The organism is Streptomyces sp. NPDC006332 (assembly GCF_040612855.1).
GTDB lineage: Bacteria > Actinomycetota > Actinomycetes > Streptomycetales > Streptomycetaceae > Streptomyces.
In genome coordinates, this window is record NZ_JBEXRA010000022.1 from 1 (window position 1) to 55,812 (window position 55,812).

General features: G+C 71.9%; 55 protein-coding genes, 1 pseudogene and 2 riboswitches (1 of these 58 only partly in view). Of the genes and pseudogenes, 27 read left to right on the forward strand and 29 right to left on the reverse strand.

Annotation, left to right across the window (positions count from 1 at the left end):
- Positions 1–4: 4 nt before the first annotated feature.
- From ABZ027_RS20695 to ABZ027_RS20715, 5 genes are all read left to right on the forward strand, one after another.
- The gene (locus tag ABZ027_RS20695) at positions 5–745 is read left to right on the forward strand and encodes a hypothetical protein (protein WP_356770568.1); all 741 of its coding nucleotides are present in this window, start codon (positions 5–7) and stop codon (positions 743–745) included.
- Positions 742–1,281 carry a histidine phosphatase family protein gene (locus tag ABZ027_RS20700; RefSeq protein ID WP_356770321.1) on the forward strand — a complete coding sequence of 180 codons (540 nt, stop codon included), beginning with the start codon at positions 742–744 and terminating at the stop codon, positions 1,279–1,281. Before ABZ027_RS20695 ends, ABZ027_RS20700 begins: the two co-directional genes overlap by 4 nt.
- A gap of 52 nt (positions 1,282–1,333) precedes the next feature.
- The gene (locus ABZ027_RS20705) at positions 1,334–1,960 is read left to right on the forward strand and encodes a YigZ family protein (RefSeq protein ID WP_356770323.1); all 627 of its coding nucleotides are present in this window, start codon (positions 1,334–1,336) and stop codon (positions 1,958–1,960) included.
- 150 nt (positions 1,961–2,110) lie between these two features.
- The gene (locus ABZ027_RS20710; RefSeq protein WP_356770325.1) at positions 2,111–3,274 is read left to right on the forward strand and encodes an exonuclease SbcCD subunit D; all 1,164 of its coding nucleotides are present in this window, start codon (positions 2,111–2,113) and stop codon (positions 3,272–3,274) included.
- Positions 3,271–6,399 carry an SMC family ATPase gene (locus tag ABZ027_RS20715; protein ID WP_356770327.1) on the forward strand — a complete coding sequence of 1,043 codons (3,129 nt, stop codon included), beginning with the start codon at positions 3,271–3,273 and terminating at the stop codon, positions 6,397–6,399. Before ABZ027_RS20710 ends, ABZ027_RS20715 begins: the two co-directional genes overlap by 4 nt.
- A gap of 143 nt (positions 6,400–6,542) precedes the next feature.
- Here ABZ027_RS20715 and ABZ027_RS20720 read toward each other — a convergent pair whose 3' ends face one another.
- On the reverse strand, positions 6,543–6,902 hold the full coding sequence (locus tag ABZ027_RS20720; RefSeq protein WP_356770329.1) for a metalloregulator ArsR/SmtB family transcription factor: 360 nt from the start codon (positions 6,900–6,902) through the stop codon (positions 6,543–6,545).
- 52 nt (positions 6,903–6,954) lie between these two features.
- Positions 6,955–7,190, forward strand: a riboswitch (cobalamin riboswitch).
- Positions 7,191–7,217: 27 nt separating this feature from the next.
- Here ABZ027_RS20720 and ABZ027_RS20725 point away from each other — a divergent pair.
- From ABZ027_RS20725 to ABZ027_RS20740, 4 genes are all read left to right on the forward strand, one after another.
- Positions 7,218–8,318, forward strand: coding sequence for a HoxN/HupN/NixA family nickel/cobalt transporter (locus ABZ027_RS20725; RefSeq protein WP_356770331.1), 1,101 nt, complete (start codon positions 7,218–7,220; stop codon positions 8,316–8,318).
- A 106-nt stretch (positions 8,319–8,424) separates the two neighbouring features.
- Positions 8,425–9,012, forward strand: coding sequence for a hypothetical protein (locus ABZ027_RS20730; protein WP_356770333.1), 588 nt, complete (start codon positions 8,425–8,427; stop codon positions 9,010–9,012).
- Positions 9,013–9,049: 37 nt separating this feature from the next.
- The gene (locus ABZ027_RS20735) at positions 9,050–9,787 is read left to right on the forward strand and encodes a YcnI family protein (RefSeq protein WP_356770335.1); all 738 of its coding nucleotides are present in this window, start codon (positions 9,050–9,052) and stop codon (positions 9,785–9,787) included.
- Positions 9,788–9,857: 70 nt separating this feature from the next.
- Positions 9,858–10,367, forward strand: a complete 510-nt coding sequence (locus tag ABZ027_RS20740; RefSeq protein WP_356770337.1) for an immunity 21 family protein — start codon at positions 9,858–9,860, stop codon at positions 10,365–10,367.
- Between the two features lie 96 nt (positions 10,368–10,463).
- Here the strand turns inward: ABZ027_RS20740 and ABZ027_RS20745 are convergent, their stop codons facing one another.
- The 6 genes from ABZ027_RS20745 to ABZ027_RS20770 all read right to left on the reverse strand — a co-directional run bounded on the left by ABZ027_RS20745 (position 10,464) and on the right by ABZ027_RS20770 (position 18,479).
- On the reverse strand, positions 10,464–12,155 hold the full coding sequence (locus ABZ027_RS20745; protein ID WP_356770339.1) for a DUF885 domain-containing protein: 1,692 nt from the start codon (positions 12,153–12,155) through the stop codon (positions 10,464–10,466).
- Between the two features lie 33 nt (positions 12,156–12,188).
- A complete protein-coding gene (locus tag ABZ027_RS20750) occupies positions 12,189–13,544 on the reverse strand; it encodes a GNAT family N-acetyltransferase (protein WP_356770341.1) in 1,356 nt (451 codons plus the stop codon).
- A gap of 169 nt (positions 13,545–13,713) precedes the next feature.
- Entirely contained in the window at positions 13,714–15,300 is a 1,587-nt protein-coding gene (locus ABZ027_RS20755) for an alkaline phosphatase D family protein (protein WP_356770343.1), read from the reverse strand.
- A gap of 168 nt (positions 15,301–15,468) precedes the next feature.
- Entirely contained in the window at positions 15,469–16,938 is a 1,470-nt protein-coding gene (locus ABZ027_RS20760; RefSeq protein ID WP_356770345.1) for a PLP-dependent aminotransferase family protein, read from the reverse strand.
- Positions 16,939–16,949: 11 nt separating this feature from the next.
- Entirely contained in the window at positions 16,950–17,480 is a 531-nt protein-coding gene (locus ABZ027_RS20765) for a hypothetical protein (RefSeq protein WP_356770347.1), read from the reverse strand.
- Between the two features lie 165 nt (positions 17,481–17,645).
- Positions 17,646–18,479 (reverse strand): alpha/beta fold hydrolase, encoded by an 834-nt coding sequence (locus tag ABZ027_RS20770; protein WP_356770349.1) that lies wholly within the window; start codon positions 18,477–18,479, stop codon positions 17,646–17,648.
- Positions 18,480–18,700: 221 nt separating this feature from the next.
- Between ABZ027_RS20770 and ABZ027_RS20775 the strand changes: the two genes are divergently transcribed.
- On the forward strand, positions 18,701–19,585 hold the full coding sequence (locus ABZ027_RS20775) for an RNA polymerase sigma-70 factor (protein ID WP_356770351.1): 885 nt from the start codon (positions 18,701–18,703) through the stop codon (positions 19,583–19,585).
- Positions 19,586–19,795: 210 nt separating this feature from the next.
- Positions 19,796–20,557 carry a GntR family transcriptional regulator gene (locus ABZ027_RS20780; protein WP_356770353.1) on the forward strand — a complete coding sequence of 254 codons (762 nt, stop codon included), beginning with the start codon at positions 19,796–19,798 and terminating at the stop codon, positions 20,555–20,557.
- 129 nt (positions 20,558–20,686) lie between these two features.
- On the opposite strand, the gene ABZ027_RS20785 is transcribed toward ABZ027_RS20780, so the two are convergent.
- From ABZ027_RS20785 to ABZ027_RS20795, 3 genes are all read right to left on the reverse strand, one after another.
- Complete coding sequence (locus ABZ027_RS20785) at positions 20,687–21,844, reverse strand: ROK family protein (RefSeq protein WP_356770354.1); 1,158 nt, start codon at positions 21,842–21,844, stop codon at positions 20,687–20,689.
- A 121-nt stretch (positions 21,845–21,965) separates the two neighbouring features.
- Positions 21,966–22,628, reverse strand: a complete 663-nt coding sequence (locus ABZ027_RS20790) for a response regulator transcription factor (protein WP_356770356.1) — start codon at positions 22,626–22,628, stop codon at positions 21,966–21,968.
- A gap of 14 nt (positions 22,629–22,642) precedes the next feature.
- Positions 22,643–23,794, reverse strand: a complete 1,152-nt coding sequence (locus ABZ027_RS20795) for a histidine kinase (protein ID WP_356770358.1) — start codon at positions 23,792–23,794, stop codon at positions 22,643–22,645.
- 109 nt (positions 23,795–23,903) lie between these two features.
- Between ABZ027_RS20795 and ABZ027_RS20800 the strand changes: the two genes are divergently transcribed.
- Genes ABZ027_RS20800 through ABZ027_RS20810 form a run of 3 tightly spaced genes read left to right on the forward strand, consistent with a single transcriptional unit; the run spans position 23,904 to position 26,053 of the window.
- A complete protein-coding gene (locus ABZ027_RS20800; protein ID WP_356770360.1) occupies positions 23,904–24,824 on the forward strand; it encodes an ATP-binding cassette domain-containing protein in 921 nt (306 codons plus the stop codon).
- A gap of 2 nt (positions 24,825–24,826) precedes the next feature.
- Complete coding sequence (locus ABZ027_RS20805) at positions 24,827–25,549, forward strand: ABC transporter permease (RefSeq protein ID WP_356770362.1); 723 nt, start codon at positions 24,827–24,829, stop codon at positions 25,547–25,549.
- Between the two features lie 57 nt (positions 25,550–25,606).
- Complete coding sequence (locus tag ABZ027_RS20810; protein ID WP_356770364.1) at positions 25,607–26,053, forward strand: hypothetical protein; 447 nt, start codon at positions 25,607–25,609, stop codon at positions 26,051–26,053.
- Between the two features lie 442 nt (positions 26,054–26,495).
- On the opposite strand, the pseudogene ABZ027_RS20815 reads toward ABZ027_RS20810, so the two are convergent.
- From ABZ027_RS20815 to ABZ027_RS20840, 6 genes and pseudogenes are all read right to left on the reverse strand, one after another.
- Positions 26,496–26,687, reverse strand: a pseudogene (locus tag ABZ027_RS20815) (uracil-DNA glycosylase family protein); the annotation flags it as partial.
- Positions 26,684–28,126: an adenylosuccinate lyase gene (gene purB / locus ABZ027_RS20820; RefSeq protein ID WP_356770366.1), complete on the reverse strand. Its 1,443-nt coding sequence runs from the start codon at positions 28,124–28,126 to the stop codon at positions 26,684–26,686. The gene purB and the pseudogene ABZ027_RS20815, both read right to left, overlap by 4 nt.
- 190 nt (positions 28,127–28,316) lie before the next feature.
- Complete coding sequence (locus ABZ027_RS20825) at positions 28,317–29,129, reverse strand: SGNH/GDSL hydrolase family protein (RefSeq protein WP_356770368.1); 813 nt, start codon at positions 29,127–29,129, stop codon at positions 28,317–28,319.
- Between the two features lie 92 nt (positions 29,130–29,221).
- A complete protein-coding gene (locus ABZ027_RS20830) occupies positions 29,222–30,244 on the reverse strand; it encodes a hemolysin family protein (protein WP_356770370.1) in 1,023 nt (340 codons plus the stop codon).
- Positions 30,241–31,575, reverse strand: a complete 1,335-nt coding sequence (locus tag ABZ027_RS20835; RefSeq protein ID WP_356770372.1) for a hemolysin family protein — start codon at positions 31,573–31,575, stop codon at positions 30,241–30,243. Before ABZ027_RS20835 ends, ABZ027_RS20830 begins: the two co-directional genes overlap by 4 nt.
- Positions 31,576–31,739: 164 nt before the next feature.
- Positions 31,740–32,177: a GNAT family N-acetyltransferase gene (locus tag ABZ027_RS20840; RefSeq protein ID WP_356770374.1), complete on the reverse strand. Its 438-nt coding sequence runs from the start codon at positions 32,175–32,177 to the stop codon at positions 31,740–31,742.
- Positions 32,178–32,328: 151 nt separating this feature from the next.
- Here ABZ027_RS20840 and ABZ027_RS20845 point away from each other — a divergent pair, with 151 nt between their 5' ends.
- Entirely contained in the window at positions 32,329–33,222 is an 894-nt protein-coding gene (locus ABZ027_RS20845; protein WP_356770570.1) for an alpha/beta hydrolase, read from the forward strand.
- A gap of 146 nt (positions 33,223–33,368) precedes the next feature.
- Here ABZ027_RS20845 and ABZ027_RS20850 read toward each other — a convergent pair whose 3' ends face one another.
- On the reverse strand, positions 33,369–35,936 hold the full coding sequence (locus ABZ027_RS20850; protein WP_356770376.1) for an FtsX-like permease family protein: 2,568 nt from the start codon (positions 35,934–35,936) through the stop codon (positions 33,369–33,371).
- A gap of 4 nt (positions 35,937–35,940) precedes the next feature.
- Positions 35,941–36,774 carry an ABC transporter ATP-binding protein gene (locus ABZ027_RS20855; protein WP_356770378.1) on the reverse strand — a complete coding sequence of 278 codons (834 nt, stop codon included), beginning with the start codon at positions 36,772–36,774 and terminating at the stop codon, positions 35,941–35,943.
- Positions 36,775–37,031: 257 nt separating this feature from the next.
- Here ABZ027_RS20855 and ABZ027_RS20860 point away from each other — a divergent pair, with 257 nt between their 5' ends.
- Both ABZ027_RS20860 and ABZ027_RS20865 read left to right on the forward strand, forming a co-directional pair.
- A complete protein-coding gene (locus tag ABZ027_RS20860; protein WP_356770380.1) occupies positions 37,032–37,256 on the forward strand; it encodes an antitoxin in 225 nt (74 codons plus the stop codon).
- Entirely contained in the window at positions 37,253–37,627 is a 375-nt protein-coding gene (locus ABZ027_RS20865) for a fic family toxin-antitoxin system, toxin component (protein WP_356770382.1), read from the forward strand. Before ABZ027_RS20860 ends, ABZ027_RS20865 begins: the two co-directional genes overlap by 4 nt.
- Here ABZ027_RS20865 and ABZ027_RS20870 read toward each other — a convergent pair whose 3' ends face one another.
- From ABZ027_RS20870 to bioB, 4 genes are all read right to left on the reverse strand, one after another.
- Positions 37,628–38,335 carry a class I SAM-dependent methyltransferase gene (locus ABZ027_RS20870; RefSeq protein ID WP_356770384.1) on the reverse strand — a complete coding sequence of 236 codons (708 nt, stop codon included), beginning with the start codon at positions 38,333–38,335 and terminating at the stop codon, positions 37,628–37,630.
- 234 nt (positions 38,336–38,569) lie between these two features.
- Positions 38,570–39,286: a dethiobiotin synthase gene (gene bioD / locus ABZ027_RS20875; protein WP_356770386.1), complete on the reverse strand. Its 717-nt coding sequence runs from the start codon at positions 39,284–39,286 to the stop codon at positions 38,570–38,572.
- A gap of 139 nt (positions 39,287–39,425) precedes the next feature.
- Positions 39,426–40,730 (reverse strand): adenosylmethionine--8-amino-7-oxononanoate transaminase, encoded by a 1,305-nt coding sequence (locus ABZ027_RS20880; RefSeq protein ID WP_356770388.1) that lies wholly within the window; start codon positions 40,728–40,730, stop codon positions 39,426–39,428.
- The gene (bioB, locus tag ABZ027_RS20885; RefSeq protein ID WP_356770390.1) at positions 40,723–41,964 is read right to left on the reverse strand and encodes a biotin synthase BioB; all 1,242 of its coding nucleotides are present in this window, start codon (positions 41,962–41,964) and stop codon (positions 40,723–40,725) included. The genes ABZ027_RS20880 and bioB overlap by 8 nt, the downstream gene beginning before the upstream one ends.
- A gap of 213 nt (positions 41,965–42,177) precedes the next feature.
- Here bioB and ABZ027_RS20890 point away from each other — a divergent pair, with 213 nt between their 5' ends.
- Positions 42,178–43,305: an 8-amino-7-oxononanoate synthase gene (locus ABZ027_RS20890; RefSeq protein ID WP_356770392.1), complete on the forward strand. Its 1,128-nt coding sequence runs from the start codon at positions 42,178–42,180 to the stop codon at positions 43,303–43,305.
- A 50-nt stretch (positions 43,306–43,355) separates the two neighbouring features.
- Here ABZ027_RS20890 and ABZ027_RS20895 read toward each other — a convergent pair whose 3' ends face one another.
- Together ABZ027_RS20895 and ABZ027_RS20900 are read right to left on the reverse strand one after the other, a co-directional pair.
- On the reverse strand, positions 43,356–43,583 hold the full coding sequence (locus tag ABZ027_RS20895) for a DUF397 domain-containing protein (RefSeq protein ID WP_356770394.1): 228 nt from the start codon (positions 43,581–43,583) through the stop codon (positions 43,356–43,358).
- Between the two features lie 9 nt (positions 43,584–43,592).
- On the reverse strand, positions 43,593–44,453 hold the full coding sequence (locus ABZ027_RS20900) for a helix-turn-helix transcriptional regulator (protein WP_356770396.1): 861 nt from the start codon (positions 44,451–44,453) through the stop codon (positions 43,593–43,595).
- Between the two features lie 213 nt (positions 44,454–44,666).
- Here ABZ027_RS20900 and ABZ027_RS20905 point away from each other — a divergent pair, with 213 nt between their 5' ends.
- Complete coding sequence (locus tag ABZ027_RS20905; protein WP_356770398.1) at positions 44,667–45,125, forward strand: ATP-binding protein; 459 nt, start codon at positions 44,667–44,669, stop codon at positions 45,123–45,125.
- Between the two features lie 69 nt (positions 45,126–45,194).
- Here the strand turns inward: ABZ027_RS20905 and ABZ027_RS20910 are convergent, their stop codons facing one another.
- The 3 genes from ABZ027_RS20910 to ABZ027_RS20920 form a co-directional block, all read right to left on the reverse strand.
- Complete coding sequence (locus tag ABZ027_RS20910; protein ID WP_356770400.1) at positions 45,195–45,668, reverse strand: C40 family peptidase; 474 nt, start codon at positions 45,666–45,668, stop codon at positions 45,195–45,197.
- A 4-nt stretch (positions 45,669–45,672) separates the two neighbouring features.
- Positions 45,673–45,882, reverse strand: a riboswitch (cyclic di-AMP (ydaO/yuaA leader).
- Between the two features lie 347 nt (positions 45,883–46,229).
- Positions 46,230–46,535, reverse strand: coding sequence for a hypothetical protein (locus ABZ027_RS20915; RefSeq protein WP_356770402.1), 306 nt, complete (start codon positions 46,533–46,535; stop codon positions 46,230–46,232).
- A gap of 6 nt (positions 46,536–46,541) precedes the next feature.
- Positions 46,542–47,177, reverse strand: coding sequence for an ATP-dependent Clp protease proteolytic subunit (locus tag ABZ027_RS20920; RefSeq protein ID WP_356770404.1), 636 nt, complete (start codon positions 47,175–47,177; stop codon positions 46,542–46,544).
- A gap of 63 nt (positions 47,178–47,240) precedes the next feature.
- Here ABZ027_RS20920 and ABZ027_RS20925 point away from each other — a divergent pair, with 63 nt between their 5' ends.
- The 8 genes from ABZ027_RS20925 to ABZ027_RS20960 all read left to right on the forward strand — a co-directional run bounded on the left by ABZ027_RS20925 (position 47,241) and on the right by ABZ027_RS20960 (position 54,556).
- Positions 47,241–47,519, forward strand: coding sequence for a type II toxin-antitoxin system Phd/YefM family antitoxin (locus tag ABZ027_RS20925; RefSeq protein WP_356770406.1), 279 nt, complete (start codon positions 47,241–47,243; stop codon positions 47,517–47,519).
- A 386-nt stretch (positions 47,520–47,905) separates the two neighbouring features.
- On the forward strand, positions 47,906–48,208 hold the full coding sequence (locus ABZ027_RS20930) for an urease subunit gamma (RefSeq protein WP_356770408.1): 303 nt from the start codon (positions 47,906–47,908) through the stop codon (positions 48,206–48,208).
- A gap of 14 nt (positions 48,209–48,222) precedes the next feature.
- Positions 48,223–48,534, forward strand: coding sequence for an urease subunit beta (locus ABZ027_RS20935; protein ID WP_356770410.1), 312 nt, complete (start codon positions 48,223–48,225; stop codon positions 48,532–48,534).
- Positions 48,527–50,248, forward strand: a complete 1,722-nt coding sequence (locus ABZ027_RS20940) for an urease subunit alpha (protein WP_356770412.1) — start codon at positions 48,527–48,529, stop codon at positions 50,246–50,248. Before ABZ027_RS20935 ends, ABZ027_RS20940 begins: the two co-directional genes overlap by 8 nt.
- Before the next feature lie 12 nt (positions 50,249–50,260).
- Positions 50,261–50,935: an urease accessory UreF family protein gene (locus ABZ027_RS20945; protein ID WP_356770414.1), complete on the forward strand. Its 675-nt coding sequence runs from the start codon at positions 50,261–50,263 to the stop codon at positions 50,933–50,935.
- Between the two features lie 443 nt (positions 50,936–51,378).
- A complete protein-coding gene (gene ureG / locus ABZ027_RS20950) occupies positions 51,379–52,056 on the forward strand; it encodes an urease accessory protein UreG (protein WP_356770416.1) in 678 nt (225 codons plus the stop codon).
- On the forward strand, positions 52,053–52,817 hold the full coding sequence (locus ABZ027_RS20955; protein WP_356770572.1) for an urease accessory protein UreD: 765 nt from the start codon (positions 52,053–52,055) through the stop codon (positions 52,815–52,817). The genes ureG and ABZ027_RS20955 overlap by 4 nt, the downstream gene beginning before the upstream one ends.
- 134 nt (positions 52,818–52,951) lie before the next feature.
- Positions 52,952–54,556 carry an alpha/beta hydrolase gene (locus ABZ027_RS20960; protein ID WP_356770418.1) on the forward strand — a complete coding sequence of 535 codons (1,605 nt, stop codon included), beginning with the start codon at positions 52,952–52,954 and terminating at the stop codon, positions 54,554–54,556.
- A 52-nt stretch (positions 54,557–54,608) separates the two neighbouring features.
- Here the strand turns inward: ABZ027_RS20960 and ABZ027_RS20965 are convergent, their stop codons facing one another.
- Both ABZ027_RS20965 and ABZ027_RS20970 read right to left on the reverse strand, forming a co-directional pair.
- Entirely contained in the window at positions 54,609–55,643 is a 1,035-nt protein-coding gene (locus ABZ027_RS20965; RefSeq protein WP_356770420.1) for an NAD(P)-dependent oxidoreductase, read from the reverse strand.
- Positions 55,644–55,701: 58 nt separating this feature from the next.
- Positions 55,702–55,812: the end of a lysophospholipid acyltransferase family protein gene (locus ABZ027_RS20970; RefSeq protein WP_356770422.1), read on the reverse strand. It continues 615 nt past the right edge of the window; the window shows 111 of its 726 coding nt (coding positions 616–726); its start codon lies beyond the right edge, outside the window — the gene reads right to left on this strand; its stop codon occupies positions 55,702–55,704.

Below are 55,812 nucleotides of genomic sequence, written 5' to 3' on the forward strand. Positions count from 1 at the left end.
GGGGGTGACTGTTCTCCGCCCGTCCCCCCGGCCGCCGGGCCCGCCGCCGGCCCCCCCCCCCCCCACGACCGCCCTGCGGGTGCTGCTGGTCGCCGACGTCCTCGTCCGCGCCCTGGAAATGGGCGGTACACCCGTCTGGGCGCTGCTGAGCGGTCGAGGGGAGGAGCCGGACCTCAGAGCGGGGGCCGCGGCTCTCGGCATCCGGCCCTTCGAGGACAGCCGCGGGTCCGGCACCGGTCTGGGCGAGGCGCAGGTGCTCAGTGTGGTGGGCGAGGCCACCGAGGACGCGGCGGGCAGCGCGGCCGAACCCGACCCGGCGCAGCTGCCACGCGGTGTCCGTGTCCTGGTCGCCCCCGCCGACCCGGCGGCCACCGTGATTCCCGGGGACACCGTGGTTCCTGGGGACACCGACCCCACTGTCGTCCGTCTGGTGCTGCTGTCCCGGCGCCGGACCTCGCCCGTGCGGCTCGACGCGGACGCCCTGGACGAGGCACGGGACACGCTCGTACGGTGGCGACGCGCGGTCGCCGACTGGGCACGGCAGCCGTCCCGGGCCATCCCGGAGGACGTGCGCGGACAGCTGCGTGCCGCCTGGGAGAACGACCTGGACGTGCCCGGCGTGCTCCGGGTCCTGCACCGGGTGGAGACCTCCGAGCTGCCGGAGGGTGCCCGCTTCGAGACGTTCGCCTACGCCGACCGGCTGCTCGGCCTCGAACTCACCCGCGACCTGGGATCCGCGGCGTGACCGGCCCGGCGGGTGCGGGCCCGCTGCGTCACCTGGTCGTGCTGCGGCACGCCAAGTCCGCCTGGCCCGAAGGCGTACCCGACCATGAACGGCCCCTGGCGCCGCGTGGCCGCCGGGACGCCCCGGCCGCCGGCCGTGCGCTCGCCGAAGCGGGCCTGCTGCCGGATCTCGCCCTGTGCTCCACCGCCGTACGGGCCCGCCAGACCTGGGAACTGGCCTGCGCGCAGTGGGACACACCGCCGCCGGTCCGGTTCGAGGCGGGGGTGTACGCGGCCGACGTACCCGAACTGCTCGACGCCGTGCGGTCCGCGCCCGCCGAGGTCGACACGCTGCTGCTGGTCGGGCACAACCCCGGACTGGAGGAACTGGTCCTCGATCTCGCCGGGGACGGCCTCGACGACATGCTGGAGCAGGTCGGCGTGAAATTCCCGACCTCGGCGATCGCCGTGCTGGCCTGGCGCGGCACTCACTGGCACGACCTCAGCCCGGGGACGGCCCTGCTGACGAACGTGATCGTGGCCCGGGGCAAGGGATAGCCGCCCGGCACCGCGCGACGAGCCCGGCAGAGGGTGCGCCTAGGCTGGCCGGATGCAGGACGAGTACCGCACCGTCGCCCGCGCGGGTGTGCACGAGACCGAGGTCAACCGCTCCCGCTTTCTGTGCTCCCTCGCCCCGGCGGCCACCGAGCAGGAGGCCCAGGACTTCGTCGCGGGCCTGCGCAGGGAGCACGCGGACGCCTCGCACAACTGCTTCGCGTACGTCATCGGCGCCGACGCCGCCATCCAGCGCGCGAGCGACGACGGCGAACCCGGCGGCACCGCCGGCGCCCCCATGCTCCAGATGCTGCTGCGCCGCGACATGCGGTACGTCGTCGCCGTCGTCACCCGCTACTACGGCGGCGTCAAGCTCGGTGCGGGCGGCCTCATCAGGGCGTACGGCGGAGCGGTCGGCGAGGCGCTCGACGCCCTCGGCACGATCACCCGCCGCCGGTTCCGGCTCGCCACGGTGACGGTCGACCACCAGCGGGCGGGCAAGGTGCACAACGACCTGCGCGCCACCGGGCGTGAGGTGCGGGACGTGCGCTACGGCGAGGCGGTCACGATCGAGATCGGGCTGCCGGACGCCGACGTCGCGGCCTTCCGGGCTTGGCTGGCAGATGCCACCGCCGGGACGGCCGGGTTCGAACTGGGGGGAGAGGCGTACGGGGACGCGTGAGGGTCCGCCGTGGCGGGAGGCGTGGGGTGGTCGTGGGCCGGGTCACCTCGGTAGGTGGGTGGGTGAAGGCCGTCCCGGGCAAGCGTCATGACGGGTCGATACGGGAGTAACCGCCCGCGTTGTCAGACCCGGCGGTTAGTCTCGAGGATCATGAGGCTGTTGCACACTTCCGACTGGCATCTGGGCCGGGCGTTCCACCGGGTGAACATGCTCGACGCCCAGGCCGAGTTCATCGGCCATGTCGTCACCGCCGTGCGGGAGCAGGGCGTTGACGCGGTCGTCGTGTCGGGAGACGTGTACGACCGGGCGGTGCCGCCGCTCGCCGCGGTCGAGTTGTTCGACGACGCCCTGCACCGCCTCGCCGACCTCGGCGTGCCCACGGTCATGATCTCCGGCAACCACGACTCGGCCCGGCGTCTCGGTGTGGGCGCGGGCCTCATCGACCGCGCGGGCATCCATCTGCGCACCGAGCCGTCGTCGTGCGGGGTTCCGGTGGTGCTGTCCGACGCCCACGGCGACGTGGCCTTCTACGGCCTGCCCTATCTGGAACCCGCCCTGGTGAAGGACGAGTTCGCCGTGGCCAGGGCCGGACATGAGGCGGTGCTCGCCGCCGCCATGGACCGCGTCCGCGCCGACCTCGCCACCCGCGAGCCCGGCACGCGTTCCGTCGTCCTCGCGCACGCCTTCGTCACCGGCGGCGAGGCCAGCGACAGCGAGCGGGACATCACCGTCGGAGGGGTGGCCGCCGTGCCCGCCGGTGTCTTCGACGGAGTCGACTACACGGCGCTCGGGCATCTGCACGGCAGCCAGACGATCACCGAGCGTGTGCGCTACTCCGGCTCCCCGCTGCCGTACTCCTTCTCCGAGTCCGACCACCGCAAGAGCATGTGGCTCGTCGACCTGGACGCCGAGGGCGCGGTGACCGCCGAACGTGTCGACTGCCCGGTGCCCCGCGCCCTGGCCCGCATCCGCGGCACCCTGGAGGACCTGCTCGCCGATCCGGGACTCGCCCGGCACGAGGAGGCGTGGGTCGAGGCGACACTCACCGACCCGGTCCGGCCCGCCGACCCCATGGCCCGGCTCGCCGAACGCTTCCCGCACACGCTCAGCCTCGTCTTCGACCCCGAGCGGGCGCCGGACGACCCGGCCGTGTCGTACGCCAGGCGGCTGGCCGGGCGCAGCGACCAGCAGATCGCGGAGGACTTCGTGGCCCATGTGCGCGGCGCCGGACCCGACGCGCGTGAACAGGTGGTGCTGCGGGACGCGTTCGACACGGTCCGCGCGGACGCGACGGTGCGCGAGGTGGCGCGGTGAGGCTGCACCGACTGGAGATCACCGCGTTCGGCCCCTTCGGCGGCTCCCAGACCGTCGACTTCGACGCGCTGTCGGCGGCCGGACTCTTCCTCCTGCACGGACCGACGGGGGCCGGGAAGACCTCCGTCCTCGACGCGGTGTGCTACGCGCTGTACGGATCGGTGCCGGGGGCCCGTCAGAGCGGTCAGGGCATGGCCCTGCGCAGCGACCACGCGGCGGCGGGCGTGCGGACGGAGATCAGCCTCGAACTGACCGTCGCGGGGCGCCGGTTGGAAATCACCCGGCAGCCGCCCTGGGAGCGACCGAAGAAGAAGGGCCGTCCGGGCACCACGGTCGACAAGGCCCAGAGCTGGCTGCGCGGGTACGACGCGACGGCCGGCGTCTGGAAGGACCTCAGCCGCTCCCACCAGGAGATCGGCGAGGAGATCACCCAACTGCTCGGTATGAGCCGAGAGCAGTTCTGCCAGGTGGTGCTGCTGCCGCAAGGCGACTTCGCGCGTTTCCTGCGTGCCGACGCGGAGGCCCGCGGCCGCCTGCTCGGACGGCTCTTCGACACCCAGCGCTTCGCCGAGGTCGAGAAACGGCTCGCCGAGCGCAGGCGGGCGGCCGAGGCCCAGGTGCGCGACGGGGACGCCGCGTTGCTGGCCGACGCGCACCGCATGCAGCAGGCGGCCGGCAGCGTCATGGAGCTGCCCGAACTGACGCCCGGTGAACCGGGTCTGGCCGACGCCGTGCTGAGCGCGGCGGCCGTCGCCCGCAGCACCGCCCGCGAGCAGCTCACCATCGCCCACTGCCGGCTCACGTCCGCCGAGTCCGCCCAGGCGGCGGCCGAGCGTGACCTCGCCGACGTGCGTGAACTGGCCCGACTGCAGCGCCGGGGCGCCGAGGCGCGGGAGAGGGCCGCACGCCTGGAGGAGGGCGCCGGCGCCTACCGGGAGGCGCAGGCGCGGATGGAGCGGGGCCGCAAGGCCCAGGCGGTGGCGCCGGCCCTGGAGCTGCGCGAGGCGGCCGACAGTGAACACCGGCGGGCCGCGGCGGCGGAGGCACACGCGCGTGCCCTGCTGCGTGACGCCCTCGACGGCGACCCCGGCCACGTCCTCGGCGACACCGGGACCGGCATGCGACGCGCCGGCGCCTTCGGCGAGGGAACGGTGGATGCCGGGTCGGAGGCGACCCTCGCCGACACCCATGCGCCGGCCCGGGCCGCTTTCGCCGACGCGGGTGCCGTCTCACTCGCCTCCGCCGCCCGGCGGGCCGCGGAGGAACTGGGCGGCCTGGAGTCGGCTCGCCGTGCCGAGCGACGGCTGGCCGACCTGGTGGCCGAACGTGCCGACCTGGACCGGCAGGAGCGGGCAGACGACGAGGTCCGGCAGGACGCGCAGGCCTGGCTCGCCGAATGGGAGACGACCCGGACCGCACTGCGGAGTCGTATCGAGTCCGCGCAGGAGGCGACGACACGGGCCGAACAGCTCTCCGTGCAGCGCGAGCCCGCACAGAAGCGGCTGAGTGCCGCACGGCTGCGTGACCAGTTGACAGGTGACACGGAAACGGCCGCCGAGCAGGCCCGCCGCACCCGGGAGCGGGCGCTGACGGCCAAGGCGCACTGGCTCGACGTCAAGGAGCAACGCCTCCAGGGCATCGCCGCCGAACTCGCCGCGCAACTGTCGGACGGCGACCCCTGCGCCGTCTGCGGCGCCACCGAGCACCCCGCCCCGGCGCGCAAGGACGCCGGGCACGTGGATCGGGAGGCGGAGGAGCGGGCGCTGACCGCCTACCAGCAGGCGGAGGAGCTGCACACGAAGGAGGAACGGCGCCTGGGCGACGTACGGGAGGCCCTGGCCGTCGCGACCGCCGAGGCCGGTGACATACCCACGGATCAACTCGCCGAAGAAGCGGAGGAGTTGGAGCGTCTGTACGCGCGGGCGCGCAGGGACGCCTCCGCGCTGCACCCCGCGCGCGAGGAGCTGCGGCGCGCCGAGGGCGAGCACGAACAGCGGACCGCCTCCCAGCAGCAGGCAGCCGTGCGGGCCGCCGCGCGGGTCGGACGGCGTGAGCGGCTGGACCGTGAGAAGAGCGCCCTGGAAGCCGAGTTGGCCCAGGCACGCGGAAACGCCGACAGCGTGGCCGCGCGGGCCGCGCAGTTGGAGCGCGGGGTCGCGCTGCTCGGTGACGCCGCCGAGTGCGCGCGGATCGCCGAGGACACCGCCCAGCGCCTCAAGGACGCCGACGCCCGCCTCGCCGACGCCGCTTTCCGGTACGGCTTCGACACCCCGCAGGCCGCGGCCGCGGCCCTGCTGGATGACACGGCCCACCGTGAACTCCAACGACGGCTGGACGCCTGGCAGTCGGAGGAGGCCGCCGTACGGTCCGTCCTCGCCGAGGCCGACACCGCGGCCGCCGCGCTGCGCCCGCCCGCCGACCTCACCGGGGCGGAGCGGACCGCGGCCACCGCCGCCCAGCGGCTGCGGGACGCCGCCTCCGGCCGCGACGCGGCGGCCCGGCGCTGCACCGAACTGGACCGGCTCTCCGCGCGTGCGGCCGCCGGCGTGCGACGGCTGGCGCCGCTGCGTGAGGAGTACGAGCGGGTGGCCCGCCTCGCCGGCCTCGCCGCGGGCACCTCGGCGGACAACGACCGCAAGATGCGCCTGGAGTCGTATGTGCTGGCGGCCCGGCTGGAACAGGTGGCCGCCGCCGCGACCGTACGGCTGCAGCGCATGTCCTCGGGCCGCTACACCCTGGTCCACTCCGACGACCGTACCGGCCGCGGCCGCAGCGGGCTCGGTCTGCACGTCGTCGACGCCTGGACCGGGCGGGAGCGGGACACGGCCACGCTGTCCGGCGGGGAGACCTTCTTCGCCTCGCTCGCCCTCGCCCTGGGCCTCGCGGACGTCGTCACCGACGAGGCCGGCGGGGTCCGGCTGGACACCCTCTTCATCGACGAGGGCTTCGGCAGCCTCGACGACCAGACCCTCGACGAGGTCCTCGACGTCCTCGACTCCCTGCGCGAACGTGACCGCAGCGTGGGCATCGTCAGTCACGTCCCGGATCTGCGGCGGCGCATCCACGCGCAGTTGGAGGTCGTGAAGGGGCGAGCGGGGTCGACGCTGCGGCAGCGGGGCGTCTGATCTCATCGCCCCAGGCGGCGGCGCGACAGCGGGGACGAGTGCACGACGCTCGTCGTCACCGAGCCGAGCGCGTGGAGCGCTCCTTCAGCGGCCGGCTCGGCGACCGCGGGTTCCTGCCGCACCGCCGTTCAGGTCGTCGCCGCTCAGCCACTCCTGCTGACGCAGTGCTTCAACAGGTCAGCGGTGATCGGGTCGATGATCCGGTAGCGGACCACCCGCCCCTCCTTCTCGCCCGCCACGATGTCGGCGGCGCGCAGGAGCCGCAGGGCCTGGGACACGGCGGGGTCATTCATTCCGGTCGCGATGGCGAGGTCGGAGACAGCGAGCGGACCCGTCTCGCGCAGAGCCAGCAGGAGGGCGAGGCGCCGGGGATCGGAGAGCAGGGAGAATCGCTCCGCCCAGGCGCGGACGTGGTCGGGTTCGCCGATGGCGGCGACGGCGTCGCAGACCCGGTGGCCGTCTATCGTGCGGCGGTCTGCGCGTTCGGCGGGGACGAGATGCATGGAAGCAATATCGCAGGTCGCGGTGTGATCTTGCATACCTGCGTAGCCGCGCAGGTATGCAGGAGTGAGTGGTCGCCCGTACGGTGGGCGGGCCGTGGTGTTCGGGAAGCCGGTGACAGCCCTTCGTGGTTCGAGGGGTTCAGGCCGGAGCGGCCCTCGCCACTGTGATCGGGGAGTTTCCGTCCCAGTTGTGCACGGTCACTGTTCGCCTCCGGGCGGACGGGAAGGCCGGAACGGAGACGTGTGTACCCGTAAGCCAGGAGACCGGCCACGGCACTTCACGAAGTGATCCACGAGGTGCTGGAGCGTGACCGTATGACCCTGCCCACCGGGCCCGACGTGCCCACTGTTTTTCGCTGGCGGCGCGAGGACACCGTGCGTACCGCCGGTCTCCTGGCGGTGATCGCCGCGCTGCACGTCGTGGCGTTCGGCATTCTGTTCCTGCTCGTCGTGCCGGCGCACTACGAGGTCGGTTCCAAGGCGTTCGGGATCGGCCTCGGCGTGACCGCGTACACGCTCGGTATGCGGCACGCGTTCGACGCCGATCACATCGCCGCGATCGACAACACCACCCGCAAGCTGATGGCCGACGGCAAGCGGCCGGTGTCGGTCGGGTTCTGGTTCGCGCTCGGCCATTCCAGCGTGGTGGTCGTGATGGCCGCCCTGGTGGCGGGAGGCGCACAACTCGCCGGCACGTTGATGAACGACGACTCACGTACCCACCAGACCCTCGGTGTCGTCGGCACGACTGTCTCCGGGACCTTCCTCTACCTCATCGCGGCGCTCAACCTCGTGGCACTGGTCGGCATCCTGCGGGTCTTCCGGGCCATGCGCTCCGGCACGTACGACGAGACCGCCCTCGAACAGCATCTGGACTCGCGGGGGTTCATGAACCGCGTCCTGGGCCGCTTCACCAGGTCGATCACCCGGCCCGGGCAGATGTTTCCGCTGGGCTTCCTCTTCGGCCTGGGCTTCGACACCGCGACCGAGGTCACCCTGATGGTGATGGCGGGCAGCGGCGCCGCGGCGGGGCTGCCGTGGTACGCGATCCTGTGCCTGCCACTGCTGTTCGCCGCGGGGATGAGCCTGTTCGACACCCTCGACGGGACGTTCATGAACTTCGCCTACCAGTGGGCGTTCTCCAACCCGGTGCGCAAGGTGTTCTACAACCTCGCCATCACCGGGCTGTCCATCGCGGTCGCCTTCCTGATCGGCACCATCGAACTGGTCGGGGTGCTGCACGAGAAGCTCGGTCTGCGCGACACGGTGACTGGTTGGATCGCCGACCTGGACATGGACAACGTCGGTTACATCATCGTCGGTCTGTTCGTGGTCGTGTGGGCGGCGGCGCTGGCGTACTGGCGGCTGGCCAAGGTGGAGCAGAGGTGGGCCGCCCGTCTCGCCGAGGGCGACTGACATCCGGCGCGTGATCTAGGAGGCGGGCGCGCCGGGCAGGACGCGGTGGTGGTGTTCCAGCCAGGGCGACGGAGGAGATCCGTCGGCCGCATGGCAGCATCAGGGCATGAGCGCGTCCTCGGCGGTGCGGAGCCTGCGCGCGGCGGTGTTCGCCGCGCTGTGCGTGCTGCTCGCCGTCGGGGGGCACACACTGGCGACCGGTGTGGCACCGGCCGTGTGGGTGCAGGCCGTCGGATTCGTGCCGGTCTTCGGGGCCGGCTACCTGCTGGGCGGCCGGGAGCGGTCGCTGGCGGCCATCGGCGCCGGGACGCTGGCGGCCCAGGGCGGCCTGCACCTCGCGTTCGGCGCCGCACGGTCGCACACCACCATGGTCATGCACGGTATGCGCATGTACCACACGCAGGCCGTGATCCCGCACGCCACCGCCGCTCATGTCGCGGCGGCACTGGTGCTGACCTGGTGGCTGCGGCGCGGGGAGGCCGCTCTGTGGTCGCTGCTGCGCCGGACCGCCGCGCTGGTGCCGGGCCTTGCGGCCTGGTGGCGGGTGAGCGGCGGGACACGGCTGGTGCCGGACGCGCGGGACGTCGCTCGGCCGGGTCGGCGGGCCGACTGGTCGCGCCCGCTCCCACGCCTCCTGCTGCGGCACGCGGTGCAGCGGCGCGGCCCGCCACCCGGGACTCCGTACCCGATCTGACCCCAACACACCTTCCCAGTACGGAGATCGACCCAACATGTCCCGAGTACGCATCACGCTGCGCCGCGTCGGCGCCGTCACCGCTCTCGCCGCGGCCGGAGTCCTCGCCGCCGCGGGCATCGCCTCCGCGCACGTCACCGTCCACCCCGACAGCTACGCCAAGGGCGCCACCGACGGCGTCCTGACCTTCCGCGTCCCCAACGAGGAGGACACCGCCTCCACCACCGAGGTGCAGGTGTTCCTGCCCACCGACCACCCCGTCCTCGGCGTCCTCGTCTCCCCGCGGGACGGCTGGAGTGCCAAGGTCACGAACACCAAGCTCAAGAAGCCGGTCAAGACCGACGACGGCACCATCACCGACGCGGTCTCCGAAGTCACCTGGACCGGCGGCAAGATCGGCCCCGGGCACTACGAGGACTTCGACGTCGCCTTCGGCCAGCTGCCCGAGGACAGCGACCAGCTGACCTTCAAGACGCTCCAGACCTATTCCGACGGCAAGACGGTCCGCTGGATCGAGGAGGCGGCGCAGGGCGACGAGGAGCCGGAGAACCCGGCGCCGGTCCTCAAACTCACCGCGAAGAGCGCCTCGGACGACTCCGGCGTGCCGGCCGCCTCCGCGTCCTCTGCAAAGACCCCTGCGGCCGCCGCCTCCGACAGCAGCGACTCCACCGCGCGCGGTCTCGGTGTCGCCGGGCTGGTCGTGGGCGTCCTGGGCCTGGCCGTGGCGGCCTTCGCCGTGATCCGTAGCCGCTCCGGCGGTACCCGGCCCGAGTGAGGTGGACGCCAGAACTGTGGTTGCCGAGGCCGGGGTTCGCCGGACTTTGCGGCCGTGTAGGTTCTGGCGCATGGTGCGATACGCGGAGCCGGGCGTGGCGGAGTGGGTCGAATCGGGCGGCGGCCCGCTCATAGCGGTGCCGGAGACGGTCCTGCCGTTCTGGGCGGGCGCCGACGGCGACGAGACGGCGTCCGACTACGACCGGGCGTGCGAGGTCGACGGCTTCGTCGGACTGCTTCCGGTGGGCGACTCCGCGGCGCTGGTCCTCGGGGACGAACCGGCCTCGACCGCGTTCCTGCCCGACCACGCCGTCTTCGTCCGCTGGGGCGCCGCGGACTCCGAGGACGAACTGCTCGCCGAGGTACCGGCGGCCCTCGCCACCGCGGCCTGGGAGGACGAGGTGCGCTGGACGGTGCCCGGTCCGGTCGTCCTGTTCGACGCGGCCTGGCCGGGCCACGACTGTGCCCGTACCGACAACCTGCGGGTCGTCCTGGAGCCGGGCAGCTACGCGGTCCGCGCGGCCCAGGCCAGACCCGGCCCCGAGGCCTGGCTCGGTCTCGTACAGCTACGGCGGCTGTGATCTCGTCCGTCTTGTCTGTCCGTTTCCGCGTCCTCTCCTTGCCGCTCCTCGCGCGGGCGACCGCGCGAGGAGACGGGCGAGGGACGCCGGGACCGACTACAGCTGGGACAGCTCGTCCACCAGGTCGTCCAGGCCCAGCGATCCCTGCGACAGGGCCGCCATGTGCCAGGCCTTGAGGTCGAAGGCGTCGCCGTGCCGCTCGCGCGCCTTCTCCCGGCCCAGCAGCCAGGCCCGCTCGCCGAGCTTGTAGCCGATCGCCTGCCCCGGAATCGTCAGATAGCGGGTCAGCTCGCTCTCCACGAAGTCCGCCGGGCGGCTGCTGTGAGCGCCGAAGAACTCCTGTGCCAGCTCCGGCGTCCAGCGCTCGCCGGGGTGGAAGGGCGAGTCGGCCGGGATCTCCAGCTCCAGATGCATGCCGATGTCGACGATGACCCGGGCCGCCCGCATCATCTGCGCGTCGAGGTAACCGAGCCGCTGCTCCGCGTCCGTGAGGAAGCCCAGCTCGTCCATCAGCCGCTCCGCGTACAGCGCCCAGCCCTCCGCGTTGGCGCTGACCATGCCGATCGAGGCCTGGTAGCGGGAGAGGCTCCCGGCGACGTGCGCCCACTGGGCGAGTTGCAGGTGATGGCCCGGGACACCCTCGTGGTACCAGGTCGAGACGAGGTCGTAGACCGGGAAGCGGGTCTGGCCCATCGTCGGCAGCCAGGTGCAGCCCGGACGCGAGAAGTCCTCCGACGGGGGCGTGTAGTACGGGGCCGCCGCGCCGCCGGGCGGGGCGATGCGGGACTCCACCTTCCGTACCCGCTCCGCGAGTTCGAAGTGGGTGCCGTCCAGCGCGTCGATCGCCTGGTCCATCAGGCCCTGCAGCCAGTCGCGGACCTCGTCGACGCCCTCGATGTGCCTGCCGTGCTCGTCGAGGTGGGCCAGCGCCACCCACGGCGTCTCGGCGCCGGGCAGGATCTTCTCGGCCTCCTGCTTCATCTCGGCCAGCAGACGGTGGTACTCGGCCCAGCCGTAGGCGTACGCCTCGTCGAGGTCGAGGTCGGTGCCGTTGAAGTAACGCGACCAGCGGGCGTAGCGCTCCCTGCCCACCGTGTTCGGGGCGCCCTCGATCGCCGGCGTGTACACATCGTGCATCCAGTCCCGCAGCTCGGCCACGGCCGCGGTCGCCGCGCGGGCCGCCTCGTCGAGCTCCGCGCGCAGCGCCTCGGGACCCGCCGCCGCGAAGTCCTCGAACCAGCCGGTGCCCTTGCCGTCCGTGTCCGCCCACTCGGTGAGCTGGCCGACGAAGGTGGCGGTCGGGCGCGGACCGGCGTACAGCTCGCGTTCCAGGCCCAGCGCGAGGGACTCGCGGTAACCCGCCAACGCGGTCGGCACCGCGCGCAGCCGCTCCGCGATCGCCGCCCAGTCCTCGTCGGTGGTGGCCGGTGTGACGGTGAAGATGTCGCGCACGGAGTGCGCCGGCGTTCCCAGGTTGCCGACCGCGCGCAGGCCCTCGTCGGCCTCGTGCACCCGGAGCTCGGCGGTCAGCCGCTCGCGCAGCAGACGCGCGCACCGGCGCTCGATGTCGCTGTCCGCGCCGGGTTGCCGTTCGGCCTCGTCGAGCCGCGCGAGCGTCCCGCGGGCCAGGTCCGCGAGCGCCTGCTGGCCCGCTGGTGAGAGGTCGGGCAGGCGGCGCGAACTCTCCGGTACGCCGAGGTACGTACCGGTGACCGGGTCGAGGGCGATGAGCTCGTCGACGTAGGCGTCGGCGACCTCGCGGGGAAGCGGGCTCTTGGTCTCTGACATGCGGTCCATCCTCGTACGACGGACCGTCGCGCGTCACTCCGATTGTGCCGAGGACGCGGTCCGGCCCGCTCGTCCGGCCCGCACGACCTCCTCGGAGAACTCCCGCTCCCGTTCGTGCGAAGGCCGCGCGGTGACCGGCGCCGTGTCCAGCCGGGCGGTGATCACCAGGGTGCCTTCCTCGACCTGGTAGTCGAGGGGGAGCCCCAGCCCGCGCATCGCGGCGACCATGCCGGTGTTGGACGACCGCGTCACCGCGTACACGCTCGCGCACCCGGCCTCGACGGCCATCGCCACCAGCCGGCCGAGGAGTTCGGTGCCGATGCCGCGCCGCTGCCAGGCGTCCTCGACGAGCAGCGCGACCTCCGTCTCGTCCCCGTCCCACAGCAGGTGCCCGAGTCCGACGATGCGCCCGGAGGCGGTCTGCACGGCGAGGGTCCGGCCGAAGCGCGGGCTGAGCAGGTGCCCCAGGTAACGGTCGGCGTCACCGACAGGCCCGTGATAGCGCATCCCGAGCGTCCGCGCGGAACACCGCTCGTGCATCGCGGCCGCGGCCTCCAGGTCGCCGGCGTCGGCCCGGCGCACGGTGATCGCGTTGCCGGCGGGCAGTGTCAGCACGTCCTGGCCGCGCGGCACCCGCGGACCGAGGTGCGCGTCCAGCTCCACCAGGGCGCGTGCCCGCGCGAACTCGGTCGGGGTGAACGGCAGATACGGCCGCTCCACGGTGATCACTCCGCCTTCCGGCGCCCGCAGCCGCATCACCGTGTCCTCCAGCACCCCCTCCACCGGCACGGCCGCAGGCCCTCGGCCGGTGCCGGACGCGGGCCGGGCGGGCAGTTGACGGATGGTGCAGCGCCCCAGCAACTGTCGTAGCGCCAGCGGCAGTTCAGCCGCGTCCAGGGCGGTACGGGCGGCCAGGCCGAGAACCCGGGTCGGCGGGTCCACCAGGTCGTGGGCGTCGGCCCGCTCGATCCAGGTGTCGGCACCGCCGGCCGTCGTCACCGCCTGTGTGATGTCAAGACCGTCGAGGTCGGCGGGGGCACGCAGCAGGAACTCGTCCACCGTGCCCTCGGCCAGCGGGTGCGCCTGCAGGCTCAGGATGTCGACCCGCTGCCCGGCAAGAGCAGCGCACAGGGCGGCCAGCGAGCCCGGCTCGTCCCGCACCGTCGTCCGCATCCGCCACAGCGTGTTCTCCCCGGCCCGCTGCTCTTCTGCCTGGTGCTCCTCGGGCAGCTGTTCCTCGGGTAGTGGGCGGGCGCCGGTATCACTCGTCGGCGGGGCGTGACCGTGGCGGCGTGACAACCATGTGCGGAAGGCCGCCGAGACGATCTGCCAGGGGTGTACGGGACGCGCGTCCCCGGAACGTGTCACATCAGAGAGATTTCGAGTCATGGAACCACTGTGGAGGAATGGTGTTGCGTGATCACGAACGCCTTGTGACTGCTGGGTAAAGTGTGCTTCCCCGTACCGTTCGTCGCTCTTTGTGCCGTGGTGCCGCGCACCGGGAGATGACGCCGGTGCGCGGCATGCCTTCCAGGGTACGGGAGTTGAGGTACGGGACTTACTGGCCGACCCGCCCCGGCTGCAGCACCTTGGTGAACAGCACGGTGCCGTCCTGCTCGCGCAGCCGCACGGTCAGCTCCCCGCTGTCACCGTCGATGTCGACCTCGCCGAAGAACTGGTAGCCGCCCGCGGGCGACACGTTCGACGCGGTCGGCGCCTTCACGAACACCCGCTCCGGGCCGAAGGTGTTGTCCAGCGCGCTGGCCGGGAAGGCGCCCGCGTTGAGCGGCCCGGACACGAACTCCCAGAAGGGCTCGAAGTCCGTGAAGGCCGCCCGCGAGGGCTGGTAGTGCTGTGCCGAGGTGTGGTGCACGTCGGCCGTCAGCCACACCGTGCCGGTGATCCGGCGGTGCTTGACGTACCGCAGCAGCTCGGCGATCTGCAGCTCACGCCCCAGCGGCGCGCCCGGGTCGCCCTGCGCCACCGCCTCGATGTTCTGCTTGCCCTCGGTGGTGTCCGGCACGACCAGCCCGAGCGGCATGTCGGACGCGATCACCTTCCACACCGCACGAGACCGCGACAGCTCCCGCTTGAGCCACCCGAGCTGTTCCCGGCCGAGGATGCCCTGCGGGTCCACGGTCTGGTCGTCGGGGGAGTTGGCGTTGCGGTACGTGCGCATGTCCAGCACGAACACGTCCAGCAGCGGACCCTGCCGCAGCACCCGGTACACCCGGCCGTCACGCGCGCCCGGTGTCAGCGTGGAGATCGGGAAGTACTCGCTGAACGCCCGTCGGGCCCGCGCCGCGAGTACGTCCACGTTCTTCTCGGTGTAGCGGGTGTCGGTGGCCGCGATCGTCTCGCCCGGGTACCAGTTGTTGCGGACCTCGTGGTCGTCCCACTGGATGATCGACGGCACCCGCGCGTTGAACCTCTTCAGGTTCTCGTCCAGCAGGTTGTAGCGGAAGTTGCCGCGGAACTCGGCCAGGGTCTCGGCGACCTTGGACTTCTCCTCGGTTGTGATGTTCCGCCAGGTGCTGCCGTCGGGTAGGGCCGCGGTCGCCGTGATCGGGCCGTCGGCGTAGATGTTGTCGCCGCTGCAGAGGAAGAAGTCGGGGTCGAGCCCGGCCATCGCCCGGTAGATCGTGTAGCCGCCGAAGTCGGGGTTGATGCCCCAGCCCTGCCCGGCCAGGTCGCCGGACCACAGGAAACGCACCCCGTTGCGCCTGCGCGGCGACACGGTGCGGAAGGTGCCGGTGACCGGCTCGCCGGTGCGGCGCGGATCGTCCGGGTCGGCCAGCAGGACGCGGTAGTTGATCTGCTCGCCGGACGGCAGCCCCCGCAGGCGGGTCGTGCCGGTGAAGTCGGTGTCCGCGCCGAGCAGCGGACCATGCCATCTGCGGGGATTGCGGAACGACTCGGTCGCGGACGTCTCGACGATCATCCGGGCCGGCCGGTCGGACCGCACCCACACCAGTCCGGAGTCGGCGGTCACGTCTCCCGTCTGCACGCCCCAGCCGGCCTTCGGACGTCCGGACAGGGCGAAGGCCGGTGCCGCGCCGAGGGCGGTGGGCAGGGCCAGGACCGCCGAAGCGGCCAGGGAGCCGCGCAGGACACTGCGGCGACCGGGGAGCGGACGGTGTGACATGGATACGCCTCCAGCGACGGGATCCGGCCAGTGTGCAGTGCCACAACTACTGGGGCGCCGCAGCGCGCACGGAAACCGCAGGTGAACAACTGGTCGCGGGAACAAGGGAACCTGTGTGCGATTCGCCGGGGTGGTGCGCGGTTCACCGGGGTGCGCGGTGCGCGCCGGTCAGTGAGTGACCGCCGCGGCCATCATCCGTACACCGTCACGGATCCGCGCGGGGGAGAGGTGCGCGTAACCCAGGACAAGGCGGATGTCCCCCTTTCCGCCGGACTGGCCCTCGGCCCCGGCCTCATCCGCTGCGGCTGCCGCTGCCGCTGCCGCTGCCGCTGCCTCCGACCCCGCCTCGGCGCGCGCATGCCTGCAGTCCGACAGCGGGCGTACGGCCACCCCGGCCGAGGCCACCTCCGACAGGAACCGTTCCTGCGGGCCGTAGCGCTCCGGTAGCGCGGCGATGACGTGCAGTCCGGCGGCGATCCCGGACACCTCCGTGCCGGGGAAGTGCTCCCGCAGAGCGTCGAGCAGGGCGTCCCGGCGTTCCCGGTAGGCGCGTCGGCAGCGGCGCAACTGGCGGTCGTAGTCGCCGCGCTCCACGAACCGGGCGAACAGCGCCTGATCCAGCGCGGGATGCCCCAGGTCCAGGGTCCGCTTACGGGCGACGACCTCCTCGACGAGCCGCTCCGGGACCAGCAGCCAGCCCAGCCGCAACCCCGGTGCGAGCGACTTGCTGACCGAGCCCGCGTACGCCACGTGGTCGGGGTCGAGGCCCTGCAACGCTCCCACGGGGGCACGGTCGTAACGGAAGTCGCCGTCGTAGTCGTCCTCCAGGACGAGACCGTCCACGGACCGTGCCCAGTCGAGCAGCTCCGCGCGTCGGCGCGCGGAGTAGGCGACCCCGGTGGGGAACTGGTGGGCCGGGGTCGTCACCACCGCCCGTACGCCCGAGGCCCGCAGAGCGCCCACGGCGAGCCCCTCGTCGTCCAGCGGGACGGGCACCGTGCTGACACCGGCCGCCGCGTACAGCTCGGCGTGCTGGGGGCTCCCGGGGTCCTCGACGCCGACGGCGCGGACACCGCGCGCGTGCAGGACGAAACCGAGCAGGGTGGTCGCCTGGGTCACCCCGGAGACCACCACGATCCGCTCCGGGTCCGCGACCACACCGCGGCGGCGCGCGAGCAGTTCGGCCAGCGCGGTACGCAGCCGGGGCAGTCCCCGCGGATCGGGATAGCCGAGCTCCGGGTGCGCCAGTTCGGCCAGGACACCGCGCTGGGCGGCGGACCACGCGGCCCTCGGGAACATCGACAGGTCCGGTGTCCCGGGGACGAAGTCGGCCCGCGCGCCGACGGGGCGTGGAGCGAGGTCTCGCGCCGGAGGACGCGTGGCCCGTACCGCGTCCCCCACCCAGGTCCCGGCCCCGCGGCCGCTGCGCAGATAGCCCTCCGCCGTCAACTGCTCGTAGGCCTCCGTGATCAGTCCCCTCGACACACCGAGGTCCGCCGCGAGCTCACGGCTCGACGGCAGCCGGGTGCCCACCGCGAGCCGCCCCGAGCGGACCGCCTCACGCAGGGCCGCCTGAAGGGCCCGCCCACGCGAGCGGGCCGGCGCCGACGCGGCGTGGAGCAGCAACTCGGACGTCATGCGACGGGACTCTAGGCCGAGGACGCCGGCAGTACCCGGCGCACCCCGTAACCGGCCAGTCGCGCGGAGAACGAGAGCGTGAACCAGGGCGTGCCGGCCATCGCGGCCAACCGCCGTCGCTCACCGGGCACTTGGCGGCTTCCGCGACCGGTGACGTCCAGCCAGGCGCCGAAGTGCAGCAGCCGCTCCTCGGGTCCGGCGTCGCGGGCGGGAAACGGCCGCATGTGCTCGCGGACCGCACGGGTCAGAGCCCCGCGCCGCGTCACCTCCACCCCGTGCCAGGCCAGGAAGCGGTCCAGCAACTCGGCGGAACGGGACGGGAATCCGCCGCGCGGCGCCGGTGTGCTCCCGGTCAGCCCGGTGTCGTGGAACACCGCGGCGGCCAACAGTCCGGCCCGGTCGTAGTCGATGCCACGGGTCCGGGCGCGGGCGTCGGCCAGCAGGAACGCCCGCAGAGAGTGCGCCGCGACGGAGGGCGGCACCAGACCGGGCAGCTCCGACAGGGCCGCGTCCACGAGCGGGTCGCCGCGCAGCTCGGCCAACGGCGGTTGGATGAGCAGTGGTTGCCACGGTCCAGGCGGCGATCCGGGTGGAACACCGCGTGCTGCGTCCATAGGTGCTGCCCCCTCGTGTATGCGCGCCGCACGCGGTGGTGACGTACGGCTTGACGGTCCTGTCGGAGGTGCTGCCGGAGGTGCTGACGGCCCTCAGCGGCTGCCGTCGAGGATGACGCGCGCGACCAGTGCGGGATCGTCGTTCATCGGGCAGTGGCCGCAGCCGGGCAGTCGCACCAGTCGAGCCCGGGGAATGATCCGCTTGGCCCGTACTCCCTGCCTTGGCACCAGCAGCCAGTCCCGGCTGCCCCAGGCCAGGGTGACCGGTATGCCGGGGACGTCGTCGGTGAACTGGACGGTGGCGCCGGACCGGAGGGTCTCGGCGAACCCGGTGGCCCGTGCGAGCGCCTGCGTCTCCGCCACCACGGCCTGGGGTGAACGCAGGCCCGGGCGGGCGTAGATGGTGCTGGTCAGGGCGGCGCGACCGGCGGCCGTACGGGACAGCCGTTCGACCAGGGGGAGGGGCATCCGCTCGGCTATGCGCCGCATCGTGAGGAGCACGCCGAAGGCGTAGCGCCGCTCGGCCCGCGTCCAGAACCCGGCCGGGGACAGGGCCGTGACCGACCGTACGAGCTTCTCCCGGCCGAGCTCCAGGGCGAGCAGACCACCGAGGGAGTTGCCCGCCACGTGCGGCCGGTCGAGTTCCAGAGCCTCGCAGAGGGCGCCGAACACCGCCGTCGTCGTCCGCAGGTCGTACGCCAGGCCGTCCGGCAGGCCGGGGGAGGCGCCGAACCCGGGCAGATCGACGGTGATGACGTCGCGCTCGGCCGCGAGGATGTCCACCACCGGGTCCCACGCCTGCCGGTGGTGTCCGATCCCGTGCAGCAGGAGCAGGGGGTCGCCGCTGCCCGCGCGGGTGTACGAAACGGTGACGGCCCGGGGTCCCTGCGGGGAGGGCACGTCGAAGGAAAGGGTGGAGGCGGACATGCGGATGCTCCTCGGCGGGGAGTCACTGACGACCATGGGGTAGACAGCTTGTCAGCAATCGTTACCGGCCGGTAGCCCCAGATTCCCCGAATTCCCCTGACCGCCGTGACACCCCTGGCACCCTCGATGTACCTGATGCCGACCGGTGGCGCTGATGCTCCGGAGGGGACGCGCCCGGGAACCGCCTGGACACGGCCGTGCGACTCGGCTGGGATGGAGAGGTGAGCGCCGACACCGCGACCGACGTCTTCGAAGAACACCGCCCGGTCCTCCAGGGGGTCGCCTACCGCATGCTCGGGCGGGTGGCCGACGCCGAGGACGTCGTGCAGGAGGCCTGGCTGCGCTGGTCGGCCGCCGACCGGAGCGAGGTGCGCGAACCACGCCGTTACCTGGTGCGCGTCGTCACCCGTCTGGCCATCGACCGGCTGCGCCAGGTCAAGGCGCGGGGGGAGACCTACGTCGGTCCGTGGCTGCCCGAGCCGTACGTCACCGACTTCGCGGACACCGTGCCCGACGTCGCGGAACAGACGGTTCTCGCCGACACCGTCTCCCTCGCCGTTCTCGTCGTCATGGAGTCGCTGTCACCGCTGGAACGCGCGGTGTTCGTCCTCAGGGAGGCGTTCGGCTACCCGTACGCCGAGATCGGGGCCATGCTCGACCGGGGCGAGCCCGCCGTACGTCAACTCGCCGGACGGGCCCGCCGGCACGTCGAGGAGCGGCGGCCCCGCTACGAGGTCGACCCGGCCGAACGGCGCGACCTGACCGAACGGTTCCTGGCCGCCACCGCGGAGGGCGACCTGGAGGGGCTGATGTCCCTGCTCGCCCCCGACGTCCGGCTGGTCGGCGACAGCGGCGGCAAGTCCAAGGCACCGCTGCGGGTCCTCGAGACGGCCGACCGCGTGGGCCGCTTCCTCGTCGGTGTGGCCGGGAAGGGGATCCCGGACGTGTCCGTCCGCTTCCTTGAGCTCAACGGCGGTCCCGCGGTCCTCGTGCTGTCCGGCGACGAGCCCGACTCCGTCTTCCAACTGGACGTCCTGGACGGACGTATCCAGTCCGTCTACATCATCCGCAATCCCGACAAGCTGCGAGCTCTGGCCACCGTCTGAGGTGTGGTCTTGACGTCGTGTCACGCATGCGCCGGGCTGCGAACGCCGTGTGAACGCTTCGCTGCGGTCCGTCCGGATTTCGCCCCCGGGGGGTCAAGGATTGGTCTTGACCAAGGGTGGGGGCCGACCTATGGTCGCAGAGAAGTGCAACAACCTTTAATAAACAAGGGCGCTAAAACGCCCCGGAGCACGGAGATTGCGGAGGACAGGGTGGGGACCACGCAGCTCGAAACGGTGCCGGAGCCGAAGTACTGGCATCTCAAGACGGTGCTCAGCGAAGCACTGGACTCGGAGTTCTCCGTGGGGGAGATCCTGCCCAACGAGCGCGACCTCGCCGCCCGCTTCGGTGTCGCCCGCGCCACCCTCCGCCAGGCGTTGGAGCAGCTCGAACTGGAAGGCAGGCTGCAGCGCCGCCGCGGTGTCGGTACGACCGTCGCCCCGCCCCGAGTGGGGGTGGCCGTCGGCATGGAGCAGCAGGAGTGGCCTGGCGCGGCCGGGGATGTCTGGCAGCCCGTCGACTCCACCCTGGAGGTACCGCCCGCGGCCGTCGCCGCGGCGCTGGAGACCGGCGACGGCCGGCCCGTGCACACGGTGCGCCGCTCCCGTACGACGCACGGCCAGCCCGTCGCCGCCGAACTGCTCTACGTCGCGGAGTCGGCGGTGCCGGACCTCTCCGCGATCGACGCGCCGTCCGGCGCGGCACGCGCGCGCGGCGTGCTGCGTGAGCTTCAGCGGCTGGAACTGGAGGGCCAGGAGAGCGCCGTCGAACTCGGGTCCGCGCGCGCCGACGACGCCAAGGAGCTGGACCGGCTCCCCGGGGCGCCCGTCCTCGTCGTCACCACCCGCTACTTCGCCGGCGGCCGCACCGTAGCCGTGTCCGTGGCCACCTACCGCGCGGACACCTGCCGGCTGACCTTCGGGGACTCCGGTGGGGTGGAGATCGACCAGAGCCCACAACGCCAGGCGTCCTGACCGCACAGCGCCACCACGTCAGCGCCCCGGGAACATCCCGGGGCGCTCGTGTGTGTGATGGGCGGGGGCCGCCCGCAGAACTGACTGCCCGCCCGAACGGTCCCCGTGCGTCCCGTCGGCCCGGAGGCGTCAGCGACGGGCCGTCACCGTGCCCTCCACCGCGAAGAGTTGCTCCTCCACATGGTCGAGGGCCAGCCGCAACGCACCGGTCGCCACGGCGGCCTCGCCCAGCAGGGACAGGGAGACCTTCGGGGGCCGCAGACAGTACCGGTCCAACTCCTGTCGCAGCGGCTCCAGTACGCCGTCCAGGCCGGCCGCCCAGCCGCCGACCACGACCAGTTCCGGGTCGAGGGCCAGCACCAGCGCGGCCACGTCGTGCACCAGCCGCTGGATGAAGCGGTCCACCGCCGCACGGGCCCGCCGGTCGCCCTCACGGGCCTGGGCGAAGACAGCGGCGACCGCCTGCTCGTCGAGCGGGTGCAGGGGCTCGTCCGTGGTGGACAGCAGCGTCTCCGGGGTCGCCTCCCGGCCCAGCAGGTGCAGCGCGCCGATCTCCCCGGCGGCCCCGCCATAGCCGCGGTGCAGCCGTCCGCCGATCAGCGAACCGGCGCCCGGGCTCAGCCCGGCCAGGACGAACACCACGTCGTCCGACTCGGTCGCGGCGCCCTTCCAGTGCTCGGCGACCGCGGCGGCGTTGGCGTCGTTCTCCACCAGGACCGGGCACTTGAAGGAGCGGCTGAGCCGTTCGCCCAGGTGCAGGCCCGTCCACTCGGGCAGCGCGGTGCCCAGCCGTACCGTGCCGTCCGCCTCGACGATCCCCGGCGTGCCGACCCCGACGGCGCGCAGGGAGCCGCGCGCGACCCCGGCCCGGCGCAGCAGCTCGGCCACCGCGGTCCGCAAACGTTCCAGGCGCTCGTCCGCGGACGCCGTCTCGTCGACCTCCTTGGCCTGCGCGCCGATCACCTTGCCGTCCAGGTCGGACAGGAGCACGGCGACGCGGTGCGCGCCGATCTCCAGTCCCAGCAGATGACCGGCCTCGGCCCGGAACCGGAAGCGCCGCGCCGGGCGCCCCTGCCGTCGGACCACGCTCTCGTCGGCAGCCTTCTCGACGACGTACCCGGCCTCGATGAGCCCCTCGACGACCCCCTCGACCGTCGGCCGGGACAGACCCGTCACCCGGGTGATCTCGGTCAGGGTCGCGGAGTCGGTGGCGCGCAGCGCGTGCAACACCACCGCGGAGTTGATCCTCCGCAGCAGCGAGGGATCCCCGCCGGTCAGCCGACCCAACGTCCGTCCTCCCAGCTCGTGCCCGTGTTGGCCGGATCGTACTCGGCGCGGCGGACCCCGGCGAGTCGCGGGAGGCAGGAGACGCCACCGCGCCCCCGGACCCGCCCCGGCGGAACGCCCGTCACCCGGGCGCGACGAACCCCGACTCGTACGCCGTGATCACGGCCTGCGTACGGTCCCGTGCCGCCAGCTTCGCCAGTACGGCGCTCACATGCGACTTCACCGTCTCGGTTCCGACGACCAGGCGGGCGGCGATCTCCGCGTTCGACAGTCCCCGGGTCATCAGCCGCAGCACCTCCGCCTCTCGCTCGGTCAGCCGGGCCCGCTTCAGCACGTCCCGCGCCGCACGGTTTCCGCCGCCCTCCCCGTACTCGGCGGCCAGACGCCGCACCGACGCCGGGAACAGCAGCGACTCGCCCGCGGCGACCAGCCGTACCGCGTGCACGATCTCGGCCGGACGGGCCCGCTTCAACAGGAATCCGTCCGCGCCGGCCCGCAGCGCCTCGTACACGTACTCGTCGTTCTCGAACGTCGTCACGACGACGATCTTCGGCGGGTCGTCGACCGTCCGCAGCACCGCGCGCGTGGCCTCGATGCCGTCCAGCAGCGGCATCCGGACGTCCATGGCGACCACGTCCGGCCGCAGCCGCCGCACCAGCGGGATCACCGCCGCCCCGTCCGCCGCTTCCCCGACGACCTCGATGTCGGGCTGCGCCTCCAGCACGGCCCGCAGACCGGCGCGGACCAGGGGCTCGTCGTCGACGAGGAGAACGGTGACCGGCATGCGGCCAGCCTAGATCAGCGCAACGGCAGTTCCACATGTACCTGCCAGTCGCCCTCGTCCGGGCCGGTCCGCGCGCGTCCCCCGAGCAGGGCCGCACGCTCGCGTATGCCACGCAGCCCGCTGCCCCGCCCGGGGCCCGGTATCCCGGCGCTGAGCGGGTTGCGCACCACCAGGTCGAGCCTGCCGTCGCCGACCGTGACGCGCACCCGGACGGGTACCGGCCCCGCGTGCCGCAGCACGTTCGTCAGGGACTCCTGCAGGATGCGGTAGCCCTCGCGGGAGACCGGGCCGGGCACCGTGTCCAACGGCCCGGTCAACTCGGCGTCGACCTTCGCACCGGAGACCCGGGCGGACTCCAGCAGCCGGTCGGCGTCGGTCAGCGTCGGCCGGCCGCTCACCGGGCGCTGTGACTCCCGCAGGACGCCGAGCACCCGTTCCAGGTCCTCCAGCGCGGTACGGCCGGTCTCCTCGATGGCCTCCAACGCCCGGTCGGTGAACGCCGGATCACCGGCCGCCCGCGCCGCGCCCGCCTGCACGACCGCCACCGTCAGGGCGTGCCCGATGGAGTCGTGCAGCTCACGGGCGATGCGGGTGCGTTCCATGAGTCGTTCGGTGCGTTCTTCGAGGGCGGCGAGCCGTTCCGCGGCGGACGGCCCGAGGAGCCGGTGCGCGAGCAGGGTGATCAACTCACCCAGGCCGACCACGAGTCCGTAGAACGCGACCAGCGGGACCGGCACCAGCAACGCGAACGCCCAGTGCGGAGTTGCCTCCCTCAGAACCGGGATGTCGGGCACGCTCCCGGACGCGAGCTGCGCCAGCGAGTACGACAGCGCCGGTATCCAGACAGTGGACCACGCCGTCAAGCCCCCCAGAATCATGCGCGCTTCCAGCCACAGCACGGTCCGCAGCCGGTCCCGCCAGGTCGCCGACGGTTTTACGGAGATCTCCTGGCCCTGCTCGCCCGGGGTCAGCAGTAACCGCGCCTGCACTCCCTCCCCGCGGCGCACCGCCGGGATCAGCCCGACCGGGATCAGTACCAGCGCGGGCACCCACGGCATGGACATCTCGACCCACATCCACACGCTGACGACCAGCATCGGCACCCACAGGTGCAGAAAGCGCGTGTACGTCGTCCCGCGGAAGAGCGGGCGCAGGAAGCGGGCCATGGGGTCATCGTGGCAGCCGGCACTGACAACCGGCCTCCCCCGCACGGGGGAGCGGATCTCCACCCACGGGGGAGGCCCGGACCTGGAGCCGACGGCCAGGCTTGCCGACATGACCAGCATCGACGTCCAAGCCCTCACCAAGGAGTACGGCAACCGGCGCGCCGTGGACGCCCTCACCTTCCGTGTCCTGCCCGGCCGGGTCACCGGTTTCCTCGGCCCCAACGGCGCCGGCAAGTCGACCACCATGCGGCTCGTCCTCGGCCTCGACCGGCCCACCTCGGGAACCGCCACGATCGGCGGCCGCCCTTACGCCACACTCGACGAACCCCTGCGCCACGTGGGCGCGTTGCTCGACGCCGAGGCCGCGCACGGCTCCCGCACGGGCCGCGACCACCTCCGTGCCCTGGCCGCGAGCAACCGCATCGCTCTCACCAGGGTCGACGAGGTGCTGACGGAGACCGGGCTGGCATCGGTGGCGCACCGAAGGGTTCGCACGTACTCCCTGGGGATGCGACAGCGCCTGGGCATCGCCGCCGCCCTGCTCGGCGACCCCGGGGTGGTCATGCTCGACGAGCCGTCCAACGGTCTCGACCCCGAGGGCATCATCTGGATCCGCGAGTTGCTGCGCCGGCTGGCGGCCGAGGGGCGCACGGTGCTGGTCTCCAGCCACCTGATGAACGAGACCGCCTCCTTCGCCGACCATCTCGTCGTCCTGGGCAAGGGAAAGCTGTTGGCCGACACGCCGATGCGGGAGTTCATCCACGCGCGGGTGCGGCCCCGGGTGCGGATCCGTACGACCGACGGCGCCGCGCTCACCGGTGTCCTCACCGCCCACGGTCACGAGGCGGTACGGCACGAGGACGGGCGCTGGACCGTGCCGGAGGCGCGCGTGGACGACATCGGGCGCCTCGTCTCGGCCGCCGGCGTCCCGATCCTCGAACTCGCCTCGGAGGAAGCCACGTTGGAACAGGCCTACCTCGATCTGACGGCGACGTCGACGGAGTTCACCGCATCGCACCAGGAGGTCTGACCATGGCGTTCTCTTCCGTGCTCCACTCGGAGTGGATCAAGATCCGCACCCTGCGGTCACTCGTCGCGACACTGTGCCTCCTCCTGCTCGTGACGACGTCCTTCTCCGCGCTCGGCTCGCTGGACACCGCCGACGAGGACTTCGACCCGCTGTTCTCCGCGTTCTTCGGGTTCAACTTCGGACAGATGGCGGCGATCGCGTTCGCTACGACGGCAGTCTCGTCCGACTTCCAGGGGGGCGCCCTGCGGATCGCGTTCACGGCGGTGCCCCGGCGGGGCCGGTGGTTCGCGGCCAAAGCGGTCGCGATCGCCGTCCCGACGATGGCCGTCGGTCTGCTCACCGGCGCCGCGAGCCTGGCCGTGGGCAGGGCGGTTCTCGGGGCCGACGCACGTGGGATGAGCTGGGCCGACGGCGTGCGAGGTGTGGTCGGCTGCGGGGTCTACTTCACCCTCATGGCCCTGCTCGCCGCCGGTCTCACCGCCGTGTGGCGCAGCGGGGTCGCCACACTGAGCATCCTCATCCCGTTCCTGCTGATCGTCTCCTTCGTGGTCGGGGACGTGTCGGGAGGGGTGGCCGACTACCTGCCCGACCGGGCGGGCCAAGTGGTCTTCCACCAGAGCTGGGACGGCTCCCTCGGCCCCTGGACGGGTCTCGCGGTGACCGCGCTGTGGGCGGCGGCCGCGCTGCTGGCGGGGGCGTGGAGCGTACTGCGTCGGGACACCTGAGCCGAGAAGCGCCTGGCGGGCCCTCGACTGTCAGTGCCGCCCGCTTTACTGGATCACATGGACAGCGCGAAATACCTCGCCAGGATCGACTCGCTGTGCACCGGGGACCTCACCGTGCAGCACAGCGAGTCGGACGTGCTCATGGAGGGACCCGGTTACCGCATCGTGTCGTTGGAGGCGACCCATGGGACGCGGACGGGCGACGGGGCGCGTCGGGTGCGGACCGTGGAGGACTTCCACGCCCTCAAGGAGCACATATCCCGTCTGCTGGACGACCGTTGGGGTGCGCAGCAGCCACCGTGGTGGATGGGCACGCTCGTGGTGCGCATCGACCGGGGCGAGGCGATACCGGAACCCTGGGCGACGGCCAGCACCCTGGTGGACGAGCTGAACCTGTGGCAGCCGGACGGCAGCTGCCGCTGGGTCGCCGTCGGCGTGGCGGACGCGGACCTGGGCGACGGGATCCACCTCCTCGTCCTGGTCACCGATACCGACCCGCCGTGACCGGCCGGCCGTCATCGTCTGCGCGGTCCAGTGCGCGTTCAACCCGCGGGGGTTACCAACTGCTCGCCGGGGAGTGTGCTCAAAGGCGGTTTTAGCTCGATTGGGTGATGGCCGACTTCCTGGCTTGCGGCGTCCTGGGCTGTGCGGGCTACGGTGGTCGTGCGACCTGGGACACCGGGTACGGCGCCAGCGTGCGGGGCCCCCGCTCCACCGGAGTGATGGTTCAGGGCCTCCCCGTCGCCTCTGGCCGTGCCCATCTGGCCAGGTCGCGTAGAGAACCGGCCTCCTGGGATCGGACCACGGACAGGATCCGTGTCGCCGCCCCGGGGTTGAGTACGCCGGGGATCAGTGCGCCCAAGACCGTTCGGGGCGTGCGGCTGAGCGGACTCACTCCTGCTCAGTCCACAGGAACGGTTGGGCAGCACCCACACCCGTGTGGGAGCCTCGGGGTGAACCCGGACAGCCGCAGCACCGGCCAGAACCGGTTCCCGGGACGGGCGAAGTGGTGGCCCGTCGCGGCCGTCATCAGGCCGGGGTTGATACCGCAGAACAGCACCCGCAGACCGTCCGCGACGACGTCCGGCACGAGACGGTCGCGGGCGGCCTCCAGCTCATCGGGCGTGAAGCGGGTCAGAGGATCGCTCCGGGGGTGTAGCCGGCGGCCTGAGGATGCCGCTTCGCGATCTCCTCGATGCGGCCGACGACGACGCCGACCTGGTCGGCGGCGGCGCCGGTGAAGGACAGCTTGTCGGCCATCAGCGCGTCCAGCTCGGCGCGGCCCAGCGGAATGCGCTCGTCGGCGGCCAGCTTGTCGAGGAGTTCGTTGCGCTCGGCGCCCTGCTCGCGCATCGCGAGCGCGGAGGCGACGGCGTTCTCCTTGATCGCCTCGTGGGCGACCTCACGGCCGACACCCGCGCGCACCGCGCCCATCAGCACCTTGGTGGTGGCGAGGAACGGCAGGTATCGGTCCAGCTCCCGCGCCACGACGGCGGGGAAGGCGCCGAACTCGTCGAGCACCGTCAGGAACGTCTCCAGCAGGCCGTCCAGGGCGAAGAACGCGTCCGGCAGCGCCACTCGGCGCACCACCGAGCAGGACACGTCCCCCTCGTTCCACTGGTCGCCCGCCAGTTCGCCGGTCATGGACGCGTATCCGCGCAGGATGACCATCAGGCCGTTGACGCGCTCGCAGGAGCGGGTGTTCATCTTGTGCGGCATCGCGGAGGAACCGACCTGGCCCGGCTTGAAGCCCTCGGTCACCAGCTCGTGCCCGGCCATCAGCCGGATCGTCTTCGCCAGCGACGACGGCGCCGCCGCCAGCTGCACCAGCGTGGTCACGACCTCGTAGTCCAGCGAGCGCGGATAGACCTGGCCGACGGACGTGAAGGCCTGCGAGAAGCCCAGGTGTCCGGCGATCCGCTGCTCCAGCTCCGCGAGCTTGGCCGCGTCACCGCCCAGCAGGTCCAGCATGTCCTGAGCCGTGCCGACCGGGCCCTTGATACCCCGCAGCGGGTAGCGGCCCAGCAGCTCCTCCACCCTGCCGAAGGCGACGAGCAGCTCGTCGGCCGCCGTCGCGAAACGCTTGCCGAGGGTGGTGGCCTGTGCGGCCACGTTGTGCGAGCGGCCGGCCATGACCAGCTCGCCGTACTCACCGGCCAGCTTGCCCAGCCGGGCGAGCACGGCCACCGTACGGTCGCGCGTCAGCTCAAGGGACAGCCGGATCTGCAGCTGCTCGACGTTCTCGGTGAGGTCGCGGGAGGTCATCCCCTTGTGCACGTGCTCGTGCCCGGCGAGGTCGTTGAACTCCTCGATCCGCGCCTTCACATCGTGCCGGGTGACCTTCTCGCGTTCGGCGATGGAGACCAGGTCGACCTGGTCGAGGACGCGCTCGTAGTCGGCGATCGCCGCGTCCGGCACCTCGATCCCGAGGTCCTTCTGGGCCTTCAGCACGGCGAGCCAGAGCTGACGCTCCAGCCTCACCTTCTGCTCGGGCGACCAGAGCGTGGCGAGCTCGGCGGAGGCGTAGCGTCCGGCGAGGACGTTCGGGATGCGGGGCTTGGCGGGAGCGGAAGTCACGTGTACGGATTCTACTGGCGATTCCTGCAGGCCAGCCCCGCGGGTGTCTTCGTGGGAACCTACGAGAGCGTCTCGGCGAGGCGGTACCGGGTCCAGCAGCTCCGGCCGCTCCAGCGGACAGGCCCGGTACCTTGCCATCTCCGCTGTGGACACGGCCCCGGAGGCTGATCACCCGCGTCGCTGTCACGGATCAGTCCAGGGGGCGCTCGTACGGCAGCAGGTCGGGCCGTTTCGGCATCAGGCCGTCACCCGACGAGCGGCCGGTCAGTCGGCGGCCGATCCACGGCAGCAGGTGCTGCCGGGCGAAACGGACGTCCGCGACCCGGCGCATCGCCCACCCCGGCGGGGGCGTGAGGGGCAGCGGCGTGCGCCACTCGGTGTCCTCGGGCTCGTATCCGAGCCCCTGCCACACTGCCTCCGCGACCCTGCGATGGCCCTCGGCCGTCAGATGCAGCCGGTCCACGTCCCACAGCCGCGGGTCGGAGAGCGACGGGGCCCCGTACAGGTCGACGACCAGCGCGCCGTGCTTCTCGGCGAGCTCCTCGACGCAGACGAACAGCTCCTCCATGCGCGGGCGGAAACGTTCGAGGACCGGCCCCTGGCGGCCCGGACTGCGCATCAGCACCAGCTGCTCGCAGGCCGGGGCGAGCCGTTCCACGGCCTGGGTCAGCAGGTCACGTACCCGCCCCATGTCGCACGAGGGCCGCAGGGTGTCGTTGAGGCCGCCCACCAGGGTGATCACGTCGGGCCGCATGGCCGCCGCCACATCGACCTGCTCCGCCACGATCTGCCCGATCAGCTTGCCCCGCACCGCGAGGTTCGCGTAGCGGAAGCCGGGGGAGTGGGCCGCCATCCGTCCGGCGAGCAGGTCGGCCCAGCCCCGGTAGGTGCCGTCCGGCAGCAGGTCCGACATGCCCTCGGTGAAGGAGTCGCCGACCGCGACCAGGCTGGTGTGTTCGGGGTTCTTGTGTTCGTGGGTCTTGTGTTCGGGATTCATCTGCATGGCGACAGAGATGGTAACCCGGTTCCATACCCGTCGGTCGGTCGGTCGGCCCGGGCGCCCGTTCCCGGCGGGCCGTGCGGCTGTGCTGCCGCTCAGGTCCGTTGACCGAACAGCTCCCGCAGCACGTCCTCCATGGTCACCAGCCCGGTCAGCCTCCCGTCCGTGCCCAGCACGGCCGCGAGGTGGGTACGGCTGCCCCGCATCGCCGTGAGGACGTCGTCCAGCGGTGTGCTCTCCCGCACCCGGGCGATGGCCCGCATGTCCCGCTGCTGGAACGGCAGGTCGCGCCGCGCCTTGTCCAGCGCGTCCTTGACGTGGAGATAGCCGATGATGCGGCGCGACTCGTCCACCACGGGGAAGCGGGAGTAGCCGGTCTGCGCCGACAGCGTCTCCAGCCGCTCGGGCGTGGCCCCCAGGTACACGTAGGCCACCCGGTCCAGCGGCAGCACCACGTCCCGCACCGGCCGGCGTCCCAGCTCCAGCGCGTCGCGCAGCCGCTCCTGCGCCCGGTCGTCGATCAGGCCCGCCTCGCCGGAGTCCCGCACGATCCGGACCAGTTCGGCGTCGGAGAAGGTGGCCGCGACCTCGTTCCTGGTCTCGACCCTGAGCAGCCTCAGCAGGGCGTTCGCGAAGGCGTTGATCGCGAAGATCACCGGGCGCAGCGCACGGGCCAGGGCGACCAGCGGCGGCCCCAGCAACAGCGCGCTGCGCACCGGTTCGGCGAGGGCGATGTTCTTCGGCACCATCTCGCCGAGCAGCATGTGCAGATACGTCGCCGCGGTCAGCGCGATGACGAAGGAGACCGCGTGTCCGGCGCCCTCGGGCACACCCACCGCGTGGAACACCGGCTCCAGCAGATGCGCGATCGCGGGCTCCGCGACCACACCGAGCACCAGGGTGCACAGCGTGATGCCGAGCTGCGCGGCCGCCATCAGCGCCGACACGTGCTGCAGCCCCCACAGCACGCTCTTCGCGCGCCGGTCACCCTCCGTCCCCGTTTCGACGGACTGCTCGATCTGGCTGCGGCGAACGGAGATCAGCGCGAACTCGGCGCCCACGAAGAAGGCGTTGACGACGAGGGTCGCCAGACCGATCAGCAACTGGACGGCGGTCACCTGCCCTCCACCTCCGTTCCCTCCTCGGCCGGCGGCGCGTGCAGCAGCAGCCGCGCGGCCCTGCGCCCCGACGCGTCGACCACATCCAGCCGCCAGCCCGCGGCCTCGACCCGGTCACCGACGGCGGGAATCCGGCCGAGCTGGGTCGCGACCAGGCCGGCCAGTGTCTCGTACGGCCCCTCGGGTGCCCGCAGGCCGACCCGCGTGAGCTGGTCGAGACGGGCGGAGCCGTCGGCGGAGTAGAGGGTGCGCCCCTGGTCGTCGTTGCCCGCGGGGGCCAGATCGGGCGTCTCGTGCGGGTCGTGCTCGTCCCGCACCTCGCCGACGACCTCCTCGACGATGTCCTCCAGCGTCGCCACGCCCGCGGTGCCGCCGTACTCGTCGATCACGACGGCCATGGTCCGCTTGCCGGACAGACGGTCCAGCAGCCGGTCGACGGTGAGGGACTCCGGGACCAGGAGCGGCTCGCGCGTGATCTCGCAGACCCCGACCAGGGGGCGGCGATGGGCGGGTACCGCCAGGACGTCCTTGATGTGGGCGATGCCCACGACCGAGTCCAGGCTGCCCCGGTAGACCGGGAACCGGGACAGGCCCGTCGCCCGGGTGACGTTCGCGACGTCCTCGCAGGTCGCCTGGACGTCGAGGGCGATGACCTGGACGCGCGGTGTCATCACGTTCTCCGCGGTGAGGTCGGCCAGGTTCAGGGTCCGCACGAACAGCTCGGCGGTGTCCGCCTCCAGGGCGCCCTCCCGGGCCGAGTGCCGGGCCAGCGCGGCGAGCTCCTGCGGACCGCGCGCCGAGGCCAGCTCCTCGGCGGGCTCCAGGCCGAAAACCCGCACCGCCCGGTTGGCGGTGTTGTTGAGGTGAGTGATGAAGGGACGGAAGGCGGCGCTGAACCAGCGCTGCCCGTTGCCCACCCGCCTGGCCACGGCCAGCGGCGAGGAGATCGCCCAGTTCTTGGGCACCAGCTCGCCGACGACCATCAGGAACACCGTCGACAGGGCCGTACCCAGTACCAGGGCGAGCGATTCCGCCGTGGACCGGGAGGCGCCCAGCGACTCCAGCGGGCCCGCGATCAGCGCGGCGATCGACGGTTCGGAGAGCATGCCGACCACCAGGTTGGTGACCGTGATGCCGAGCTGTGCGCCGGAGAGCTGGAAGGTCAGATTCCGTACGGCCTTCAAGGCGCCGGCCGCGCCGCGCTCGCCGCGCTCCACCGCGCGTTCCAGCTCGCTGCGTTCGACCGTGGTCAGCGAGAACTCGGCGGCGACGAAGGCACCACAGGCCAGCGACAGCAAGATCGCCACCAGGAGGAGGAGCACTTCGGTCATCGGTTCACCTCCGTCCCATGGTCGGACAGCGCGGACAGGAGCGCGATCGCGCGCTGTCGCGTACCGGGAGGCTCGCCCATGGGCGGACGATCACACCTTTCATGGAGGACCGAGTGCCCTCCAACCGTAAAGGATGGACAAAAGCGTGATCGTCGGCCGACGCGTCAGGGGCGGGCCCGTGCCGACAGCGGCTTGACCCAGCGGCGCCAGTGGTCCTCGCGATGATAGCCACCCGCCGCCCACGTGTGGTGGGCCTGTTCGTTGACTTCGAGGACCATGGCGTCGACGCGTCGCCCGCCCAAAGAGGCGAAGCGCTCTTCGGCTGCTTCCAGCAGGGCGGTGGCGATGCCTTGCCGACGGTGGTCGGGGTGGACGGCCAGTCGGTAGGCGGAGCATCGCCATCCGTCGAAGCCGGCTATCACGGTTCCGGCGAGGAGCCCTTCGCGCTCCGCGAGGAGCAGGGCTTCGGGGTCCCGGGCGATGAGCCGGGCCACTCCGTCGTGGTCGTCGCTGATGCTGGTTCCTTCCGCGGCGTCGCGCCAGAACCGCAACACGCTGTCGATGTCCGAGTGGGTGGCGCAGCGGATGTGGAGATCACTCATGGGGCGAGCCAACCAGAGCGTTCGCCGCCTTGGCGACCTATTTCCTGGCCGAGGCATGGCCGGAGGGATGCTGCCTCTTGCCTGATGCGGGATGAGCGCCCATTATCAGGAAACCTGATATTTGAACCTTGTAGTGATGGGTGACCGAGCCATGCCGTTCAGTTCCAGAGTCCAGGCCAGGGGGGTGCAGTTGCTGCTCGGACGCATGATGAGCCGCGTGCACAAGGACCTGCGCTTCACCGACATCCCGAAGCGAACCGAGGCCCTGCGGGTGGAGACCGGCGCCGGACCCGTGGCCTGTACGGTCTACCGTCCGCCGACCGCCACGGGGGCCCCTGCCCCCGTGTACGTCAACTTCCACGGTGGCGGCTTCGTGGTGGCCCGTCCCGAGCAGGACGACCACATCTGCCGCTACATAGCCGCCAAGGCCGGCTGCGTCGTGATCAACGTGGACTACGCCGTGGCTCCGCAACGGCCGTTCCCTGTACCCGTGAACCAGGCGTACGACGTCACCGCGTGGGTCGCGGAGAACGGCGCCGCCCACCACTGGGACGGCTCGCGACTCGCAGTGGGTGGACACAGTGCCGGGGCCAACCTGACCGCCGCGGTCTGCCGCGAGGCCCGGGACCGCGGCACCTTCACGCCCCGGCTCCAGATCCTCGACTCGGCACCGCTCGACCAGGTCGCCGACCCGGCCGCGAAGCAGTCACCCATCGCCAAGCCGCTGCTCACACCCCAACTCATGCGGATCTTCACCGCCGCCTACGTCCCGGACCCCGCGGAGCTCGCCCATCCTCTCGTCTCGCCCGGACTCGCCGATGATCTCGCTGGACTGCCGCCCGCGCTGGTCATCAACGCGGAGCACGACCGGCTGCGAGACGAGGGCGACGCCTACGCCAAGGGGCTGGAAGCCGCCGGCGTACCGGTCACCCACCGTGTCTTCGCAGGGGTCGACCACTACTTCACGCACACCGGGCCGGTCGCGGCAGGGAAGGAAGCGATCGATCTGATGGCCACCACTTTGCGCACGGCACTCACCGTCTGACGCGGGACGACATCAGCGGTGACTGCCATGCCAACGTGTTCGACTACTCGCGCACGTGGCGCGCCCCTCGCCGGCGGCGGGGCGGGGGCGGGCGGGAGGACGGGGACATGGACGAAGCAGCCGCCTGGGTACCGGTTGCGACTTCGTCACTCGTGGGCGATCGCCGCCAGCACGTTCATCCGCGACGCACGCAGCGCCGGCAGCAGCGCCGCCACCACCCCCACCACCGCCGAGCCGACCACCACCGCCACGACCGTGGTCCACGGAATGGCCAGCGCGTTCAGGCCCTGCAACGCCAGGACCTGCTGGATGCACACGCCCCACACCAGCCCCAACACGAGCCCCAGTACCGCGCCGAACACCGCGATCACCACCGACTCCAGCCGGATCATCCGGCGCAACTGGCGCCGGGCCAGACCGATTGCCCGCAGCAGCCCGATCTCCCGGGTGCGCTCCACGACGGACAGGGCGAGGGTGTTGACCACCCCGAGCACCGCGATGACGATCGCCAGGCCGAGCAGCGCGTACACCAGGTAGAGCAGGACCGAGATCTGATCGTGGATCAGTTTCTTGTAGTCGGCCAGGTCACGCACCTGCACCTGCGGATAGGGGTCGAGTGTGCGTTCCAGGTTCGCGCGCAACTCGTCGTCACTCGTCCCCGAGGCGGCGTTCACATACAGCGCCGAGTCCTGCCCGCCCGGCGCGAACCGTTCCAGGGTGGCCAGGCCGAAGTACAGTCCGCCCTGGGTGCCGAACCCCTCGGCGGACTCCTGGTCGGTGAGGGCGCCCACGGTCAGTTCGGTGGAGCGTCCGCCCTGGAACTCGACGGGGATCGCGCTGCCGACCCGTACGTCGTGATCGCGCGCGAAGTCCACGTCCATGGCGATGCGACCTGTCCCCAGCGCCGCCGCGGTGTCGCCCTGCGCGTAGGTGATGTGGGCGACCTTGTCGAGCTGGGGGTCGTAGGCCGCCGCGGTCGTCTCCACCCGGTCGCCGTCCGGCAGGCGCACCGCGACCGGAGTCAACCGCTGCCGTACGACCAGCCCGGCGCCCGGGGTCTCGCGCACCGCGTCGGTGAGCTCCTGCGGGAAGGGCAGGAAGTTGCCGTTCTGGATCACGTAGTCGGCGCCCAGCGTCTTGTCGATCTGCTGGTCGAAGGACTTGGTCATCGACGCGCTCGCCACCGACATCCCGCCGACCAGGGCCAGACCGACCATCAGGGCGGCCGCGGTGGCCCCGGTGCGGCGGGGGTTGCGCAGCGCGTTGCGCTGACTCATCCGGCCGACGGACCCGAACAGCGCGGGGAAGGCGCCGCCGAGCACCCGGATCACCGGGCGTACCAGCAACGGGCCCGCGATGACCGTGGCCAGCAGGGTCAGGACGACGCCGAGGCCCAGCAGTGAGGCCGCCGAAGCGGTCCGCGACGCCGCGACGCAGCCCACGAGCGCGGCCACGCCCGCCGCCCCGACCGCCCCGCCCACGATCGCGCGGGTCCTCAGCGGCCTGCCGATGCCGGCGATCTCGGCGTCCGCGAGGGCCGCCATCGGCGAGATGCCCGCCGCCCGCCGGGCCGGCAGATACGCGGCGACGAAGGTGACGCCGACACCGACGACGTACGCGGCGACGGGGGTGCCCCAACCGATCACCATCTCGCTCGACTTGATGTTCATGCCGAGCGTGTTCATGAGCGCGATCAGCCCCGCCGCGAGCCCGATGCCCGTGGCCAGACCCAGCGTGGAGCCGACCAGGCCGAGCAGCAGCGCCTCGGTGAGGACCGAGCGGCGGACCTGCCGCCGGTCGGCGCCGAGCGCGCGCAGCAGGCCCAGTTCGCGGGTGCGCTGCGCGATCAGCATGGAGAAGGTGTTGACGATCAGGAACACACCGACCAGCACGGCGATCCCGGCGAAGCCGAGCATGACGTACTTGATGACGTCGAGGAAGCCGCCCAACTGCTCGACGTCGGACTTCGCCTGCTCGTCGGCGGTCCGGAACTCGTAGCGGTTCGTCCCGAGCGCGGCGGCCACCCGCTGCTTCAGCTGTGTGTCGCTCACGCCCTCGTCGGCGTCGACCGAGATGCTCGTGGCGGCCTTCGGGGCACCGAGCAGCTTGGCCTGCGCGGTCGGGGTGTCGAGGAAGACCAGCGCGGCGCCGGGGTTGGTGGTGGTGAAGGTGGCGATCCCGACGACCTGGACCTTGAACGAACCCGGTCCCGCGATCACGGTGAGCGTGTCCCCGATCCGCACGCCCTTGCGGTCGGCGGACTCCGAGTCGAGCAGTGCCTCCCCCGGCCCACGCGGCGCGTGCCCGGAGGTGAGCTCGACGGGGCTGCGCTGGTCGGGGCTCCAGTCGGTGCCGATGGTGGGGGCGCCGGTGGTCGGTCCGACGGACTCGTTCTCGCTGTCCACGACGGTGATGTTCTGCACCTCGGCGTCCGCGCGTGCAGCGGCCACCCCGTCGACCTGGGCCACCTGCCGCGCGAGCGCGGCCGGCAGGGTGGCCGTCATGCCGGACGGCACCGCCTCGTCGAGGGTCTCCTTCGGGCTGACGGTGACGTCTGGCGCGGTCGAGGCGAAGAGCCGGTCGAAGGTCCGGCTGAGCGTGTCGGAGAAAATCAGACTGCCCGCGACGAACGCCACGGACAGGACGACGGCCAGGGCCGAGAGCAGCAGGCGCCCCTTGTGGGCGAGGAAGCTGCGGAGCGTCGCCTTCAGCACGAGGTCAGCCCTCCTTGTGGGAGGACTCCCGGCCCTCGGCCCCGGGATCCGGGTCGAACGGGGCGCGGGTCACGTCGAAGCGCTTCATGCGTTCCAGGACCGCGTCCGCCGTCGGATGCTCCGTCTCGTCGACGATGCGCCCGTCCGCCAGGAAGAGCACCAGGTCGGAGTGGGCGGCGGCCCCCGGGTCGTGGGTGACCATCACCACCGTCTGCCCGAGCTGGTCCACCGCCTCGCGCAGGAACCCGAGGACCTCAAGACCGGCCCGCGAGTCCAGGTTGCCGGTCGGTTCGTCCGCGAAGATCAGCTCGGGCCGGGAGGCCAGCGCCCGCGCGCACGCGACCCGCTGCTGCTGGCCGCCGGAGAGCTGGGACGGCCGATGCCGCAGCCGGTCACGCAGCCCGAGCGTGTCGATGACCTGGTCGAGCCACTTCTCGTCGGGTTTCTTGCCCGCGATGTCCATGGGCAGGGTGATGTTCTCGGCCGCGTTCAGCGTCGGGATGAGGTTGAACGACTGGAACATGAACCCGATCCGGTCCCGGCGCAGCCGGGTCAGCTCGCGGTCCCTCAGTCCCGTGATCTCGGTGTCACCGAGCCACACCTGTCCGGCCGACACGGTGTCGAGCCCCGCCAGGCAGTGCATCAGCGTGGACTTCCCGGAGCCCGACGGCCCCATGACCGCCGTGAACCGGCCACGCGCGATGTCCACGTCCACCGAGTCCAGGGCCAGCACCGTCGTCTCGCCCGATCCGTACGCCTTGGTCAGACCGCGGGCACGGGCCGCGACTCCGTCGGCCGACGCACGGCCCGGCACATGCTGAGCAGCAGGGGTGGACAAGACTGCCTCCTCGCTTCTGGACGTGGACTGTGCGCTGTGCTTCACAGTGACTGTGATGTGGGACTTTCCCGGCGCTTTCGGGACGTACGACGTGTTCGTCCGGCCGAGCCTAATGTGATCCGGCCCACACTCGGTATCCCCCGTGGGTCCCGGGTGTTCTCCACCCCAGGTCGGGCCCCTGGTATTGATGTAAGGGGCACTCTCCACCTCCGGGGGAGCACTTGCCGGTGCTAGCGATTCGGCGCTAGCTTCTGAGTATGGCGAAGACCCAGCTGAACGTGCGCGTGGACGAGGGCACGGCCCGCGCGGCCCGTGAGCGTGCCCTGGCCCGTGGCCTGAGCGTCAACCGCTACATCGAGGAACTGGTCAAACAGGACACCGGCGAGGTGGGCCACACCTTCGTGGAAGCCGCCGCCGACTTCATGAAGCAGTACGAGTCCGTCTTCGCCGAGGAGTTCGGCTCGGAGCGCGAGGGCCGTTGAGCGATCTGAGCATCGACCTCGCCTGGCTCCTGATGCTCGCCGAGCAGAAGACGCCGGGAGACCCCCAGGTCACCGACTGGGGCGCCCTGGTCGCCGCCGTGGCGCGCCACGAGGCCGAGATTTTCGAGGTCCCGGTCTACGACAGCCCGCACGCGCGTGCTGCCGCGCTGCTCCAACTCCTCATTCACGTCCCCGCGTTGGAGCGCTCCAACGCCCTCTTCGCGGTCGCGGTCGCCTACGCCTACCTGGTGGCCGGCGGACTCAAGGTCACGATCTCACCCGAGCAGGTCCGCGACCTCGCCCGGCTGGTCAAGGGCGGTGAGGCCTCGGTCCACGAGATCGCGGACGAACTGCGCCGGTGGACCCGCTGATCACCGCCCCTCGGCGACTGTCTCGGTCGCCGGACGCCACGCGGTGCCCAGCACGCAGTACGACACGGGCAGCCTCGGGCCGTTCTCCGGCATCGACATCTGCCGGTAGGGGCCGAGTTCGAACCCGGCGTCGCGCAGCGCGGCGACCGGGTCGCGGGCCAGATGGCAGCCGCCGCTCAGCGCCGGCCACACCGTGCGGTCGAGCGCCCGCTGGGTGAACCGCATGGCCGGCCCGCCGCCCCTGCCGTGCTCGAAGAACCGCACCTCGCCTCCGGGTCGCAGCACCCGGCGCGTCTCCGCGAGGGCGCGTGGCAGATCCCGCACGCTGCACAACACCAGCGAGATCACCACCGCGTCGAAGGCCTCGCTCTTGACCGGCAGCGCCTCCGCCGTGCCCGGCACCACGTCGACGGGCGTCCCGCAGCGCCGGGCGGACTCCACCGCCAACCGTCGCAGCAGGCGCTCCGGTTCGATCGCCACGACCTGTGAGACGGCGCGCGGATAGTGCGCGAAGTTCAGGCCGTTGCCCGCGCCGATCTCGATCACCCGCCCCGACAGCCCGGCGAGCATCCGCGCCCGGATCCGGCCCATGCCCATCCTGGTCTCGGCGCTCACACTGGCCCGGGCGTAGTACCGGGCGAACAGCGGGTGGTGGACGGGATCCGGGGGCACCTTGCCGGAGCCGGTGCACCGAAGCTGTGGCGGCATGGCGACCTCCCTCGCGAGCGGGCCTCACCACGATTCTCCCGCCGGGCGGGCCCGTCGCATCCCCGCGCCATCTGGAGCAACCACTGATCGCCCGGACGGCCACCGAGGACACCTCCCCTGACGAGGTCGTAGTCCGCCTCTCACGCGGCCTCCGCAGGAGACCACCCTCGCGATGCCTGCCCCAGCTTGGGCATCAGGCCTCGAACCCGGTCCGGTTCCAGTCGGGGGAGGGCCCTACGGAGCCTCGCGCCCGACAAACGCCTCCGCGTCCCAGGTGCCGTCCAGCCGTGGCGCCAGCCAGCCCGGAGCCGACGTGCGGAAGTAGGCGGGCGGGAGGCTCCCGGCCCCGGCGGGCAGGGCTCCGAGCAGGGGTGCGCCGGACACCTCCGGCAGGTCCGCCAGGTTGCAGCGCGAGGCCAGATCGGGCACGTCGGGCCAGCTGCCGATCACGAGTCCGGCCAGATCGAGGCCACGTCCCCGGAGCTCACGTGCCGTCAGTTCCGTCGTGTTCAGCGTGCCCAGGCCCGCCGACACCACCAGCAGCACCGGCGCCGCCAGCAGCTCGGCCGCGTCGGCCAGCGTCCCGCCCGCCGCGTCGAACCGGACGAGCAGTCCGCCCGCCCCCTCGACCAGCACCAGATCGTGCTCGGTGGCCAGCTTGGCGGCGGCCTCGGCGATGTCCTGGGGGCGCACCGGAGCCCGCCCGGCCCGGCGGGCCGCCGTCGCGGGCGCCAACGGGTCGGGAAACCGGGCGAGTTCGGCCGCCGTCACGGTACCCGCGAGCCGGGTCACCTCCTCGGCGTCTCCCGGTTCGTCCGGCCCAAGGCCCGTCTGCGCGGCCTTCAGCACGGCCACCGACCGCCCGGCCGCGAGACCCACCGCGGCGACCGCGGCGGTCGTGACCGTCTTGCCGATCTCCGTACCCGTGCCCGTGATCACCAGGACCGGCATGCCATCACTCCCACTCGCCCGTGCCGTTCAACGCACCCATCCCATTTCCCCAGCTCAACGCGCCCACGCCACATGCACCACCACACCAGGCACCCGCGCCGCGCCCCCCGTTCACCCCTCTCGCGCCGCGCAACCCCGGTCACCCCGCTCGCGCCGCCGCGCACACCGCCCGCGCGATCCGAGCCAGGTCCGCGTCGTCCGTGACGTACGGCGGCATCGTGTAGACGAGGTCGCGGAACGGGCGCAGCCACACACCCTCACGCACGGCGGCCGCCGTGGCCGCCGTCATGTCGACGGCGTGGTCGAGCTGGACGACACCGATCGCGCCGAGGACCCGGACCTCCTTCACCCCCGGCAGCTCCGACGCCGCGGCCAGCTGGTCCCGCAGCCCCGCCTCGATCCGTTTGACCTCCGCCAGCCAGTCCTGGCCCAGCAGGAGCTCGATGGATGCGCAGGCGACCGAGGCCGCCAGCGGGTTGCCCATGAAGGTGGGGCCGTGGGCGAGCACCGGGACCTCGCCGCGCGAGATGCCCTCGGCCACCCGCGTGGTGCACAGCGTCGCCGCCATCGTCAGATAGCCGCCGGTCAGCGCCTTGCCCACGCACATCACATCCGGAGTGACCGCCGCGTGCTCCGCCGCGAACAGCGCGCCCGTGCGCCCGAACCCGGTCGCGATCTCGTCGAACACCAGCAGGACGTCGTGCGCGTCGCACGCCTCGCGCAGCACCCGCAGATACGCGGGGGAGTGGAACCGCATCCCCCCGGCGCCCTGCACCACCGGCTCGACGATCACCGCGGCCAGCTCGTCGGCGTGACGCGCGATCGCGGAGCGCAGCAGCTCGGCGTACGACTCCTCGTATCCGGCGGGCGGCGCGTCCACGAAGACCTGCCGGGGCAGCACGCCGCTCCACAGCTCGTGCATCCCGCCCTCGGGGTCGCACACCGACATCGGCTGCCAGGTGTCGCCGTGGTAGCCGCCGCGCCAGGTGAGCAGCCGTCGCTTCGCGGGGCGGCCGAGCGAACGCCAGTACTGCAGGCACATCTTGACCGCGACCTCGACCGACACCGAACCGGAGTCGGCGAGGAAGACATGCTCCAGACCGTCGGGCGACATGTCGACAAGGAGCTTCGCCAGTCGTACGGCGGGCTCGTGGGTGAGCCCGCCGAACATCACATGGCTCATCCGCCCGAGCTGCTCACGCGCGGCCTCGTTCAGCACCGGGTGGTTGTAGCCGTGGATCGCCGACCACCAGGACGACATCCCGTCGACGACCTCGGCATCCGCTCCGTCGGCCGACCGGACCCGCAGTCGTACCCCGCTCGCCGACTCCACGACGAGCGGTTCCTGCCGCCCGGGCATGGGGCCGTACGGGTGCCAGACGTGGCGCCGGTCCAGCTCCAGCAGCTCCGGCACGGTCAGCCCGGCCACCGGCAGGTCAGGCATTGGGCGCGAGGTCCGTTCCGGCACCACGACGGCGTACGGCGACCAGATCCGTCCGCGGCTCGCCCGAGGTGGCCGGGGTGGCCGAGGTGGCCGCGGGAGCGGAACCGCACACCCCGCTGTCCCCGTGCGACCCGCACCCGGCGCCCTCCTGGGACCCGCAGCCCGCTTCCTCGTGGGCCCCGCACCCGGCGCCGTCGCCGGCGTGCGACCCGCAGCCACCCAGCGCCGTCGCCCGGTGCGCGGGGAGGGTGACCTGGTCGGCGCCCTCCACCTCGAACCCGGCGTCCGCGATCATCTCCAGGTCGGCCTTGCCCGCCTGACCCTCGGTGGTGAGGTAGTCGCCGAGGAAGATCGAGTTGGCCAGGTTGAGGGCGAGGGGCTGCATGGTGCGCAGATGGACCTCGCGGCCGCCGGCGATGCGGACCTCGACGTCCGGGCAGACGAACCGGACCATGGCCAGGATCCTGAGGCAGCGCTGCGGGGTGAGGTTCCACTCCTTGGCCAGCGGGGTGCCCTCGACCGGGATCAGGAAGTTGACCGGAACCGAGTCCGGGTCCAGCGCGCGCAGCGAGAACACCACGTCCACCAGGTCCTCGTCCGACTCACCCATACCGGCGATCAGACCCGAGCAGGCCGACAGGCCGGCCGCGTGCGCCTTGGTGACCGTGTCCACCCGGTCGGCATAGGTATGGGTGGTCGTGATGTCCCCGTACGTCGCCTCGGAGGTGTTCAGGTTGTGGTTGTAGGCGTCGGCGCCCGCCTCGCGCAGCCGCTCCGCCTGACCGTCGGAGAGCAGCCCGAGGCAGGCGCACACCTCGACGCCCTCGTTCTGTTCCTTGATGGTCCTGATCGTGCCCGCGACCCGCTCCACGTCCCGGTCGGTGGGCCCGCGCCCGGACGCCACCAGACACACCCGTTTGGCGCCTCCCGCCAACCCGGCCGCCGCCGCCTCGGAGGCCTGATCAGGCTTGAGCCAGGTGTACTTGAGGATGCCGGCGGTGGAGCCGAGCCGCTGGGAACAGTAGGAGCAGTCCTCCGGGCACAGGCCCGACTTGAGGTTGACGAGGTAGTTCAGTTTCACCCGTCGGCCGAACCAGTGCCGGCGTACCTTGCCGGCCGCGGCCACCACATCGAGCAGGTCGTCGTCGGAAGTGGCGAGGACGGCGAGTGCCTCCTCGCGGCTCGGCACCTCGCGCCGCAGCCCCTTTTCCACCAGCGTGTTCAGCAGGTCCATGAAAGCCGATCCTGTCCTAAGGAGCCGTCCGGGGCCAAGGAGAGTTCGCACAACAGAGGCGCTTGGAGGTGTGGGTATCGCCACATACGGGGTGCCCGGTTGTCCCGCTAGTGTCTGTTCACTGCCTACAAATACTGTCTGCGCGCCGGCCTGCACCGCACTGCCCGGCACCGCACCGCGCTGCCTACACAAGCCAAAAGCCCTGGAGGACCGATGGCGTTCGGCTGGATCGACGAGGAGGCGGGCCGGCGCCGCCGCGCCGGGCTCGTACGGACGCTGCGGCCCCGCCCCGCCGACTCGCCCCTCCTGGACCTCGCGAGCAACGACTACCTGGGCCTGGCCCGTCATCCGGAGGTCACCGAGGGCGCGGCCCGGGCCGCCCGCACCTGGGGCGGCGGCGCGACCGGCTCCCGGCTGGTCACCGGGACCACCGCGCTCCACGCCGAACTGGAACGCGAGCTGGCCGACCACTGCGGCTTCGAGGCGGCCCTCGTCTTCTCCTCGGGCTACGCCGCGAACCTGGCCGCGGTCACCGCGCTGGCCCCGCACGGCTCGCTGATCGTCTCCGACGCGGGCAACCACGCCTCGCTGATCGACGGTTGCCGGCTGGCCCGGGGTGCCACCCAGGTCGTCGGGCACGCGGACCCGGACGCCGTGGCCAAGGCCCTGAGCACGCACGAGGGTCCCGCGGTGGTGGTGTCCGACACGGTCTTCTCGGTGGACGGCGACGCGGCCCCGCTGGCCGCCCTGGCCGCGGCGTGCCGGGAGCGCGGCGCGGGGCTGGTGGTCGACGACGCCCACGGACTCGGCGTCCTGGGCGACGGCGGCCGCGGCGCCCCGCAGGCGGCCGGTCTCGCGGGCGCCGACGACGTCGTCGTGACGGTCACGCTGTCCAAGTCGCTCGGCAGCCAGGGCGGCGCCGTGCTCGGCCCCGCGCGGGTGATCGACCACCTGGTCAACGCGGCCCGGACGTTCATCTTCGACACCGGCCTCGCCCCCGCGGCGACCGGCGCGGCCCTGGCGGCGCTGCGGCTGCTGCGCCGAGAGCCGCACCGGGCGGCGCGGGCACGCGAGGTCGCGGGTGAACTCCACGCACGCCTGACGGCCGCGGGGCTGCGGGCGGTACGCCCGGACGCCGCGGTGGTCTCGGTGCGCGCGCCGTCCCCGGAGACGGCGGTCGGCTGGGCGGCCGACTGCCGTACCGCCGGGCTTGCCGTGGGCTGCTTCCGACCTCCCTCCGTGCCCGACGGCATCTCACGGCTGAGACTGACCGCCCGCGCGGACCTCTCCGCGGGGCAGATCGAACGCGCTGTACGGGTGATCGGCGAGACACGACCATGAGTCGGCGTGACACGGCCGTGCGCCGCGCCCCGATGGACGGGGCGGTCTGATCAGGACTGGATCGCGGCCGTGAATCCCGCCCAGCTCTCGGGGGAGAAGAGCAGCGCGGGTCCGGCAGGGTCCTTGGAGTCGCGTACGGCGAGCAGACCGGCCCAGCGGCCGGTCTTCGGCCGGGCAGTCTCGACGCAGTTGTTCGCTCCGGTGCTGTAACTGCTGCGCAGCCACCGGACGTCGGGCAGATCGGTACTGGAAGGTACGTGCCGAGGCAGTGCGGTCATGGTGCCTCCTTACGCGCCGTCACCTATCGCGGCGATGTAATCCAACGAGTCCTCGGGCGAAAGGGCGTGGAACTGAAGGGCGTTGAAGGCCTCGGTGTAGGCCTGAAGGTCTTCTTTCCGCTCGAGATAGAGGCTACTCGTCAAGTGGTCGAGAACAACCACATCCAGATCAGATGTGCTCGAAAATGAGAAGATAACGAAAGGCCCGGTGACGCCGATGTGTGCTCCGGCCGCGAACGGAAGTACCTGCAACCGCACTTGGGGCAGTCGCGCCGCCTCAAGAAGGCGCTCCAGCTGCCGCTTCATCACCTCGGGGCCGCCGACCTCGCGCCGCAGCACCGCCTCGTCCAGTACGGCGTCCAGCGCCAGCGGCGGTTGCGATCGCAGCACGTCCTGCCTGGCCAACCGCACCTCCACCAGGGCGTCCACCCGCTCCTCGTCCAGCCCGTCGACCGCCGCCCTGGTCACCGCCCGGGCGTACTGCGCCGTCTGCAACAGACCCGGCACCACCGAGGTCTCCAGGGTGCGCATCTCGCTCGCCTGCGACTCCAGGCTGATGAAGTCCCGGTAGGTGGGTGGCAGCACTCCTCGGTACGCGTGCCACCAGTGGTGCCGCCCGGCGCTCTCGTCGGACCCGGCCAACACCAGTAGTAACTCCCGTAGTTGGGCGTCCCGCACCCCGTAGGCGTCCAGCAGTAACCGCACGTCGGCCGGTTTCACCCCACTGGCGCCGGTCTCGATGCGGCTCACCTTCGACTGGTGCCAGCCCACCAACCGGGCCGCCTCACCACTCGTGAGTCCGGTACCGCTGCGCAGGGAACGCAGTTCCGCCCCCAGTTTCCGGCGGCGCACCGCAGGACCGTGCTGCATGGGTTACTCCTTACTCCGACCGAGGCACCCAAATATGCTCTGTCGCCCTAGAGTTCACCGCTTCGAGCGACAGATATATGCATTACTTGGTCGATCGCCTCCCGTGACCGCCGCGGTAATGGCAGTCTGGCGACGAAGCACCAGTCCGGGACCGTACTCGAACCATCCGCTCCGTGTCGGACTGCGGGCCCGTGGGAAAGGGACGACGTCGCCATGGCAGACCATCTGGAAGCATCCGTCACTCTGCCGAGCGTTCCCGCCTCGGTCTCCGCGGCCCGCACCTATGTGCTCACCACCCTGGCGGAGTGGGGACTGGCGACGGACACCGACATCGCCGACACCATCCGGCTGATCGTCTCCGAACTCACCACCAACGCCGTACAGCACACCTTCGGACAGTCACCCACCTTCACGGTGGACATCGAGCTCGACCGAGACGAACACCTGCGCATCGGTGTCACCGACAGCCACCCGCGATTCCCCAAACGACTGCCGGCCGCCGTCCAGCAGGACAACGGCCGGGGCATGGTGATCATCCGGTGGCTGGCCGCCGAGTGCGGCGGCAAACTGAGAGTCAGACCCACCCGAGAGGGCGGCAAGACGGTCTCCATCGAACTGCCGTGGTCCGTTCCGGCCGCGCCGGTATCGGCGGCGGGGCAACAGGAGCCGTAGCGGACCCCTGTCGCGGGACGGACGCGCGGGGCGACGGCGGGTCAGCTCACCGTCGCCCCGCGCGGGAGGTCACTTGACCCGGCCGTACCAGACGCTCTTCGTCCAGATCTTCTGCAGCCGGACGACGTCCCCGGTCTTCGGGGAGTGCCAGAGCTTGCCCTTCCCGGCGTAGATGCCGACGTGGTACACGTTCGAGCCCGAGTGGAAGAAGACCAGGTCTCCCGCCTTGCGGCTCTTGGAGGAGATGTGGCGCGTCTTGTTGTACTGCTGGGCGGCCGTGCGGGGCAGTTTCTTGCCGGCCTTCTTGAACGAGTACATCGTCAGCCCGGAGCAGTCGAACCTCTTCGGCCCGGTCGCCCCGTACTTGTACGGGGAGCCCTTCTTGGAGGCCGCGACCTGTAGTGCCTTCGTCGCCGGGGTGGCTGCCGCGGCGTCGGAGGTGACACCCGGGACCACGATCGAACCGCCGACGGCGGCGATGGCGAAGGCCGAGGCCGTACCGGCCCGGACCATGAGCGACGGGACACGATTGAGCGCAGTCATGCGCAACCCTTCGTCAGCCGCCTGTGAAGGATGACCTGTCGGATTCGGGCTGACAAAGTTGCCCGGCCGCTGACGCGGCTTCACCCCAAGGGCTGCTCGAACCGGCGCCTCCTGTACGGAGACAACCGTTCCGGCGACCCGTCGTGCTTGGGTCCTCCACTCCTGCCGATCCACTCCTGTCGACCGGTCATCCGCGCGGCGGCAGGACTCGGCGCCCGCCCGGATCGCCCCGCCGCTGTGGCGGGGTCTTGTCGTCAGTCAGGGATCTTGACTCACGGATGTCCGAAAAACCCAATGGAACCGGGGGTTTGTGTTGTTACTCACCACTCACCCGTTCGGGTGGACACCCTCCTGTTCGATGAGGTGTCGAGGGGCCCAAGGGGCCCCGGACCAGCAGCGGAACGTCCCATTTCGTCCTCTGACTACGCGCGTTGCGCAATCTGATCGGGCCGATAAATGCAGCCGTGTCTAGTCCGAACAGCGGTACCCCGTTTGGTCCGTTTCGGCTCCGGTCCGGACGCTCGGCGGTGGGTCGGCGCGTCCGGACCGGCTGGGGGAGCGTCAACTGTCGGAGCACGGCGGCACGGTGACGCGTGCCGTGCGGCGCTCCCCGTCCAGCACGCGCAACGCACGCGCCAGCGTGTCGGCGTGCAGTTCGGTCTCGCCCCGACGGTGCATCAGCTCCAGCGCGTCCCGCAGCGCGGCCGCCTTGCCGACCAGTGCCTGCGCGGCACGCAGTCCTCGGTACGTGTCCCCGTGCTGCGCCGGATTGATCCGGCCGAGCAGGTCGACCACGTCGAGGTAACGGTCGATCACCTCACCCTCGGCGCGGGTGAGGGCGGGCAGCGGAGGCAGATCGGGCAGCATCGCGGCTCACCACGCGTCGGGTGCGGGACGCGAGGCCTTGCGGCTCGGGACGAGCCGGTCCACCAGCCCGTACTCCACGGCTTCCTGGGCGGTGAGGATCTTGTCCCGCTCGATGTCCGCGTGCACCTGCTCAGGGGTCCGCCCGGTGTGCCGGACGAGCAGCTCCTCCATGCGGCTGCGTACCCGCGTCAACTCGTCCGCCTGGATGGCCAGATCGCTGGCCTGCCCCTGGACCGGCTCGATGATCGCGGGCTGGTGGATCACCATCCGCGCGCCCGGCAGCGCGGAGCGCTTGCCCGGCGTGCCCGCGGCGAGCAGCACCGCGGCCGACGAGCCGGCCTGGCCCAGGCAGAACGTCTCCACGTCGCACGTGACGTACTGGAGCGTGTCGTAGATCGCCGACATCGCGGTGAACGAGCCGCCGGGGGAGTTGATGTACAGCGAGATGTCCCGGTCCGGGTCCTGGTGTTCGAGGTACATCAACTGGGCCATCACGTCGTTCGCCGAGATGTCGTCGATCGGCGTCCCCAGGAAGACGATCCGCCCCTCCAGGAGCTTCGAGTACGGATCCATCGTCCGGTACCCGGAGCTGGTGCGTTCGGTGAACTCGGGCAGGACATGGCGGGCGGACGGTCGGGTCATCGGAACCCCTCCTTCGGCGTCTGTAAAAAATGTACAGGATGTACGTGACGTTATGATGGGGGTATGGCCTACGAGATTCCGGTGACGCAAGCCAGGGCTGAACTCGCCGACCTGATCAACAAGGTGGTGTACGGCGGGGAGAGGGTGGTCGTGACCCGGCACGGCAAACCCCTCGTCGCCCTGGTCTCCGCCGCCGACCTCGAACGGCTGGAGAAACTCCAGGAACCGGCCGAGGAGCAGGTGATCAGCGCGGTCTCCAGCGTCCGCGAGGTCGCCTCCGCTCCGCGCGAACAGCAGCGCTTCGGGATCGCGGCGCATCACCGGGGGACCGGACCCGGCTGACGACGGGTCGCCGCGCGGGACGCCGTGCACGAGCGGACCGTATACGGCGAGGCCCTCGTCACCGCCGACGTCCCCGAACCGCTGACCACGCCCGACTCGCGACCCCGCCGCCCGCGCCGGCCTTGGGGTGGACTCCTCGGTTCCGGGCGGTCTGTGCTCGCCCCAGCTCCAGCCTGCGGTCTTGCCTTCCTCCTCCCCGCTGTCGCCACCGTCGCCCTTCGGGCGACTGGTGGCCGCCGCGCTGAGCCGGTCCCTCGCCCCGCGCGGTTAACGTGGTTGAAACCCAGTCCAACTAGCCTGCACCCCTCCACGCCACCAGGGCCTTTGCCCCGGGGCAGCGGCAACCGGACCCCGTACGGTCCGAAGCGAGGACTGTGAGGTGGGACGTGCAACTGACCCCGCACGAGCAAGAGCGACTGCTCATCCACGTGGCGGCCGACGTGGCTGAGAAGCGCCGGGCCCGCGGACTCAAGCTGAACCACCCCGAGGTCGTCGCGCTCATCACCTCGCACATCCTCGAAGGCGCCCGTGACGGTCGTACGGTGGCCGAACTCATGGCGTCCGGGCGCAAGCTGCTCACCAGGGACGACGTCATGGAGGGGATCCCCGAGATGATCCACGACGTCCAGGTCGAGGCGACCTTCCCGGACGGCACCAAACTCGTCACCGTCCACGACCCGATCGTCTGAGCGGAGCGGCCGCCATGATTCCCGGAGAGATCCTGTTCGCGGACGACCCGATCGTCTACAACGAGGGCCGTGAGGTCACCCGGCTGACCGTCCTCAACGCCGCCGACCGGCCCGTCCAGGTCGGCTCCCACTATCACTTCGCCGAGGCCAACCCCGGGCTGCAGTTCGACCGCGGTGCCGCCCGCGGCAAGCGCCTCGACATCGCCGCCGGCACCGCCGTGCGCTTCGAGCCCGGCATCCCCGTCGAGGTCGAACTCGTCCCGCTGGCCGGTGCCCGGGTGGTGCCCGGTCTGCGCGGGGAGACCGGAGGTGCCCTCGATGCCTGAGATCTCGCGTGACGCGTACGCCGACCTGTTCGGCCCGACGACCGGCGACCGGATCCGGCTCGCCGACACCGATCTGCTGATCGAGATCGAGGAGGATCGTTCCGGCGGGCCAGGGCGGGCCGGTGACGAGGCCGTCTTCGGCGGTGGCAAGGTCATCCGCGAGTCCATGGGCCAGTCGCGGGCCACCCGCGCTCAGGGCACTCCCGACACAGTCATCACCGGTGCCGTGATCGTCGACCACTGGGGCATAGTCAAGGCCGACGTCGGTGTCCGCGACGGGCGGATCACCGGGATCGGCAAGGCGGGCAACCCCGACACCATGGACGGGGTGCACCCCGACCTGGTCATCGGCCCGGAGACCGAGATCATCGCGGGCAACGGGCGGATCCTGACCGCGGGCGCGGTCGACGCGCACGTCCACTTCATCTGCCCGCAGATCGCCGACGAGGCGCTGTCCTCGGGCGTCACCACGCTGGTCGGCGGCGGTACCGGACCCGCCGAGGGTTCCAAGGCGACCACCGTCACGCCCGGTCCGTGGCATCTGGCCCGGATGCTGGAGGCGATGGAGCAGTACCCCCTGAACATCGGCTTCCTCGGCAAGGGCAACACCGTCTCCCACGAGGCGATGCTGTCCCAGATCCGCGGCGGCGCGCTCGGTCTGAAACTGCACGAGGACTGGGGCTCCACCCCGGCCGTCATCGACGCCTCGCTGACCGTCGCCGACCGGACCGGCATCCAGGTCGCGATCCACACGGACACCCTGAACGAGGCCGGGTTCGTGGGGGACACCCTCGCGGCGATCGCCGGCCGCGGGATCCACGCGTACCACACCGAGGGCGCCGGCGGCGGGCACGCGCCCGACATCATGACCGTGGTCTCCGAGCCGCACGTGCTGCCGAGCTCGACCAACCCGACCAGGCCGTTCACCGTCAACACCGCCGAGGAACACCTCGACATGCTGATGGTGTGCCACCACCTCAACCCGGCCGTCCCGGAGGATCTCGCCTTCGCCGAGTCCCGCATCCGGCCCTCCACCATCGGCGCGGAGGACATCCTCCACGACCTCGGCGCCATCTCGATCATCTCCTCCGACGCGCAGGCCATGGGGCGGGTGGGCGAGGTCGTCCTGCGGACCTGGCAGACCGCGCATGTGATGAAGCGACGACGGGGGGCGCTGCCGGGTGACGGGCGTGCGGACAACCACCGGGTACGGCGGTACGTGGCCAAGTACACGATCAACCCCGCCCTCGCCCAGGGCCTCGCCCGCGAGATCGGCTCCGTCGAGTCCGGCAAGCTCGCCGACCTGGTGCTGTGGGAGCCCGCGTTCTTCGGGGTCAAGCCGCACCTCGTGATCAAGGGCGGGCAGATCGCGTACGCGCAGATGGGCGACGCGAACGCCTCCATCCCGACTCCGCAGCCGATCCTGCCGCGTCCGATGTACGGAGCGATCGGGCGGGCGCCCGCCGCCAACTCGTTCAACTTCGTGGCACCGCTCGCGATCGAGGACGGCCTGCCGGAGCGGTTGAACCTGGGCAAGCGCTTCGTCGCCATCGAGTCGACGCGGGGCGTGACCAAGGCGGACATGCGCGAGAACGACGCCCGGCCCCTTGTCCGGGTCGATCCCGACAGCTTCGCCGTGCACATCGACGGGGAGCTCGTCGAGGCGACTCCGGCCGCCGAACTGCCCATGGCCCAGCGTTACTTCCTCTTCTGAGGCACGGATCCCATGTCACGAGCAGCGCTTCTGGTCCTGGCCGACGGCCGCTTTCCCGCCGGGGGGCACGCGCACTCCGGCGGGGCGGAGGCGGCCGTCAAGGCGGGTCGGGTCACCGGGGCGGCGAGCCTGGAGGACTTCTGCCGGGGACGGTTGCAGACGACGGGGCGGGTCGCCGCCGCGCTGGCCGCGGCCGCCGTACTGGGCGTGGATCCCGTGGAGTTGGACGCGGCGGCGGACGCGCGGACACCGTCGCCCGCGTTGCGGGGGGCCGCGCGGAAGCTGGGCCGCCAGCTGATGCGGGCCGCGCGGGCGACCTGGCCGTCCGCGGAACTCGACGCGCTGGCACGGGAGTTCCCCAAGGGGGCGCATCAGCCGGTGGTGCTCGGGCTGGCGGCTCGGGCGGCGGGGCTGGGGCCTGTCGACGCGGCGTACTGCGCGGCGTACGAGAGCGTGAGCGGGCCGGCGTCAGCGACGGTGCGGTTGCTGAGTCTGGATCCCTTCGACGCGACGGCGGTGTTGGCTCGGTTGGCACCGGAGGTGGATCGTGTCGCGGATACGGCGGTGGAGGCGGCGCGGTCGGTTCTCGACGAAGGGGTCGAGGCGTTGCCCGCGGGGTCGGCGCCGTTGCTGGAGATCTCGGCTGAGGTGCATGCGGCGTGGCCGGTACGCCTGTTCGCCTCCTAGGAGGGTTTCGCCCCCTCCGCCCCTACCCGTCCCATCCCCAGGGGCTCCGCCCCTACGACCCCGGCGGGACTGCGTCCCTGCGCCCGTTCCGGGGCTTCGCCCCTGGGCCCTGGTGGGGGCGGCGGGGTGGTGTGGGTTGGGCGGGGCTTCGCCCCTGGACCCCGGCGGGGACTGCGTCCCCTGCACCCCTGCCTGGGGCTTCGCCCTGGACCCCGTGGGGACGAGGTGCTCTGGATCGGGCGGGACCGCGTCCCGTGCGCCGCTTCCGGGGGTTCCGCCCTTGGGACCCGGGCGGGGCGTGGTGGGGCGCCGTCCGGCGGGATGGCGTCTCCGGTGCCGCGGTCCCGCGCTGACAAACACAATGCCCTGGGCCCGGGCGGGGACTACGCCCCCGCACCGCTCCCAGGGCTGGTAACACCACATCAGTTGTAGAGGAGCCGCACATGCATCTCGACCACTCCCACGACGGCCACGCCGCTGTCAGTGCTGATGCTCGTCGTCCTGATGGCAGGCGGCGGGCCCTGCGGATCGGGCTCGGGGGGCCCGTCGGGTCGGGGAAGACCGCCACCGTTGCCGCGCTCTGTCGGGTTCTGCGGGACGAGTTGTCGCTGGCCGTGGTGACCAACGACATCTACACGCGGGAGGACGCCGAGTTCCTGCTGCGGGAGGCCGTGCTGCCGCCCGAGCGGATCACCGCCGTGGAGACGGGGGCGTGTCCGCACACCGCGATCCGGGACGACATCTCCGCCAACCTGGAAGCGGTGGAGGACCTGGAGGACGAGGTCGGGCCGCTGGACCTGATCCTCGTCGAGTCGGGTGGGGACAACCTCACGGCGACCTTCTCCAAGGGGCTCGTCGACGCGCAGATCTTCGTCATCGACGTGGCCGGCGGAGACGACATCCCGCGCAAGGGCGGGCCCGGTGTCACCACCGCGGACCTGCTCGTCGTCAACAAGACCGACCTCGCCCCTTACGTCGGCTCCGACCTCGGGCGGATGGCGGCGGACGCCAAGGCGCAGCGGGCCGAACTGCCGGTCGTGTTCCAGTCGTTGAGGAGCGGCCCCGGTGTGACGGACGTCGCCGACTGGGTGCGGGAACGGCTCGCCGCGTGGACGGCATGACCGCGGGCGGGACCGGAGTGCGGGCGACCGCGCGGATGCTCGCGCGGGGCGACGGCCGGGGCGGTACGTCCCTGCCGGTACTGGAGGGCGACGGGCCGCTGGCCCTGCGGCGGACCCGGGGGAGCGGCGACGAGGCGCGGGTCATGCTCGTCGGCGCGATGAGCGGGCCGCTCGGCGGCGACCACTTCACCGTGGAGGCCGCGGTGGAGAGCGGGGCCCGGCTGCGCGTCGGATCGGCCGCCGCCACCATCGCGTTGCCGGGCCAGGCCAAGGGCGAGGCCCGCTACGACGTCCGGATCACCGTCGCCGACGGCGGTGAACTGCACTGGCTCCCCGAGCAGTTGATCTCCGCCCGGGGCAGCGACCTGTCGGTCACGACCCGTGTCGACCTCGGGGCCACGGCCCGGTTCGTGCTGCGTGAGGAGCAGGTGCTCGGGCGGGCCGGGGAGGAGCCCGGGCGGCTGGGCAGCCGGCTGATCCTGCGCGTCGCGGGACGGACCGTGCTCGACCAGGAGCTGGCCTGCGGCCCAGGCGCCCCGGGAGGCTGGGACGGGCCCGCCGTCCTCGCCGGTCATCGTGCCGCCGGGCAGATCGTCGTGGTACGGCCAAAGTTCGCGAGCGAGCCGGTCCCGGCGCGGGTACTGGGGGACGGCGCCGCGGTGCTGCCGCTCGCCGGTCCTGCCGCCCTGGTGACCGCCGTGGCGCCGGACGCGCTCCGGCTGCGGCGAGTTCTGGACGAAGCCATGACAAATCTGGGTTAGGGCACGGAGTCCGCCGAGCGAACGGCGCAGTCCGCTTATCGGATTGGCAAAGAAAGTCCGGCCACCCCTGTTCTCAGGCGCCTCACAGCCGAGAGGATCCCCGTACTCATCAACAACGTACGGGGAGGGCCCCCTTGAGGGACAAGAGAGTGGCGAGGCGCACGGCAGCGTTCGGTTCCGCCGGAGTGCTCGTCACGGCGACGCTGATAGCCGGCGCCGTGGCCGCGCCCACGGCGAGCGCCAGCGGGGACGGGCGCCACGGCGGTCAGGACCGTGCGGCCCGCGGCGCGGCGATCGCCGCCGCCAAGGCCGAGAAGGCCGGAATCGACTGGCAGGACTGTCCGGCCGACTGGGGCCTGGAGAAGCCCATCCAGTGCGGCTATGTCACCGTGCCGCTCGACTACGCCAAGCCGTACGGCAAGCAGATCAAGCTCGCCGTCGACCGCATCGGCAACACCGGTACCAAGAAGGAGCGTCAGGGCGCGCTCATCTACAACCCCGGCGGGCCGGGCGGCTCGGGCCTGAAGTTCCCGCGCCGGGTCATCACCAAGGCCCCCGTGTGGGCCAACACGGCCAAGGCGTACGACTTCGTGGGCTTCGACCCGCGCGGCGTCGGCCACTCCGCGCCCATCTCCTGCGTCGACCCGCAGGAGTTCGTGAAGGCGCCCAAGCTGGACCCGGTGCCGGACTCCGAGGCCGACAAGCGCGCTCAGCGCAAGCTCGCCCGGGAGTACGCCGAGGGCTGCTACGAGCGCAGCGGCGAGATGCTGCCGCACATGACCACGCCGAACACCGCGCGCGACCTGGACGTGATCCGCGCCGCGCTCGGCGAGAAGAAGCTCAACTACCTGGGCGTCTCCTACGGCACCTACCTCGGCGCCGTCTACGGCACGCTGTTCCCGGGCCACGTCCGCCGGATGGTCGTCGACAGCGTCGTCAACCCGTCCCAGGACAAGATCTGGTACGAGGCCAACCTCGACCAGGACGTCGCCTTCGAGGGCCGCTGGAAGGACTGGGAGGACTGGGTTGCCGCCAACGACGCCACCTTCCACCTCGGCGACACCCGCGCCGAAGTCCAGGCGCAGTGGCTCCAGTTGCGGGCCACCGCGAAGAAGAGCCCGATCGGCGGGGTCGTCGGACCGGCCGAACTGCTCAGCTTCTTCCAGGGCGCCCCGTACTACGACTCCTCGTGGGCCCCGGTCGCCACGGTCTTCAGCAAGTACGTCGCCGGGGACACCCAGGCGCTCGTCGACGCGGCCGCCCCGGACATGTCGGACACCGCGGGCAACATCGCCTCGGAGAACGGCAACGCCGTCTACACGGCCGTGGAGTGCACCGACGCGAAGTGGCCCACCAGTTGGAAGAAGTGGGACCGGGACAACACCCGGCTGCACCAGAGCCACCCCTTCCTGACCTGGTCCAACGCTTGGATGAACCTGCCCTGTGCGACCTGGCCGGTCAAGCAGCAGACCCCGGTGAACGTGAAGACCGGCAAGGGTCTGCCGGGCGTGCTGATCGTGCAGTCCGAGCGTGACGCCGCCACGCCGTACGACGGCGCCGTCGAACTGCACAAGCGGTTCAAGGGCTCCCGCCTGATCACCGAGAAGAACGCGGGCTCGCACGGCGTGACCAGCCTGGTCAACCCGTGCATCAACCCGCGGGTGGACTCCTACCTGCTCACCGGCAAGCTGGACCGCGCCGACGTCACCTGCGCGCCGCACGAGACGCCGAAGCCGTAAGTCCCATGACGGCGGGGAGGGGGCGGTCGTCGGCCGCCCCCTCCCTTCGTGTTCAGGCGCCGAGCGTGTCGAGGAACGCGTCCTCCGCCGCGTAGTCGAAGAGGTCGCCGTACGTCCGGAACATCTTCGGGTACGCCTCCCGCCAGTCCCGTCCGGCCAGTTGCCGTTCGATCCAGGCGACGGTGTCCGGCAGCGTCTCGGCGTACCGGACCACCGGACGGTAGCCCAACTCCCGTTCGGCGGCGGACATGTCGCAGACCACCGGCACCGGCACCGTCCACGGCGTGTCCCCCACGGTGGGGGCGGGTGGCGGGCCGTCCACCAGGACGTTCTCCCGTTCGACGCCCATCACCGTGTCGATCGCCCGGGCGATCTCCGCCACCGTCGGCGCGTCCGGGTCCACGGCGTTGAGGGCGCGGGTGCCCGGTCGCGCGGCGGCCAGCCGGATCAGCTCGGCGATGGTGTGGACACTCGCCGGATGGAACCGGCTCTCGCCGCGGTACGGGAGGACCCGCCGAGGCCGGCCGTCCAGGTTGCGCTTGACGAAGTAGAGCTCGCGCGGGGTCATGCAGTGCGGGCCGTGGATCGCGCCGGCCCGCAGCAGCGTGATGGGCAACTCGGCGCCCGCGGCGAGGAGTTCGCGCTCCAGCCCGGCCTTGCGGGTGCTGTACGAGGCGTCACCCGGCCGAACGGTCCCCTGGTCCTCCGTGATCGGCAGCGGGTACTCGGGAAAGCCGTCCGGCTCGCCCTGGGTGTCGAAGTTGCGGCCCTTGTCGTCCTCGTACACCGAGACGCTGGAGATCACCACGGCCGAGCCCACCCGGTCGGCCAGCGAGGTCAACTGCCGTGCGTGCCCGGGCCCGTACGCCACCATGTCGACCAGCACGTCGCAGCCGTCGCCGACCACCTCGGCCAGCGCCGCCGTGTCCTCCCGGTCGGCCCGCGCGACCCGCACGTCCCCGGGCCAGCTCTCGTCACGTCCTCCGCCCCGCGACAGGGCCGTCACCTCCCAGCCGTCCCCGGCCAGCGCGCCCACGGCCACCCGCCCGATCTGTCCCGTCGCTCCGATCACCACAGCACGTCTCATGCCATGACCGTACGGTCCGGACGGCCCCCGCCCCAGGGATGTCTGCCGACAGCAGAGATCAACTCAGCGGCAGTTTGCGGAACCTGCGCTCCTTGTCCGAGTTCGCGGCGGTGTCCTCCGCCTTCGCCACGGCCGCGTACTTGTCGACGTACTCCTGCTCGGACAGCGA

Bases quoted from the DNA above. Each gene is read 5' to 3' on its own strand.
- ABZ027_RS20705 (WP_356770323.1), top strand. From the start codon at position 1,334: ATGCAGGACGAGTACCGCACCGTCGCCCGCGCGGGTGTGCACGAGACC.
- ABZ027_RS20710 (WP_356770325.1), top strand. From the start codon at position 2,111: ATGAGGCTGTTGCACACTTCCGACTGGCATCTGGGCCGGGCGTTCCAC.
- ABZ027_RS20720 (WP_356770329.1), bottom strand. From the start codon at position 6,902: ATGCATCTCGTCCCCGCCGAACGCGCAGACCGCCGCACGATAGACGGC.
- ABZ027_RS20725 (WP_356770331.1), top strand. From the start codon at position 7,218: ATGACCCTGCCCACCGGGCCCGACGTGCCCACTGTTTTTCGCTGGCGG.
- ABZ027_RS20730 (WP_356770333.1), top strand. From the start codon at position 8,425: ATGAGCGCGTCCTCGGCGGTGCGGAGCCTGCGCGCGGCGGTGTTCGCC.
- ABZ027_RS20735 (WP_356770335.1), top strand. From the start codon at position 9,050: ATGTCCCGAGTACGCATCACGCTGCGCCGCGTCGGCGCCGTCACCGCT.
- ABZ027_RS20740 (WP_356770337.1), top strand. From the start codon at position 9,858: ATGGTGCGATACGCGGAGCCGGGCGTGGCGGAGTGGGTCGAATCGGGC.
- ABZ027_RS20745 (WP_356770339.1), bottom strand. From the start codon at position 12,155: ATGTCAGAGACCAAGAGCCCGCTTCCCCGCGAGGTCGCCGACGCCTAC.
- ABZ027_RS20750 (WP_356770341.1), bottom strand. From the start codon at position 13,544: ATGACTCGAAATCTCTCTGATGTGACACGTTCCGGGGACGCGCGTCCC.
- ABZ027_RS20755 (WP_356770343.1), bottom strand. From the start codon at position 15,300: ATGTCACACCGTCCGCTCCCCGGTCGCCGCAGTGTCCTGCGCGGCTCC.
- ABZ027_RS20760 (WP_356770345.1), bottom strand. From the start codon at position 16,938: ATGACGTCCGAGTTGCTGCTCCACGCCGCGTCGGCGCCGGCCCGCTCG.
- ABZ027_RS20770 (WP_356770349.1), bottom strand. From the start codon at position 18,479: ATGTCCGCCTCCACCCTTTCCTTCGACGTGCCCTCCCCGCAGGGACCC.
- ABZ027_RS20790 (WP_356770356.1), bottom strand. From the start codon at position 22,628: ATGCCGGTCACCGTTCTCCTCGTCGACGACGAGCCCCTGGTCCGCGCC.
- ABZ027_RS20795 (WP_356770358.1), bottom strand. From the start codon at position 23,794: ATGGCCCGCTTCCTGCGCCCGCTCTTCCGCGGGACGACGTACACGCGC.
- ABZ027_RS20800 (WP_356770360.1), top strand. From the start codon at position 23,904: ATGACCAGCATCGACGTCCAAGCCCTCACCAAGGAGTACGGCAACCGG.
- ABZ027_RS20805 (WP_356770362.1), top strand. From the start codon at position 24,827: ATGGCGTTCTCTTCCGTGCTCCACTCGGAGTGGATCAAGATCCGCACC.
- ABZ027_RS20810 (WP_356770364.1), top strand. From the start codon at position 25,607: ATGGACAGCGCGAAATACCTCGCCAGGATCGACTCGCTGTGCACCGGG.
- ABZ027_RS20825 (WP_356770368.1), bottom strand. From the start codon at position 29,129: ATGCAGATGAATCCCGAACACAAGACCCACGAACACAAGAACCCCGAA.
- ABZ027_RS20835 (WP_356770372.1), bottom strand. From the start codon at position 31,575: ATGACCGAAGTGCTCCTCCTCCTGGTGGCGATCTTGCTGTCGCTGGCC.
- ABZ027_RS20840 (WP_356770374.1), bottom strand. From the start codon at position 32,177: ATGAGTGATCTCCACATCCGCTGCGCCACCCACTCGGACATCGACAGC.
- ABZ027_RS20845 (WP_356770570.1), top strand. From the start codon at position 32,329: ATGCCGTTCAGTTCCAGAGTCCAGGCCAGGGGGGTGCAGTTGCTGCTC.
- ABZ027_RS20860 (WP_356770380.1), top strand. From the start codon at position 37,032: ATGGCGAAGACCCAGCTGAACGTGCGCGTGGACGAGGGCACGGCCCGC.
- ABZ027_RS20870 (WP_356770384.1), bottom strand. From the start codon at position 38,335: ATGCCGCCACAGCTTCGGTGCACCGGCTCCGGCAAGGTGCCCCCGGAT.
- bioD (WP_356770386.1), bottom strand. From the start codon at position 39,286: ATGCCGGTCCTGGTGATCACGGGCACGGGTACGGAGATCGGCAAGACG.
- ABZ027_RS20880 (WP_356770388.1), bottom strand. From the start codon at position 40,730: ATGCCTGACCTGCCGGTGGCCGGGCTGACCGTGCCGGAGCTGCTGGAG.
- bioB (WP_356770390.1), bottom strand. From the start codon at position 41,964: ATGGACCTGCTGAACACGCTGGTGGAAAAGGGGCTGCGGCGCGAGGTG.
- ABZ027_RS20890 (WP_356770392.1), top strand. From the start codon at position 42,178: ATGGCGTTCGGCTGGATCGACGAGGAGGCGGGCCGGCGCCGCCGCGCC.
- ABZ027_RS20895 (WP_356770394.1), bottom strand. From the start codon at position 43,583: ATGACCGCACTGCCTCGGCACGTACCTTCCAGTACCGATCTGCCCGAC.
- ABZ027_RS20900 (WP_356770396.1), bottom strand. From the start codon at position 44,453: ATGCAGCACGGTCCTGCGGTGCGCCGCCGGAAACTGGGGGCGGAACTG.
- ABZ027_RS20905 (WP_356770398.1), top strand. From the start codon at position 44,667: ATGGCAGACCATCTGGAAGCATCCGTCACTCTGCCGAGCGTTCCCGCC.
- ABZ027_RS20910 (WP_356770400.1), bottom strand. From the start codon at position 45,668: ATGACTGCGCTCAATCGTGTCCCGTCGCTCATGGTCCGGGCCGGTACG.
- ABZ027_RS20915 (WP_356770402.1), bottom strand. From the start codon at position 46,535: ATGCTGCCCGATCTGCCTCCGCTGCCCGCCCTCACCCGCGCCGAGGGT.
- ABZ027_RS20920 (WP_356770404.1), bottom strand. From the start codon at position 47,177: ATGACCCGACCGTCCGCCCGCCATGTCCTGCCCGAGTTCACCGAACGC.
- ABZ027_RS20925 (WP_356770406.1), top strand. From the start codon at position 47,241: ATGGCCTACGAGATTCCGGTGACGCAAGCCAGGGCTGAACTCGCCGAC.
- ABZ027_RS20935 (WP_356770410.1), top strand. From the start codon at position 48,223: ATGATTCCCGGAGAGATCCTGTTCGCGGACGACCCGATCGTCTACAAC.
- ABZ027_RS20940 (WP_356770412.1), top strand. From the start codon at position 48,527: ATGCCTGAGATCTCGCGTGACGCGTACGCCGACCTGTTCGGCCCGACG.
- ABZ027_RS20945 (WP_356770414.1), top strand. From the start codon at position 50,261: ATGTCACGAGCAGCGCTTCTGGTCCTGGCCGACGGCCGCTTTCCCGCC.
- ureG (WP_356770416.1), top strand. From the start codon at position 51,379: ATGCATCTCGACCACTCCCACGACGGCCACGCCGCTGTCAGTGCTGAT.
- ABZ027_RS20955 (WP_356770572.1), top strand. From the start codon at position 52,053: ATGACCGCGGGCGGGACCGGAGTGCGGGCGACCGCGCGGATGCTCGCG.
- ABZ027_RS20965 (WP_356770420.1), bottom strand. From the start codon at position 55,643: ATGAGACGTGCTGTGGTGATCGGAGCGACGGGACAGATCGGGCGGGTG.